The sequence below is a fragment of the Serratia sp. ASV30 genome (genome assembly GCF_016428815.1).
In the GTDB taxonomy this organism is placed as follows: Bacteria; Pseudomonadota; Gammaproteobacteria; order Enterobacterales; family Enterobacteriaceae; genus Chania; species Chania fonticola_C.
In genome coordinates, this window is sequence record NZ_JAELTL010000005.1 from 57,672 (window position 1) to 114,339 (window position 56,668).

The 56,668-nt window shown below is 54.4% G+C and carries 56 protein-coding genes and 1 riboswitch (2 of these 57 only partly in view); of the genes, 17 read left to right on the top strand and 39 right to left on the bottom strand.

Annotation, left to right across the window (positions count from 1 at the left end; all coding sequences use genetic code 11):
- Positions 1-743: the end of an EAL domain-containing protein gene (locus JHD74_RS03200; RefSeq protein ID WP_074028596.1), read on the top strand. 886 nt of this gene lie to the left of the window's left edge; the window shows 743 of its 1,629 coding nt (coding positions 887-1,629); its start codon lies beyond the left edge, outside the window; it ends in the stop codon at positions 741-743.
- Between the two features lie 189 nt (positions 744-932).
- Here the strand turns inward: JHD74_RS03200 and JHD74_RS03205 are convergent, their stop codons facing one another.
- Entirely contained in the window at positions 933-2,480 is a 1,548-nt protein-coding gene (locus tag JHD74_RS03205; protein ID WP_024531229.1) for a TerC family protein, read from the bottom strand.
- A gap of 587 nt (positions 2,481-3,067) precedes the next feature.
- On the opposite strand from JHD74_RS03205, the gene manX reads away from it, so the two are divergent.
- The 5 genes from manX (at position 3,068) to mntP (ending at position 7,242) form a co-directional block, all read left to right on the top strand.
- A complete protein-coding gene (manX, locus tag JHD74_RS03210) occupies positions 3,068-4,039 on the top strand; it encodes a PTS mannose transporter subunit IIAB (protein WP_199061674.1) in 972 nt (323 codons plus the stop codon).
- A gap of 55 nt (positions 4,040-4,094) precedes the next feature.
- Entirely contained in the window at positions 4,095-4,895 is an 801-nt protein-coding gene (locus tag JHD74_RS03215; protein WP_021181036.1) for a PTS mannose/fructose/sorbose transporter subunit IIC, read from the top strand.
- A gap of 15 nt (positions 4,896-4,910) precedes the next feature.
- Positions 4,911-5,753, top strand: a complete 843-nt coding sequence (locus JHD74_RS03220) for a PTS mannose transporter subunit IID (RefSeq protein ID WP_024531227.1) — start codon at positions 4,911-4,913, stop codon at positions 5,751-5,753.
- Between the two features lie 55 nt (positions 5,754-5,808).
- On the top strand, positions 5,809-6,267 hold the full coding sequence (locus tag JHD74_RS03225; RefSeq protein ID WP_199061676.1) for a DUF986 family protein: 459 nt from the start codon (positions 5,809-5,811) through the stop codon (positions 6,265-6,267).
- A gap of 217 nt (positions 6,268-6,484) precedes the next feature.
- A riboswitch (yybP-ykoY riboswitch) is annotated at positions 6,485-6,663 on the top strand.
- Positions 6,664-6,675: 12 nt separating this feature from the next.
- Positions 6,676-7,242 carry a manganese efflux pump MntP gene (gene mntP / locus JHD74_RS03230; RefSeq protein ID WP_024487163.1) on the top strand — a complete coding sequence of 189 codons (567 nt, stop codon included), beginning with the start codon at positions 6,676-6,678 and terminating at the stop codon, positions 7,240-7,242.
- A gap of 95 nt (positions 7,243-7,337) precedes the next feature.
- Here the strand turns inward: mntP and rlmA are convergent, their stop codons facing one another.
- The gene (gene rlmA / locus JHD74_RS03235) at positions 7,338-8,204 is read right to left on the bottom strand and encodes a 23S rRNA (guanine(745)-N(1))-methyltransferase (RefSeq protein ID WP_199061678.1); all 867 of its coding nucleotides are present in this window, start codon (positions 8,202-8,204) and stop codon (positions 7,338-7,340) included.
- Positions 8,205-8,349: 145 nt separating this feature from the next.
- Between rlmA and JHD74_RS03240 the strand changes: the two genes are divergently transcribed.
- Complete coding sequence (locus tag JHD74_RS03240; RefSeq protein ID WP_098930756.1) at positions 8,350-9,063, top strand: polyphenol oxidase family protein; 714 nt, start codon at positions 8,350-8,352, stop codon at positions 9,061-9,063.
- A gap of 65 nt (positions 9,064-9,128) precedes the next feature.
- Here the strand turns inward: JHD74_RS03240 and cspE are convergent, their stop codons facing one another.
- From cspE to JHD74_RS03255, 3 genes are all read right to left on the bottom strand, one after another.
- Entirely contained in the window at positions 9,129-9,338 is a 210-nt protein-coding gene (gene cspE / locus JHD74_RS03245) for a transcription antiterminator/RNA stability regulator CspE (RefSeq protein ID WP_002221949.1), read from the bottom strand.
- A gap of 41 nt (positions 9,339-9,379) precedes the next feature.
- Positions 9,380-9,496: a DUF2627 domain-containing protein gene (locus JHD74_RS03250; protein ID WP_002211058.1), complete on the bottom strand. Its 117-nt coding sequence runs from the start codon at positions 9,494-9,496 to the stop codon at positions 9,380-9,382.
- Positions 9,497-10,244: 748 nt separating this feature from the next.
- The gene (locus JHD74_RS03255; protein WP_161739112.1) at positions 10,245-11,243 is read right to left on the bottom strand and encodes an MBL fold metallo-hydrolase; all 999 of its coding nucleotides are present in this window, start codon (positions 11,241-11,243) and stop codon (positions 10,245-10,247) included.
- A 212-nt stretch (positions 11,244-11,455) separates the two neighbouring features.
- On the opposite strand from JHD74_RS03255, the gene JHD74_RS03260 reads away from it, so the two are divergent.
- Entirely contained in the window at positions 11,456-11,740 is a 285-nt protein-coding gene (locus JHD74_RS03260; protein ID WP_065684260.1) for a hypothetical protein, read from the top strand.
- A gap of 36 nt (positions 11,741-11,776) precedes the next feature.
- On the opposite strand, the gene JHD74_RS03265 is transcribed toward JHD74_RS03260, so the two are convergent.
- The 3 genes from JHD74_RS03265 to JHD74_RS03275 all read right to left on the bottom strand — a co-directional run bounded on the left by JHD74_RS03265 (position 11,777) and on the right by JHD74_RS03275 (position 13,939).
- Positions 11,777-13,147, bottom strand: a complete 1,371-nt coding sequence (locus tag JHD74_RS03265; RefSeq protein ID WP_024486480.1) for an amino acid permease — start codon at positions 13,145-13,147, stop codon at positions 11,777-11,779.
- Positions 13,148-13,309: 162 nt separating this feature from the next.
- Complete coding sequence (locus JHD74_RS03270) at positions 13,310-13,546, bottom strand: DUF4060 family protein (protein ID WP_024531219.1); 237 nt, start codon at positions 13,544-13,546, stop codon at positions 13,310-13,312.
- A 90-nt stretch (positions 13,547-13,636) separates the two neighbouring features.
- Positions 13,637-13,939 carry a phage protein NinX family protein gene (locus tag JHD74_RS03275; RefSeq protein WP_024531218.1) on the bottom strand — a complete coding sequence of 101 codons (303 nt, stop codon included), beginning with the start codon at positions 13,937-13,939 and terminating at the stop codon, positions 13,637-13,639.
- Between the two features lie 110 nt (positions 13,940-14,049).
- Here JHD74_RS03275 and fos point away from each other — a divergent pair, with 110 nt between their 5' ends.
- Positions 14,050-14,457 carry a fosfomycin resistance glutathione transferase gene (gene fos / locus JHD74_RS03280; protein ID WP_065684259.1) on the top strand — a complete coding sequence of 136 codons (408 nt, stop codon included), beginning with the start codon at positions 14,050-14,052 and terminating at the stop codon, positions 14,455-14,457.
- Positions 14,458-14,544: 87 nt separating this feature from the next.
- Here the strand turns inward: fos and JHD74_RS03285 are convergent, their stop codons facing one another.
- From JHD74_RS03285 to JHD74_RS03295, 3 genes are all read right to left on the bottom strand, one after another.
- Entirely contained in the window at positions 14,545-14,826 is a 282-nt protein-coding gene (locus JHD74_RS03285) for a YebO family protein (RefSeq protein ID WP_024531216.1), read from the bottom strand.
- A gap of 98 nt (positions 14,827-14,924) precedes the next feature.
- Positions 14,925-15,068 carry a PhoP/PhoQ regulator MgrB gene (locus JHD74_RS03290; RefSeq protein ID WP_037435707.1) on the bottom strand — a complete coding sequence of 48 codons (144 nt, stop codon included), beginning with the start codon at positions 15,066-15,068 and terminating at the stop codon, positions 14,925-14,927.
- A gap of 120 nt (positions 15,069-15,188) precedes the next feature.
- Positions 15,189-15,428, bottom strand: coding sequence for a DUF2766 family protein (locus JHD74_RS03295; protein WP_021181023.1), 240 nt, complete (start codon positions 15,426-15,428; stop codon positions 15,189-15,191).
- 169 nt (positions 15,429-15,597) lie between these two features.
- Here JHD74_RS03295 and JHD74_RS03300 point away from each other — a divergent pair, with 169 nt between their 5' ends.
- On the top strand, positions 15,598-15,810 hold the full coding sequence (locus JHD74_RS03300) for a YccJ family protein (protein ID WP_021181021.1): 213 nt from the start codon (positions 15,598-15,600) through the stop codon (positions 15,808-15,810).
- Positions 15,811-16,140: 330 nt separating this feature from the next.
- Here the strand turns inward: JHD74_RS03300 and cbpM are convergent, their stop codons facing one another.
- From cbpM to JHD74_RS03325, 5 genes are all read right to left on the bottom strand, one after another.
- The gene (gene cbpM / locus JHD74_RS03305) at positions 16,141-16,443 is read right to left on the bottom strand and encodes a chaperone modulator CbpM (protein ID WP_021181020.1); all 303 of its coding nucleotides are present in this window, start codon (positions 16,441-16,443) and stop codon (positions 16,141-16,143) included.
- Positions 16,443-17,363 (bottom strand): curved DNA-binding protein, encoded by a 921-nt coding sequence (cbpA, locus tag JHD74_RS03310; protein ID WP_021805649.1) that lies wholly within the window; start codon positions 17,361-17,363, stop codon positions 16,443-16,445. Before cbpA ends, cbpM begins: the two co-directional genes overlap by 1 nt.
- A 608-nt stretch (positions 17,364-17,971) precedes the next feature.
- Positions 17,972-18,778: a DmsC/YnfH family molybdoenzyme membrane anchor subunit gene (locus JHD74_RS03315; RefSeq protein ID WP_161738443.1), complete on the bottom strand. Its 807-nt coding sequence runs from the start codon at positions 18,776-18,778 to the stop codon at positions 17,972-17,974.
- A gap of 12 nt (positions 18,779-18,790) precedes the next feature.
- Positions 18,791-19,339 carry a 4Fe-4S dicluster domain-containing protein gene (locus JHD74_RS03320; RefSeq protein WP_024529732.1) on the bottom strand — a complete coding sequence of 183 codons (549 nt, stop codon included), beginning with the start codon at positions 19,337-19,339 and terminating at the stop codon, positions 18,791-18,793.
- 3 nt (positions 19,340-19,342) lie between these two features.
- Positions 19,343-21,676, bottom strand: a complete 2,334-nt coding sequence (locus tag JHD74_RS03325) for a molybdopterin-dependent oxidoreductase (RefSeq protein WP_199061680.1) — start codon at positions 21,674-21,676, stop codon at positions 19,343-19,345.
- Between the two features lie 217 nt (positions 21,677-21,893).
- Between JHD74_RS03325 and JHD74_RS03330 the strand changes: the two genes are divergently transcribed.
- Together JHD74_RS03330 and JHD74_RS03335 are read left to right on the top strand one after the other, a co-directional pair.
- Positions 21,894-22,586, top strand: a complete 693-nt coding sequence (locus JHD74_RS03330) for an IclR family transcriptional regulator (RefSeq protein WP_199061682.1) — start codon at positions 21,894-21,896, stop codon at positions 22,584-22,586.
- Between the two features lie 101 nt (positions 22,587-22,687).
- Complete coding sequence (locus JHD74_RS03335; RefSeq protein ID WP_024486415.1) at positions 22,688-23,074, top strand: helix-turn-helix domain-containing protein; 387 nt, start codon at positions 22,688-22,690, stop codon at positions 23,072-23,074.
- 698 nt (positions 23,075-23,772) lie between these two features.
- On the opposite strand, the gene JHD74_RS03340 is transcribed toward JHD74_RS03335, so the two are convergent.
- Together JHD74_RS03340 and lysM are read right to left on the bottom strand one after the other, a co-directional pair.
- Entirely contained in the window at positions 23,773-23,937 is a 165-nt protein-coding gene (locus JHD74_RS03340; protein WP_178380885.1) for a hypothetical protein, read from the bottom strand.
- Positions 23,938-24,427: 490 nt separating this feature from the next.
- Positions 24,428-24,868: a peptidoglycan-binding protein LysM gene (gene lysM / locus JHD74_RS03345; protein ID WP_024529735.1), complete on the bottom strand. Its 441-nt coding sequence runs from the start codon at positions 24,866-24,868 to the stop codon at positions 24,428-24,430.
- Between the two features lie 224 nt (positions 24,869-25,092).
- Between lysM and JHD74_RS03350 the strand changes: the two genes are divergently transcribed.
- Positions 25,093-25,284 (top strand): YebW family protein, encoded by a 192-nt coding sequence (locus JHD74_RS03350; protein ID WP_021181014.1) that lies wholly within the window; start codon positions 25,093-25,095, stop codon positions 25,282-25,284.
- Between the two features lie 85 nt (positions 25,285-25,369).
- Here JHD74_RS03350 and JHD74_RS03355 read toward each other — a convergent pair whose 3' ends face one another.
- From JHD74_RS03355 to JHD74_RS03380, 6 genes are all read right to left on the bottom strand, one after another.
- Positions 25,370-26,452, bottom strand: a complete 1,083-nt coding sequence (locus JHD74_RS03355; protein WP_024529736.1) for a porin — start codon at positions 26,450-26,452, stop codon at positions 25,370-25,372.
- Between the two features lie 579 nt (positions 26,453-27,031).
- Positions 27,032-28,015, bottom strand: coding sequence for a succinylglutamate desuccinylase (gene astE, locus JHD74_RS03360; protein WP_199061684.1), 984 nt, complete (start codon positions 28,013-28,015; stop codon positions 27,032-27,034).
- Positions 28,016-28,027: 12 nt separating this feature from the next.
- A complete protein-coding gene (gene astB, locus JHD74_RS03365) occupies positions 28,028-29,368 on the bottom strand; it encodes an N-succinylarginine dihydrolase (protein WP_065684253.1) in 1,341 nt (446 codons plus the stop codon).
- A 42-nt stretch (positions 29,369-29,410) separates the two neighbouring features.
- Positions 29,411-30,883 (bottom strand): succinylglutamate-semialdehyde dehydrogenase, encoded by a 1,473-nt coding sequence (astD, locus tag JHD74_RS03370; RefSeq protein WP_199061686.1) that lies wholly within the window; start codon positions 30,881-30,883, stop codon positions 29,411-29,413.
- Complete coding sequence (astA, locus tag JHD74_RS03375; protein WP_098931916.1) at positions 30,883-31,917, bottom strand: arginine N-succinyltransferase; 1,035 nt, start codon at positions 31,915-31,917, stop codon at positions 30,883-30,885. Before astA ends, astD begins: the two co-directional genes overlap by 1 nt.
- Positions 31,918-31,967: 50 nt before the next feature.
- Positions 31,968-33,182 (bottom strand): aspartate aminotransferase family protein, encoded by a 1,215-nt coding sequence (locus tag JHD74_RS03380; RefSeq protein ID WP_199061688.1) that lies wholly within the window; start codon positions 33,180-33,182, stop codon positions 31,968-31,970.
- A gap of 751 nt (positions 33,183-33,933) precedes the next feature.
- On the opposite strand from JHD74_RS03380, the gene JHD74_RS03385 reads away from it, so the two are divergent.
- Positions 33,934-34,908: an alpha/beta hydrolase gene (locus JHD74_RS03385; RefSeq protein WP_024529743.1), complete on the top strand. Its 975-nt coding sequence runs from the start codon at positions 33,934-33,936 to the stop codon at positions 34,906-34,908.
- Here the strand turns inward: JHD74_RS03385 and JHD74_RS03390 are convergent.
- On the bottom strand, positions 34,905-36,314 hold the full coding sequence (locus JHD74_RS03390; protein ID WP_024529744.1) for a PLP-dependent aminotransferase family protein: 1,410 nt from the start codon (positions 36,312-36,314) through the stop codon (positions 34,905-34,907). The two genes, JHD74_RS03385 and JHD74_RS03390, sit on opposite strands and share 4 nt — an antisense overlap.
- A gap of 141 nt (positions 36,315-36,455) precedes the next feature.
- Between JHD74_RS03390 and JHD74_RS03395 the strand changes: the two genes are divergently transcribed.
- The 3 genes from JHD74_RS03395 to JHD74_RS03405 are packed head-to-tail and all read left to right on the top strand — an operon-like array spanning position 36,456 to position 39,024.
- Positions 36,456-37,856 (top strand): cytochrome ubiquinol oxidase subunit I, encoded by a 1,401-nt coding sequence (locus JHD74_RS03395; RefSeq protein ID WP_059201082.1) that lies wholly within the window; start codon positions 36,456-36,458, stop codon positions 37,854-37,856.
- A 2-nt stretch (positions 37,857-37,858) separates the two neighbouring features.
- Positions 37,859-38,866, top strand: a complete 1,008-nt coding sequence (gene cydB / locus JHD74_RS03400; protein ID WP_199061689.1) for a cytochrome d ubiquinol oxidase subunit II — start codon at positions 37,859-37,861, stop codon at positions 38,864-38,866.
- Between the two features lie 14 nt (positions 38,867-38,880).
- Complete coding sequence (locus tag JHD74_RS03405) at positions 38,881-39,024, top strand: DUF2474 domain-containing protein (RefSeq protein WP_074028769.1); 144 nt, start codon at positions 38,881-38,883, stop codon at positions 39,022-39,024.
- 2 nt (positions 39,025-39,026) lie between these two features.
- Here the strand turns inward: JHD74_RS03405 and JHD74_RS03410 are convergent, their stop codons facing one another.
- The 14 genes from JHD74_RS03410 to JHD74_RS03475 form a co-directional block, all read right to left on the bottom strand.
- The gene (locus tag JHD74_RS03410; protein ID WP_024529747.1) at positions 39,027-40,115 is read right to left on the bottom strand and encodes an acyl-CoA desaturase; all 1,089 of its coding nucleotides are present in this window, start codon (positions 40,113-40,115) and stop codon (positions 39,027-39,029) included.
- Between the two features lie 2 nt (positions 40,116-40,117).
- Positions 40,118-41,212 (bottom strand): acyl-CoA desaturase, encoded by a 1,095-nt coding sequence (locus tag JHD74_RS03415; RefSeq protein WP_024529748.1) that lies wholly within the window; start codon positions 41,210-41,212, stop codon positions 40,118-40,120.
- A complete protein-coding gene (locus JHD74_RS03420) occupies positions 41,205-42,323 on the bottom strand; it encodes a sterol desaturase family protein (RefSeq protein ID WP_199061691.1) in 1,119 nt (372 codons plus the stop codon). Before JHD74_RS03420 ends, JHD74_RS03415 begins: the two co-directional genes overlap by 8 nt.
- A complete protein-coding gene (locus JHD74_RS03425) occupies positions 42,320-42,937 on the bottom strand; it encodes a phosphatase PAP2 family protein (protein WP_199061693.1) in 618 nt (205 codons plus the stop codon). Before JHD74_RS03425 ends, JHD74_RS03420 begins: the two co-directional genes overlap by 4 nt.
- The gene (locus JHD74_RS03430) at positions 42,934-44,220 is read right to left on the bottom strand and encodes a F390 synthetase-related protein (RefSeq protein WP_199061695.1); all 1,287 of its coding nucleotides are present in this window, start codon (positions 44,218-44,220) and stop codon (positions 42,934-42,936) included. The genes JHD74_RS03425 and JHD74_RS03430 overlap by 4 nt, the downstream gene beginning before the upstream one ends.
- Positions 44,217-45,023: an MBL fold metallo-hydrolase gene (locus tag JHD74_RS03435; RefSeq protein ID WP_074028566.1), complete on the bottom strand. Its 807-nt coding sequence runs from the start codon at positions 45,021-45,023 to the stop codon at positions 44,217-44,219. The genes JHD74_RS03430 and JHD74_RS03435 overlap by 4 nt, the downstream gene beginning before the upstream one ends.
- Positions 45,016-46,032 (bottom strand): NAD(P)-dependent oxidoreductase, encoded by a 1,017-nt coding sequence (locus JHD74_RS03440; protein ID WP_199061697.1) that lies wholly within the window; start codon positions 46,030-46,032, stop codon positions 45,016-45,018. The genes JHD74_RS03435 and JHD74_RS03440 overlap by 8 nt, the downstream gene beginning before the upstream one ends.
- Positions 46,029-47,036 (bottom strand): 3-oxoacyl-[acyl-carrier-protein] synthase III C-terminal domain-containing protein, encoded by a 1,008-nt coding sequence (locus tag JHD74_RS03445; RefSeq protein WP_024529754.1) that lies wholly within the window; start codon positions 47,034-47,036, stop codon positions 46,029-46,031. Before JHD74_RS03445 ends, JHD74_RS03440 begins: the two co-directional genes overlap by 4 nt.
- A 369-nt stretch (positions 47,037-47,405) precedes the next feature.
- Positions 47,406-48,083: a respiratory nitrate reductase subunit gamma gene (narI, locus tag JHD74_RS03450; protein WP_024485415.1), complete on the bottom strand. Its 678-nt coding sequence runs from the start codon at positions 48,081-48,083 to the stop codon at positions 47,406-47,408.
- A 2-nt stretch (positions 48,084-48,085) separates the two neighbouring features.
- Complete coding sequence (gene narJ, locus JHD74_RS03455) at positions 48,086-48,808, bottom strand: nitrate reductase molybdenum cofactor assembly chaperone (protein WP_199061699.1); 723 nt, start codon at positions 48,806-48,808, stop codon at positions 48,086-48,088.
- Complete coding sequence (gene narH, locus JHD74_RS03460) at positions 48,805-50,349, bottom strand: nitrate reductase subunit beta (protein ID WP_199061700.1); 1,545 nt, start codon at positions 50,347-50,349, stop codon at positions 48,805-48,807. Before narH ends, narJ begins: the two co-directional genes overlap by 4 nt.
- The gene (locus JHD74_RS03465) at positions 50,346-54,107 is read right to left on the bottom strand and encodes a nitrate reductase subunit alpha (protein WP_098930724.1); all 3,762 of its coding nucleotides are present in this window, start codon (positions 54,105-54,107) and stop codon (positions 50,346-50,348) included. Before JHD74_RS03465 ends, narH begins: the two co-directional genes overlap by 4 nt.
- A 396-nt stretch (positions 54,108-54,503) precedes the next feature.
- On the bottom strand, positions 54,504-55,250 hold the full coding sequence (locus JHD74_RS03470) for a winged helix-turn-helix domain-containing protein (protein ID WP_199061701.1): 747 nt from the start codon (positions 55,248-55,250) through the stop codon (positions 54,504-54,506).
- 539 nt (positions 55,251-55,789) lie between these two features.
- Positions 55,790-56,668, bottom strand: partial view of a NarK family nitrate/nitrite MFS transporter gene (locus JHD74_RS03475; RefSeq protein WP_024529759.1) — the 3' portion only. The gene runs 519 nt beyond the window's last position; only the last 879 of its 1,398 coding nucleotides appear in the window; the start codon falls outside the window, past its right edge; it ends in the stop codon at positions 55,790-55,792.

Below are 56,668 nucleotides of genomic sequence, written 5' to 3' on the forward strand. Positions count from 1 at the left end.
GCTGTGTCGGTGTTGAAACCTTGATGCGCTGGAAGAACAAGCGACAAGGCTGGATTTCGCCAGACGTGTTTATCCCGCTGGCCGAACAGCACGCCCTGATCATTCCCCTAACGCGTTATCTGATGACCACGGTGGTAGAAAACCTCAACCTGTTCCCTCCTCGCCCCTCTTTCTATATCAGCATCAACGTCGCAGCCGAGCATTTCAATACCGTCAGCATTATTGATGACATCCGCAGGATCTGGCTGCCCGCCCATCCGATGCCTTCATTGATGCTGGAGCTGACGGAGCGAACCGCCCTGTCGGAGATTCAGTATGAGCAGATTAAAACGCTCAAAGAAATGGGCATCATGCTGGCGATAGACGACTTTGGCACCGGCCACAGCTCGCTCAGTTACCTGAAAAAACTCAGCCCGGACGTGTTGAAGATCGATCGTGGCTTTACCGCCGCCATTGGCACCGACGCGGTCAATGCCACCGTGACCGACACCATCATTACGTTGGCACAGCGCCTGAAATTAAAACTGGTGGCCGAAGGGGTTGAGACTGAGGAACAGGCGGAGTATCTGCGCTCGCAGGGTGTAAATGCCTTACAGGGGTATTATTTTGCCAAGCCGATGCCGATCAACGTGTTTCCACTGTGGCTGCAACAGTATGAAACCCGCCAACGCGTGCTGCATCAACAGCCGAAAACAAAAAAAAACCGAGAGAATTGCTCTAATCACCGTACCCCCTCACCCTAACCCTCTCCCACAGGGAGAGGGAACGGATCGAGTTAGCCTGAAAGTACAGTATTCAGCATGAGCTTTGACTGACTCACTTTGGATGAAGGAATGGCCGAGGTTGCTGAGATTATCTCCTCTCTCCCAACAGAGCAGAGGCTGTCAGCACCCTCTCCCTGTGGGAGAGGGTTGAGGTGAGGGGCAGATCCGTTACTCGTCTTGCTCGTGCAGCGGTTTCACCTTGGTGATACTGACCAGCTCGATGCGATAATCCGAGATCTCAAGGATTTCAAAGCGCAGATCGTGAAGTTCGACTACGTCGCCTACCGTTGGCATCTGGCCCGAGTGAGAGAGCAGGAAGCCCGCCAGCGAGGCGTAATCCTCGGTGGGGCTAACCAGATGGTCACAGTCCAACGCCTGCTCCAACGAGTGGAGATCCGCCCCGCCTTTCACCAGCCAGCGGTCGCCATCCTCGATAATATCCGGCGTTTCATCTTCGTCCGGGAACTCACCGGCAATCGCTTCCAGCACGTCTAATGGCGTGACCAGCCCCTGCACCACGCCAAACTCATTGGTCACCATCACCAGACGGCCCTTGGCCCGGCGCAATACCGCCAGCAGCTTGATCACGTCCATGGTTTCCGGCACCACGATCGGTGGAGTACGCGCAGCAAACTCGGCGATATCCACGCCCTGATCCAACGCGACCAGCAGATCCTTGGCACGCACCACGCCGATAAACTCGTCCAACTCATAGCGGCAAACCGGGAACAGGCTATGCGGGGTATCCAGCAACTGTTCGCGCACCTCATCACGGGAACGTTCACAATCCACCCATGAAATCTCGGTGCGAGGCGTCATTACGCTGCGCAAGGTACGGGAAGCCAACGTCAGCACACCGCTGATCATGTAGCGTTCCTCCTGCGCAAAGGTTTCTTTCACCTTACGCAGGCTGTCTTCATCCACCTGCTGCTGGGTACGCTGTTGCCCCATCAGGCGCATAATCGCTTCAGCCGTGCGTTCGCGCATCGGGCGGCGAGATTCGTGCTTGATGAAGTTGCGCCGTGCAATCTGGTTAAACATCTCAATGAGGATCGAGAAGCCAATCGCCGCATACAGATAGCCTTTCGGTATGTGCACGCCAAAGCCTTCGGCAATCAGGCTCAGGCCGATCATCAGCAGGAAGCTCAAACAGAGCACCACGATGGTCGGATGAGCGTTCACGAAGTTGGTCAAAGGTTTCGAGGCCAGCAACATCACCGCCATCGCAATCACTACCGCTGCCATCATGACCGGCAGGTCGTTGACCATCCCCACAGCCGTGATCACCGCGTCGAGCGAGAACACCGCATCAAGGATGACAATCTGCACTACCACCGCCCAGAATTTGGCGTAGCCTCGGTTAGCACCTTCCTGATGGGTACTGCCCTCCAGCCGTTCATGCAACTCCATCGTGGCTTTGAACAACAGGAATACCCCACCAAACAGCAGGATCAGATCGCGGCCAGAGAAAGCAAATTCCCCCACGCTGAACAGCGGTTTGGTCAGCGTCACCATCCATGAAATCACCGACAGCAACCCAAGACGCATCACCAAGGCTAATGAAAGACCGATAATGCGAGCTTTATCACGCTGCTTGGGCGGTAGTTTGTCGGCCAGAATGGCGATGAATACCAGGTTGTCGATACCCAGCACGATTTCCAAGACCACCAGGGTCAATAACCCGGCCCAAATCGAGGGGTCCATTAATATTTCCATATCAGACTCCAGAAGAAAGACAGGTTGGCAGAGCGGCGCTCAGACGTAGGGAGGCAAACGCAGACGTGGCGTTGGCGATGACAGAGAGAAAACAGGATGACACTAACAGGAAGCAGCCATAAGGCCGAGCGAACGTTGTTGCGCCAACAGGTGGCGGATGAAACCTTGTAAAACAGTAACTTCGGTGACAGTCCATAGGGAGGGCTGAGGCCCTTCACTCCTTGGTTATGAAAGAAGAATGCACTCTAACAGGAAATTTTTCGCCAGAAAAGTGGCTTTGTTCAGTTTACGTCTCATTTTGTAACAGCTTTGCTGTTTAATTCCGCAAACTAACCATTCAGCTTAATCGATCCACTAATAGCAGAGCAATGTCACAAAATTTATTTTTTCACGCACTAAAATAAATGGCGTTAACGGGAATTAACGGCCACAGGTTTTTGAAACTGCGTGATAAATGTTAAGTGTGAGTTTCTTTTTTTTCTACCATAATGTATTTGCACCAACGTATCTGAACCGCGGAAGTGACTGCCAGGATGGTGATGAGTCAAGACACGATCCGTGCCTTAAGTTCAACGAGGAGGTAGCGAGTGGCAATAGCTATTATCATCGGCACACACGGGACTGCAGCGGAACAACTGCTGAAAACAGCAGAAATGCTATTGGGTGAGCAAGCCAACGTCGCCTACATAGATTTCGTTCCCGGTGAAAATGCTGAAACGTTAATTGAGAAATATAATGGGGAAATCAGTGAGCTCGATACCAGCGATGGCGTCCTGTTTCTGGTTGATACCTGGGGCGGCAGCCCGTTTAACGCGGCCAGCCGCATCGCAGTAGACAAACCACACTATGAGGTTATCACCGGGGTTAACATTCCCATGCTGGTGGAAACATTCATGGCCCGTGATGACAACCCGAGCTTTGACGAACTGGTCGCGCTGGCGTTGGAAACCGGCCGTGAAGGCGTGAAAGCGCTGAAGAAACCGGTGGAAGAGAGTGTTAAGCCCGTCGCGCCACAAAGTGCCCCTGCCGCAAAAGCCGCTGCGCCCCAAGCGCCTCTCGGCCCCAATGACCATATGAAAATCTGCCTGGCGCGTATCGACGATCGATTGATCCACGGCCAGGTTGCTACCCGCTGGACCAAAGAGACCAACGTCAGCCGCATCATCGTAGTCAGCGATGAAGTGGCCGCCGACCACGTCCGTAAAACCTTGCTGACTCAGGTTGCTCCTCCAGGCGTTACCGCTCACGTTGTTGACGTGGCGAAGGCGATCCGCGTCTGGAACAACCCGAAATATGCGGGTGAGCGCGTGATGCTGCTGTTCACCAACCCAACCGACGTTTGGCGTCTGGTTGAGGAAGGGGTGAATATCACATCGGTGAATATCGGTGGTATGGCGTTCCGCCAGGGTAAAACTCAGGTGAATAACGCAGTGTCCGTCGATGAGAAAGACATCGAGGCGTTTAAGAAGTTAAACGAACGCGGGATTGAACTTGAAGTCCGTAAGGTCTCTTCCGACAGTCAGCTAAAAATGATGGACCTGATTAACAAACTCAATTAACGGCAACGTCGTTAATTTTTTACTCAGAGCTGTTTGGTCATATAGGAGAAGTGCAATGGAGATCACCACTCTTCAGATTGTACTGATATTTATCGTTGCCTGTATCGCCGGGATGGGTTCCGTCCTGGATGAGTTTCAATTCCACCGCCCGTTAGTGGCCTGTACGCTGATTGGCTTCGTTCTCGGTGACATCAAAACCGGTATCATCATCGGCGGTACGCTGGAGATGATCGCACTGGGTTGGATGAACATCGGGGCTGCGGTTGCACCCGATGCGGCGTTAGCGTCGATTATTTCCACCATTCTGGTTATCGCCGGTGGACAAAACATCGGTGCCGGTATTGCCCTGGCGATCCCACTGGCAGCAGCAGGCCAGGTACTGACCATTATCGTGCGTACCATCACCGTGGCCTTCCAGCATGCGGCGGACAAAGCGGCAGAACGGGGTAACCTGAACGGCATTACCGTGATCCACATCGCGGCCCTGTTGGTACAGGCAATGCGTGTCGCTATTCCTGCGGTGATCGTTGCGGTCTCTGTCGGCACAGCGGGCGTCCACGCCCTGCTTAACTCGATTCCGGAAGTGGTCACAGGCGGTCTGAACATCGCCGGTGGCATGATCGTGGTGGTCGGTTACGCGATGGTCATCAACATGATGCGTGCCGGTTATCTGATGCCATTCTTCTACCTGGGCTTTGTTACCGCAGCCTTCACCAACTTTAACCTGGTCGCACTCGGTGTGATCGGCGTGGTGATGGCGGTGCTCTACATCCAGCTCAGCCCTAAATACAACAAGTCTCAGGTGGTTCAGGCCAACCCTGCCGGTGCCAACGACCTCGATAACGAATTGGACTAGGAATAGGTGAAAGAAATGGTTGATACAACGACTCAAAAGAAACTGACACCTGCCGATATTCGAGGCGTATTCGTACGCTCAAACCTGTTCCAGGGTTCATGGAACTTCGAACGTATGCAGGCGCTAGGTTTTTGCTTCTCCATGGTGCCGGTGATCCGTCGCCTGTACCCGGACAACAACGACGAACGCAAGCAGGCAATCAAACGCCATCTTGAGTTCTTCAATACGCAACCGTTCGTCGCAGCGCCAATCCTTGGCGTTACCATGGCGATGGAAGAACAGCGTGCCAACGGCGCACCGATCGACGATGCGGCCATCAACGGCATCAAAGTAGGTCTGATGGGGCCACTGGCCGGCGTAGGTGACCCGATATTCTGGGGTACCGTTCGCCCGGTATTTGCCGCATTGGGTGCGGGTATTGCCATGAGTGGCAGCCTGCTCGGCCCACTATTGTTCTTCGTGATGTTTAACCTGGTGCGCCTGTTGGTTCGTTACTACGGTGTCGCCTACGGCTATCGCAAAGGGGTCGATATCGTTAGCGATATGGGCGGTGGTTTCCTGCAAAAACTGACGGAAGGGGCGTCCATCCTCGGCCTGTTTGTCATGGGGGCCCTGGTTAACAAGTGGACGCACGTCAATATCCCGCTGGTGGTGTCAAAAATTACCGACCAGACCGGGCAAACCCACGTGACCACGGTACAAACCATCCTCGACCAGCTGATGCCTGGCTTGGTACCGCTGCTACTGACCTTCGGTTGTATGTGGCTGCTGCGCAGGAAGGTCAACGCGCTGTGGATCATCATCGGCTTCTTCGCCATCGGTATCTTCGGTTATTGGATTGGTCTGTTAGGTCTGTAATAGCAATTGATAGCCGGGGGGCAACCCCCGGTTTTTTTATTTATGGAGTGGTGAGATGTCGCTGACCGATGGCGTAATACTGATTTTTATTCTGCTGATGCTGGCGTATGCGCTGTATGACGAGTTCGGCATGAACCTGCTGAAAGGCAAAACGCTGTTAAAGGTGCAGCTCAAGCGGGGTAACCGTCTGGACTGCCTGATTTTCGTCGGTCTGATCGCTATTCTGATCTATCGCAACCTGGTCGAACAGGGAGCGCCGATAACCACCTACCTGCTAATTTCCCTGGCCTTGATTGCGATATATATATCCTATATCCGCTGGCCCAAGATGTTGTTTAAAACCACGGGCTTCTTCTATGCAAATGCGTTTATTGACTATCGACGCATCAAATCCATGAATTTATCCGAAGACGGCATTCTGGTTATCGACTTAGAACAGCGCCGGTTATTAATCCGGGTTACACACCTGGATGACCTGGAGAAAATTTACCATTTTTTCCTTGAAAATAAATGAGTTAAACAACCCCACCCCATCCTGATTAATTAACAGTGCTTTTTTCGGGTAATTAATCAGCATGGCTGGTGTTTTTTCTGCTTATTATTTCCACACCATTGATGCAACTATCACCATTATTACTCTCAACAAACCCGTGAATGAAAATAATTCTCAATTTCACCCAGTGCCCCGGTGAAATTAAACGTTGTCCGCAGCAAAAATATTATGGTATGGTTGCGCCGTCATTGGGGAGTAGCCGGTTTCTGGGGAGTCATAACCAGAAACGCCCGTATCAACATACTCGTTTCGTCAGCGAAACGTGGTGCGGGCAGCCAGGTAGGTTGGCGAGACCATAGGCACGTAACTCCGTCGTATGGTTGGGGGTGGGTTACGTGTATATGGAGCCACCCGGCCGAGACTATTTCAATGAACCTTTCCGCAACTCTTATCCTGGCTTTTGGCATGTCTATGGACGCGTTTGCCGCGTCGATCGGCAAAGGTGCCACTCTGCATCAACCGCGTTTTCGCGAAGCTATCCGTACCGGTCTGATCTTTGGCATCATTGAAGCCATTACCCCGCTGATCGGCTGGGGCATCGGTCTGTTTGCCAGCCAATACATCATGGAATGGGACCACTGGGTGGCCTTTAGCCTGCTGTTTATCCTTGGCGCGCGCATGATCGTTGAAGGGGTGAAAAACAAGCCGGAAGAAGAGAAAGTCAATCGTCATGGCTTCTGGGTGCTGGTTGCTACGGCCATTGCCACCAGTCTGGATGCGATGGCAATCGGCGTAGGTCTGGCATTCCTGCAGGTTAATATCCTGCATACCGCGATGGCGATAGGTATGGCAACCATGATCATGGCTACGCTGGGGATGATGGTTGGCCGGTTTATCGGCCCGCTGCTGGGCAAGCGCGCAGAAATTCTTGGCGGCGTGGTGCTGATCGGAATTGGCTTTAATATCCTGCTGGAGCACTTGGGCTACCTGGCTTAATCTCTGGCGACGAAGCATACTCCCTCACCCTCTCCCCAAGGAGAGGGAACCGATTGACACCACATCATCAGTTGCAAATCAGCGTCCGTAACTGACTACAGCTCCGTACCAACTCCCTCGCCCTGTGGGAGAGGGGTGGAGTGAGGGGCGACTCGGCGGTATAAGCGGATAGCGAAATCCGTCTCACAGGCAAAGGTCGCCATGTCGAGCAAACCTTGCTGCACCTCCGGCGAAGCGCGCCAGGCAAACGGCGTCATCTGCAACAGATTGGCAGCCTGGTCACCCGGCAGCGCCATCGGATAAGCCAATGACTCGGCCAAATCACAGCTGAAGCCCTCAAGCTGCTCATCATGCTCCGCATGCAATTGAACCTCCTGATAAACCTGCTGTTTTAGCTGATAAAGGTGACGCGGCCCCGGTGACACCGTCACAACCACCCCACCCGGCTTGACTACTCGCGCCAATTCCTCGGCTTTACAGGGTGCATAGATACGTAACACAGCATCGAGCGACGCGTCGGCAAACGGTAGACGGTGGCTGGAAGCCACGCAGAAAGAGACCGTCGGGTAGCGTTTGGCTGCCGAGCGAATCGCCACCTTGGCGACATCCAGGCCATACACCGCTACGGTCCGCTCCTGAGACAAGCGTGCAGCCACGGCGGCCGTGTAATAGCCTTCACCACAGCCAATATCCAGCAGTGCCTGTGGTTCAATAGGCAAGGTGCTGGCTAACAGCTCGGCCACTCGCTGTTGCAACGGCTGGTAGTAGCCGCCGTCAAGAAATGTGCGGCGGGCCTGCATCATCTCGGCACTGTCACCCGGCTGTTTAGAACGCTTGTGTTGCACCGGCATTAAGTTGACGTACCCTTCTTTGGCACGGTCGAATTGATGGTTATTTTCGCAACGCCACTGTTGGTTTGCGAAATCAAGCGGTTGGAAGCACAGGGGGCACTGATAAGACATGGATGAGATCCCAGAGAGAGATGGCGCGGGTAGTCTAAAGAAGGCTGGTGTACGATGCAAGGCGGATGCCCATCTGCCACTAGCCAAGTAATCCAAAAGCTGGCTACACTGGATATCTCCTCTCAGCCACAGGCAAAGACGTTCTATGACCGACTATTCCCCGCTGCTCAGCGGCGTTCCTGGCATCGCTCATGGCTTTGGCAATAAAGGTGCCCTTCTGCCAACGCCGTTACAGCCCTTTCGCAATACGCTGCCTGAGAAAAAACAGGTACACGGTATTCGCATAGTCGATATCCATCAGGCAGGCCAGCAATGCGGTGAAGCCGATGGCTTCTTTACCCGTGAGCCAGGGATCCTGATCAGCGTATTAACCGCAGACTGCCTGCCGGTCATTTTCAGCCGTAAAGACGGTAGCGCCATTGCTGCGGTACATGCGGGCTGGCGCGGCCTGCTGGATGGCATTTTAGAGCAGATGGCCAAACGCATCGGCCAGGATGACGATACCGCCAACTGGGTGGCCTCCATCGGCCCCGCTGCGGGCGCTTGCTGCTATCAGGTTAATCAGGAACTGGTCGAACAGTTTCGGCAGGCACTGCCCTTGCCAGCAGAGCTGATCAGCCCGACCCACCGCCATCTGGATCTGGCCGCCATCGCCGTAAACAAGCTCAAAGCCTTGGGGTTCGCCGCGGTCGATCACGCAGGCTCTTGCACCATCTGCACGCTCAACAGCGACCCACGGCAGCCCCAGCGCTTTAAATACACCAGCTATCGTCGCAACAGCCATCGCCGCGCACTAGATCCCAGCCATCCGGGGATTAAAGGCCGTAATCAGTATTCCGGCATCATCATTACCGGGTGACATTCACCGATGCCAGAAACGAAAAAACCCGCACTAAGGCGGGTTTTTTGTTCAGCTGACGCTGATTAGATTGCAGTAACGTTTACTGCAGATGGGCCTTTCTGGCCATCTTGGATTTCGAACTCAACGTTCTGGCCTTCAGCCAGGGTTTTGAAGCCGTTACCCTGGATTGCAGAGAAGTGTACGAACACGTCTTTGCTGCCGTCAGCCGGGGTGATGAAACCGAAACCTTTAGACTCGTTGAACCACTTAACTTGACCTTTGATCTTTGCCATCTTGAGTATTTCCTTTGGATTGTTTAAACCGCCCGTAGGCGTTACATAGACAAACTAGAGTCGTTACTGCTTGAGGCACTAAGATAAGGATCGGCAGAGAAGCGGTATTCAACGCTAACGTCTTTACTCAGAACTTCTTTACTGAAAATGCCACACATATACAGAACTGTACCTCGTTTTACCCAAGTGCGTTATCACATACTCTGGAATCGATGGCAAGCCATTTTTAATCACTCATGGACGTGTCGCACATATTTGAAACGGTCAGCCGCAAGAATAGCTTAAATAGGGCAAAAGAGGTTGAAGCCTTGGCTATTTTCTGCTTTGTAAAGAAGCCGCGCTGTACTCCGCGTGGCGCCTCAGTTTTAACAATTCTTTCAACTCGGCAGCGAGCGGTTTTCACCACATATAAGCCGCAGACAGGCCAAAGAACGTAAAAAAATTTGAATCTTTATGGAATTTTATATGCAACTATTGAATATCGATGACCGGGGGCCAAACGGCCTACTGATCCGACCTTTGGGTAGCAAAGCCTGTCATAGCAGGACAGTTATGCTTTGGCCCGCCACAACAGAGTCGTGCACTCGGGCCAAAACGCTCACGCAGACCAGTGCATAATCATGCAGCGAGCCAAATTTTGCACCAAGAATGTGCAAGTGGACGAAATAGCCCCCCCGCCCTACAAGTTTATATCCGTAGCTAAGTTAGTAAGGATAAAAACAAATAATAAAAATACCACCTACCCACTCAGCGGCTATTTCCGCCGAAGATTAACAAAATCGCCAAGGCTTTTTATTCGCTAATCTTGGCGTAGCTGTTTTATCCATTACCCGCCGCAAACCCCGCGAAGCCGCACCACGCACAGCGCCACCCGATGCGGGGTGCGCCGCAACCCCATGATACTCATTAGGAGTTAGGGCTAACCTCCAGATGTTCACCAATCTTCAGCGGATAAAAACTGTGCTGCTCAACCCCGGCCTCGCGTAGTGCCAGGCTGAGTTGTTCAGGCGGTTCATCCAACGACTCATCGGCCAATTCAAACACGCCCCAATGGATAGGGATCACTCTGGGTTCGTTCAATTGCTGATACAGCCTCACCGACTGCTGCGGGTCCATATGCTGCTCTTGCATGAACCATCTTGGGGCGTAAGCACCAATGGGCAGCGCCGCGATATCGAACGGCCCAAGGCGGGTACCGATATCGACCAACCGCTCGCTGTAACCGCTGTCACCAGAGAAATAAAAACGCAGCGCCGGGTGATGGATCACCCAGCCACACCATAGAGAACGGTTGCGATCCCACGGTGTACGCATGCTCCAGTGGCGTGCTGGCGTGGCGTAGACCGTCATTTCGTCCAGCGTCAGGCTCTCCCACCAATCCAGTTCGACCACCCGTTTGGCCGGGTAATGGCTGAACCAGCGTTTGAGGCCCAACGGTACAACAAAGGTGGCATTGCGAAAGCGTTTGGTCAGTTCCCTGATGGTTTGGCGATCCAGATGGTCGTAGTGATTATGAGAAATCAGCACCACATCTACCGCGGGCAACTGCTTTACCGTTAGCGGAGGTGGTGTCTTGCGTTGCGGGCCGTAGAAGCTCACAGGTGATGCCCTTGGCGACAGAACCGGATCGATAAGCACATGGCGGCCCCCCAGGCGCAACAGCAGAGAAGCATGGCCCAACCACCATACGCGGTCCTGATCGCCGCTCAGATCGGCGGCTTGCCACCAGTTGGAGATGAACTGTTCGTAGCCTGCTTGAGGAGGTTTGGGCAGGCCGAGCTTCTTGCGTTCATCTTGCCAGCGCTTCAGATCCCCGGCCTGGTGTAGCGACGGCTCCGGGTTGCAGAATCCCTGTGGCGTATGATGCGCTTTGCTGGCGTCGTAATATTTGTTGGTTATTTTCAACCCATTCTCTCCCTGTAGTACCATAGTGGTTCCGCAACCGTTACAAGGTTGCCTACCCAATAGCTTATAGTATCGCAATGACAAACAACTGACCTTTTTGTGGATATTGTTGTCATAGCCAGGGTAAGAAGGCCAAGGTCGCCAAGAACCTGTTAAGCCTTTCTTAAGAACCTTGTGATTTACTTACTAGGACATTCTGAAAAGGAGGAGTTATGAGCCGGACTGCATCAGGCAAGTCACGCGTTCGTATGGGCCGCTATCGCCGAGCGCTGACTACGCAAGGGCAATACTGGAAAATGTATCTGGCAATGAAGCTGCGCCGGCTACGCGTACCGTCACCGCTGCTGTTACTGGCAAGCACCCTGGCAGGCTTTTTTATGCTGGGCCTGCTGATGCTTAGCGTGGTGGTGATTGATGTTATCAGCACCCTGTTCCTGCTGTGCAGAAAGCTGCTGCGGCTGGGGCGCCACCATCAGGGCAATGCCGTCGCCCGTTAACCGTTTGGAGGCGCTGCGGCGCCTCCTACGTGAAAACTACCTCTTGTTACCACCCGCCTTTTTACGCCGGGTCAGCAAAAATCCAACCCACAACAACAGTACCCAAACCGGCATCAACAGTACGGAGATGCGGATCCCTGGGCTGAAGTACATGATCACCAGGATCAACGACAGGAACACCAGACACAGATAGTTGCCAAACGGATACCATAGCGACCTAAAGCTGGTGATCACCCCTTGGCGATCCTTGGCCGCGCGGAATTTCAGGTGCGCCAGGCAAATCATCACCCAGTTAATCACCAACGTTGAGACCACCAGCGCCATCAGCAAGCCAAACGCCTCGCCGGGCATGACGTAGTTAATCAATACGCCTACCGAGGTGGCCAGCGCCGATAACGCGATAGACAGCACCGGTACGCCACGTTTGTTGACCTTGGTCAGCGCCTTTGGCGCATTGCCTTGTGTCGCCAGGCCAAACAGCATCCGGCTATTGCAATACACGCCGCTGTTGTAGACCGACAGCGCCGCCGTCAGTACCACCACGTTGAGCATGGTCGCCACCAGGTTGCTGTTGAGCGCATGGAAGATCATCACAAACGGACTGCCCCCTTCCACAACCTTGCCCCACGGGTAAAGTGACAGCAACACCGTCAACGAGCCGATATAGAAGATCAGGATGCGATACACCACCTGATTGGTGGCTTTAGGAATGCTACGGCGCGGATCGGCAGCTTCTGCTGCGGTGATACCCACCATTTCCAGCCCACCGAACGAGAACATGATTACCGCCATCGCCATCACCAGGCCGCTGATGCCGTGTGGCATAAAGCCGCCCTGATCCCACAAGTTGCTAATGCTGGCTTCCGGGCCACCGTTGCCGCTGGCCAACAGATAGGCACCAAATACGATCATCCCCAGGATCGCCGCCACCTTGATGATGGCAAACCAGAACTCGGTTTCCCCATACAGGCGTACGTTCACCAGATTGACCAGGTTAATCACGACGAAGAAAACTGCCGCCGATGCCCAGGTTGGGATTTCCGGCCACCAGTATTGAATATAAATCCCTACGGCGGTCAGTTCCGCCATACCGACCAGGATAAACATCGCCCAGTAGTTCCAACCGGATAAGAAACCGGCAAAGTCTCCCCAATATTTATAGGCAAAATGGCTAAAGGAACCGGCCACCGGCTCTTCCACCACCATCTCCCCCAGTTGGCGCATGATCAAAAAGGCAATAAAACCGCCAATGGCATAGCCCAGCAGCACGGAAGGCCCGGCCATCTGAATGGTTTGTGCAATACCCAGGAATAGGCCGGTACCGATGGCACCTCCCAAGGCAATAAGTTGTATATGTCTATTTTTTAAACCGCGTTTTAGCGGGGTATCCTGAAGCTGACCGCCCATCTTATCCTCGTCCGGCTGAGTATCCAGGCAGCATTGCGCAAGATATCGCCAACCAATAAATAAACCTGCGGGCGTTTTAACACTTAACCTTTCAGGCATCAAGGATTAGCGCCCGGTAATCATTCACCGGGCCAGGAGGTTACAAGAGGTTTGCTATGCCAGCTAGCTTGGCATACCGCACAGTTTGCTGAGGTTACGTGCGCCGATCATCAGCGTCGCCACATAGGATTGACGGCGGGTGATGACCTCCACCGCCACGCGATCGTTTTGATACTTTATCAGGTAGGTTGAGGGCCAGCCTTGTCGGTGCAGCCCATAGCTTTTGGCATGACAATCGATCGCCGCATGGGCAATCACTAAATGTGAGAGATTGGTATCACCTTTGATAATGCGCTTCATAAAACAGTCTCCGTCAGCGACAGGTCCATTGTCAGAATAAGGCGGTGTCTCATCATTACGGGTCATCTACATTATCGACTAACATTTGATTTATTGCGCTTGCTGACTCAATAAAAAACAGATCATTGCGGCCCGCAACGGGCTATGACTACCGGCTTGCCACTCCCCTTGCTGGGTGATAATACTGGCTTGCCACTGTGGCTGGTCACTTTGTTCGGGAGCATTAAGGCTTATTTTGTTGGCGCAGATAATCGGCCAGGCATCGGAGGGGTTCTTGCAGTAGTCTTTCCCTTTCACGCCGCCGTAAGGGTACCATTTGTCAGGGTTTTCCCCGGTGATTAACGCAATGCTGCGGTTTACTTCGGCGTCGCTTTCTTCGTACCATCTAATCATTGCTGATATCCATCTTTCGTAGAGTTGGCGCTACATTACGATGCCAATACGACAGATTTATGACAGCTCGCGCGTCGTTAACATTATTTTTACTTACGGATGAATTGATTATGTTGCTGGGTCTTAACCACCTGACGCTCGCGGTAAGTGAGGTTGAGCGCAGTTTTCGCTTTTATGTGGATGTGCTGGGGTTTACCCCCAAAGCCCGCTGGCATCAAGGTGCCTATCTTGCATTGGGTGAACTGTGGCTATGCCTGTCACTGGATGATGCCCGAAAAAATGAGATGTTGAGCGACTATACGCATTACGCGTTTAGTGTGGCACCCGAGAACTTTGCCGTCATTGTGGAGCGTTTGCGCAAAGTTGGCGTACAGGAGTGGAAGAGCAATCACAGTGAGGGCGAATCTTGCTATTTTCTCGATCCCGATCGGCACGCGCTGGAAATCCACTGTGGCGATCTGGCAAGCCGGTTGGCAGCCTGCCGGGAGAAACCCTATCAGGGGATGGTGTTTTACTGAAACGGAATGGTGAGAAGGCGATCCGGTTAAAACTGAAACTGAGATAACCGACGTGTCCTTAACCTTCTCACCAAATGAGGTGCGCGATTAACGCTCTGGGATGAACCCTTTATAACTCAGTGCCGGGCTAAGGTCATCATCATAATCGTCAACCGATGCCTTGTCCCCTCGGGCGGTTTGCACCAACGTTTTTAACAGTGCCGTTTGCTGGCGCTGCTGCTCGGCGATTTCCTGCAACAGCTGGATCTGTTCGTTGGCACGTACGCTGGCGCGATTCACTATGAACCAGACCCACAGGCCAAGCAATACAGCCAACACCACAACGGCGATGGAAATCAGGCCGGACGGGCCAGAAGCTAAATCAAACATGGACAACCCTATCTACTCTACTGCCTCAACCAAGCCGATATAGTAACATTCCCACCAAGGCCAGGGGCAAGTTTGCGAAAAATTGTTATTTCGCCATGTTACCAGGGAACGATACGCGTGATAGAGCAAATGCCCAGTGCAAACTTCCCACCTTGATCGCAATAGCTATCCAGAGCCAGCAGATAGAAAAGCAAGCAGGCAAACAGCGTTGCCGCTATCACCAGCAGTTTTTTACGCCCCAAACCTTAGCAGCCTTATGATTATGTTGTTAACCTAATCATCAATGCTAGCATAGGCAACTTAAACGAAGTTTAACCGGCCGTTTAGATCTCCCTGCCCATCTTGAACAAAAGATAACCCGGTTACTCGCGGTTAAACTTCATCTCAATCAGCGCAATCGCTTTTTCAATCGCCCGCTTGGTGATCGGGTCGGCCCCGGCCGGGTGGCTGCTAAAATCGATACTCTTGAGCTGGCTGGCCATCTTGTCCCGTACTTCGGTCGGTGCGATCACGTCGATCACATCCAGGATCTGCTTGATAACCAGTTGGCAGGCAACCAGATCGGAAACCAGTTCTTGATCGTTGCTCAGTGCGCTAGACATAATTTTTCCTCTGTTGATGTAAACGCGGCAAAGAATACCACGCCGTTTTACATTTTGCCGTAGACGTTCCGCCCTGAATTTTCGGCAATAATACGCATGCCTTGCAAAAACCAGCAGCAGAATTGTGGCCTATACTAGGCTGTGCCTCACACTCAACAGGAGAGCAGTCATGGCAAATCATAATGTGAAATCTTGGGCGACAGTGCGTGAAACCTCGGTAGAAATTGCCGAAGCGATCTTTGAGTTGGCCGGTAACGACGAGGTTTTGGCGCAAAAAATTTGGGAAGAAGGCAGCGATGAAGTGCTGCCGCTGGCGTTCAGTAAAACCGAAGCCGACCAACTGTACTGGGGCGAAGAAACCATCGAGCGTAAAAACGTCTGACGCCCCTCACCCCAACCCTCTCCCACAGGGAGAGGGAGCTGTTTGCCCCTGCCCATTTGGCACTAAAGAGGTCATATCAGCAAACTCGATCACCCCTTAGTCCAAGGTGAGTCAGCCGATGCTCAACTTTCACCCAACTCGACCGGTCCCTCTCCCACAGGGAGAGGGCGCTGTTTGCCCCTGCCCATTTGGAACTAAAGAGGTCATATTAGCAAACTCGATCACCCTTTAGTCTAAGGTGAGTCAGCCGATGCTCATGATGAATCACTACACTTTCACCCGACTCGATCGGTCCCCTCTCCCTGTGGGAGAGGGCTAGGGTGAGGGGCATCACTCTGCGATAAAGCGCTCAAGACGATGGCGTAGCTGAGCGTTCTCCCTGCGCAGCTGTTCAATCTCATCGAGCAACGTCAGCGCTACCGCAATGCCGGGCCAATCCAGAGCCAGTTCACGTTGCAGACGCTGGGCGCGATTAAACGCCGCCACCGCCCCATCATCAAACAGCCAATCATCCACCGTCAGATCGCGGGGCTGGATCACTCCCAACCCCACCACCTCGGCCAGTTCACTTTCCGTTACGCCGGTATGCAGGCAAAACTCGGTAATGGTGAGGGTTATCTGTAGCTTGGCCATTATGCTTTACTCCATTGCGTACGAGGATCGAAGGCCTGATTCGCCTCGGCCAGTCGTTGCCAGAGTGCGGCGCTGTCTGCATCAGGTTTGGCAGGCATGACAATCTTGATCACCGCATACAAATTACCGGTCTCTTTCTTACTGACCAGCCCTTTCCCTTTGACGCGAAGACGCTGCCCGGTCTGGCTCCCCGCAGGGATGGTCAACAGGATATTGTCCGCCAGCGTGGGGACAGAAACCTTGGTGCCTAACGCCGCCTCCCAAGGTGCCAAGGGCAGAACGATTTCCAGATCGTGCCCGATCACCTCAAACAACGGATGCGGTGCCAACTGAATAATCAGGTACAAATCGCCATTGGCTCCGCCAGCCATACCCGGCACACCTTGGCCTTTCACGCGGATACGCTCCCCGTCTGCCACGCCCGCCGGGATTTTCACGTTCAGCGTTTTAGCGATCTCTTTCTCTGTCTGACCAAAGGCGTTGTACACCGGCACCTTATAGCTCAGGGTGCGAGTTTGCTCAGTGAGGGTTTCCTCCAGGAACAGCGCCACGCCGATCTCAACATCCTGCCCACGGGCCGCACGCGGTTGGCCCTGCTGGCGGCCACGCGCACGCTGGCCAAACATCGAGGAGAAGATGTCGGAGAAATCCTCGGCACCACCATACTCTTCACGCCGGGTCTGGCGGCCAAAGTTAGGCTCGTTACGATGCAGCCGCATTTGGTCATATTCCGCGCGGCGTTCGCTGTCTTTCAGCACTTCATAGGCTTCTGCGACTTCTTTGAAGCGCGTTTCGGCATCGGGCTCGGTACTGACATCGGGGTGATATTTGCGTGCCAGGCGGCGGTAGGCAGTTTTGATAGCCTTGATATCATCTGAGGGTTTAACCTCTAGAATGGCGTAGTAATCCTTGATTTCCATAATGCTATGGTCTCTTTACTGTGGCCGGAAAGGTGGATAGCGCGTTGATACGTGAGCAAGTTGAGGAGATAAGACTCATTGTAGCGCCATCAAGCAGTTAGTGCAGTATGCGCATCACTTCACGCGGTGATTTAGCGTTTCGGGCTGATTTGTTGCGGAACGTGCGGGAATTACCGTGCTGACAAAGTGTTGATGACTCGGCCCATATCTGAGCCGGTCAACAGGTTGCGAGTGAATTTCGAGTTAACATTGCAGGTTCCGGTTGCTAGCCAGTTTCACGGTTCTTCACCTCCCACGCCTTGTGTGTTATTGACCATCATCACTGGCATTGCCAGAAAAGCGGCGACGCCCACGATCACAAAAAGAGTAATAATCACTGTCATTAACATGCGATCACCCCATCAACGTAGCGTTGTTACGGCTGACTCTCTGTTTTGGTTAATTACATTGCTGGCCTGGACTACTTGGCATTTGCGGTAGCGGGCAAGTTCAGATTAGCTGGTTTTTCCGAATGCTGGCAAGCCCTGTATTGAAGCTTTTTTCTGCTGGATGTTGGGTCGGCCCGCCGTTCAGCGGTGGCACGGCTGGACCGACCTCAGTTTATTGCATCAGAACCAGGGGAATTGGCCCATGACGTTATGATAAAACAGCATACGCCCGACAATTTCCCCCGACACCATTGCCGCCCCGGCTATCACGGCCATCGATGGGGTCAAACGCGGGCGCAGGCTCAGCACCGCGAACAGCACACCACCCACCAACATGCTGCCAACCAGTTGCCACCAAAGCATGATCCCTTGAGCGCTGGCCCCGGCAATCTGGTAACGCCCCATCAACGTCGCCAGCAGCAACAGACAACCAGCCAGCAGGCCATAGCGAACCGTTCGCGTAACGGGCAAACCGCAGCAACTCAAATAGATCCCCAAGGTGGCGAATCCCAATAGTAACGCGGTACTCAGAAACGCCAATTGGGTCAGTGGCGTATGCCACAGCGGATGGCTGGCCATTTGGTAGTAGATTTGCGCCGAGACCAGAATGGCGGCAATCCCCACGACCGATGTGACGAGCCCTAATGCGGTGATCCAAGCCGACTTCTGCGGCCGCAGCCAGCAAGTTGCCAATAGCAGGAACAGGCTGATATTCACCAGGATAAAGGCGATCACCTCTCGGCTTAACCAAGAGTGCGGCAGGCCCAGCACCGCGCGATAGGCCCCAAACGGGCTCCCTAGGTGCAGCAGTGATAAACTGGAGCCAACTACCTCCACCAGCCACAATCCCAGGACCAGATATTTCAGTTGCTTAACGGACATCTGGGATGTTGGTCGCAACCGATAGAGCGTCAAGGCGATAACACCGCCAATGCCCCATTGGCAAAGCACGGTAAAAAACACCAACGGCAGTTCATATTCGTTCATGGCAGCACCTTTTTATTTGTCCGCTGGAATAATGACCACGTTCGGGCCGCTGATGCGATGGTCAGGCAAATGATATCTAGCCTCCAGTACCGCCCAATCCGTTGAGTGGATCTTCCTTAACTCCTCGATATCACCAAACTTCAATACGCCCGCCGGGCAAGACGCTACGCAACGCGGCGGTAATCCTTCATCCAAACGCTCGGCACACATATTGCACTTGCTGGTTTTACCTTCTTGCGGATCGAAGACCGGGGCGTTGTACGGACAAGCCATAATGCACATGCGGCAGCCGATGCATTTCTCATGATCCTGCACCACAATGCCGTCCGGGCGCTTATGGTAAGTATCCGCCGGGCAAACCTTCATGCATTGCGGATCGTCACAATGGTTGCAGGACATCGAAATAAACCCTTCCGAGTTCGGGCCATCGGTTTCATACTCCCGCACACGCCGCCAAAGCACGCCGGGTGGCGTCTGATTCTCTGACTTACAGGCCATGGAACAGGTTTTACAGCCGTAACAACGCTTAATATCAATCAGAAAGCCATATTGTTTGGTCATGAGTTATCCCTCCGCCCGTACATCAACCAGTGTACTGTTACAGCAATGCCCGGTACCCAACGCCTCTACGGCGTCATTGGTGACGTGGCTGCTGCTGCCTCCCTGCTGTTCCCACCAGCCGTTATCCAGAGAAACCACGCCTCGTTTGATATGCGTCGTCACTACGGCAATCGCACGATGCTCTCCCCGCTGGTTAAATACGGTGGCCCAGTCGCCGTGTTTGATCCGGCGCTGTTGCGCATCCTGCGGATGGATCATCACGTTAGGCTTATTGCGCTGCACCTCAAGGATCCATTCGTTCATGCCGTGGCTTGAGTGAATGCTGCGGGCCAGCTTGCGTTGTACCGCCATCAGCGGGTACTTGGCGGCCAATTCCGGCGAACCTTGCGGCGATTCATTCACTCGCAGGTAAGTGACGACCGGCGAGAACGCCTTCTTCTGCCACTCTTCAATAAAGAAGTGGGCTTTACGGGTCGGTGTGCGGAACACCCCATTTTCAAATGGGATCCAGTCGCCGCTCACCGGTAGCAGCGGCCCTTTTTTCAGCTGTTCCAGGGTGATACCGGAACCTTGCAGGCACGCATTGATGTAATGCTCAATTGGCTGATTAAACACGTCGCCAAAGCCAAAGCGTTCCGCCAGACGCGCAAAGATCCAATAATCCGGCTTGGCTTCACCCGGTGGCTCGACCGCTTGCTCCATCAATTGCACATAGTGGCTACGCACACCCGCCATCAGACTGACATCTTCAAAAATGGTCGTCACCGGCAGCACCAGGTCGGCATACAGCGCGGTAGAGCTCATCAGGTTATCGGCCACCACCACGAAGGGGACCTTCTCCAACGCCTTTCTGACCATATTTGTGTTAGGCAACTGGGTCATGACCCCCATGGTCATAATCCACCAGAATTTGATCGGGTAAGGCTGGTCATTGGCCACCCACTCGCCTACCTTGGAAACCGGTATCGGTGTGATTTTCTTCACCGCAGGCGCTGGTGGAATGATCGGGCTGAACTTCGCCATTTGGCGTGCTCCGCCCGCGTCACAGATCCCCGCTCCCCGCTTGCCGATATTACCGGTGAGCAAGGCCAGGTAGAATTGGCTGGCGGCCACGTAGGTACCAAATTCGGTGCGCTGAGCGCCCGACATATTTTGCACAATCATCGCCGGAGCGGTGGTGGCGTAGTCGCGGGCCAAACGCAAAATAGTGTGGGCGGGAATGTCGGTTTCAGCCGCAACCCGATCGAGGGTCCATGGCGCAGCCTGCTGGTACACGGTTTCGAATACGGTGCGGTAGCCGCTGTCGGTTGGCAGTTGATGCTGGAACAGCGCCGGGGTGATACCCGCCTGATCATGCCGTACCAGGCTTTGGCTGGTGCAGTCATAAACCAGATAGCTTTCACTGTCGGTGGCATCGGCCCGCACCAATTGATCTTTGGCATCCACCAGATACACCGCACCGGTATGCTGGCGCAGGAAATCCGCGTCAATATGCTGCTCTTCGATAATGATTTTCATCATCCCGAGCGCCAACGCCGTATCGGTGCCCGGCACAATCGGGATCCATTCGTCCGCTTTGGCGGCCGTTTCGTTGAAACGTGGGTCGATAACCACGATGCGTGCGCCCTGCTCTTGCGCACGCAGATAATTTTTAAAATAGGCCTGCATGGTTACCGCTGGGTTGTTACCCCAGCAGATGATCAAACGGCTGTCGGCAATGGTGTCACGGGTATCGGCATAGCGTAGCCCCACCATTGGCATCATCGCCGCCGTCACAGCCGAGCAGCAGAGCGATCCGGCCTGTTTCACAGAACCGCCCAGATAGTCGAAGAACGCCTTGCCCATATCGTTCTTTATCGAGTCCATGTTGCCAGCATGGGTGGACAGCAGCAGCCCTTCGTTGCCCTGTTCCTTGATGGTGGTACGGATGTTCTTTTCGATTAAATCCAGTGCCTGTTGCCAGGTAATAGGCTCGAATTTGCCCTCACCTTTCTTGCCTACCCGCAGCAGAGGCGTCGTGACGCGTTGCTGGTGATAAACCCATTTGGTACGGCTGATGCCCCGCAGGCAACACTTCACATTAAAGCCTTCCGTCGCTTCAATCTTCATCAGCTTTTTCTGATAGACGTAAGCGGTCAGGTTACAGTGCAGGCACTCCATCGCACAGGTTGAGCGAAAGGTTTGATAATCCGTCAGTTTTAGATGGATACGGCGTAAGGGTTCTTGTTGTTCGGATGTTAAGGAGAAAGCGCAAGGGGATATTGACGCCAGACCAATAACGCCCAGCCCTTTTAGCAAAGTACGCCGTTTGAGTCGGAGTGAAGAAAGTTCATTCATAGTTTTTATCTCGGTAATTACACGCCCTGGTGTTCACTATAAATAAACCGAGTTAACCAATGGTATATTGAAGCAGATCAATCCACCTCAAAATAGTTAGTCCTTGCGCGCTGAAAACTCTCCTGCTGTGGATGCCAGGCTCTGGTTAACGGGGGCATTCACCGCCTTAAACTGGTAAAGTGATCGGATCGAGGTAATAGCAAGTAAGGTAAGCAGAATGTCGGAAGTTCAAGGCGTAAATTCGGTCGATATTGCCGTGTCGGTATTAGAGAGTGTCACCGCATTGGGGGGAAACGCCCGCGCTTCGGATATCGCCAAACACAGTGGGCTTTCGAAAAGCCGGCTGCATAAATATCTGGTTTCGCTGTGCCGTAGCCAGATGCTGTATCAGGAGCAGGAAACCAGCCGCTACTCGCTTGGCAGCAAGCTGTTGGCGCTGGCCGCGGCGGCAGGCAAACAGCAGACGCTGGCGACAATCATCAATAATGCGCTATGTGAGCTGCGCGATGAGTTGAACTACTCCACCGGCTGGGCGGTGCGCCAAGGGGGTAACATCTTGCTGACGCGCTACAATCGCAGCCATAAAAATATTGATATCGATTACCTTGAAAACACCCTCATCCCCATGAATGCCAGTGCGGCAGGCTATGCCTATCAGGCGTTTGATGGCTCCATTACGCCACTGCTCGAGGCTAAAGAGCTCGAAAAGATCCGTCAGCAGGGCTATGCGGTACGTTACAATGTTACCGAAGGCATCCCTGGGGCACGAGCGATAGCCTGCCCGATTTTCAGCCAGGATAACGTTCTGTTGGGGATGGCGATCACCATGGGGTTTATTCCAGACGATCCGGCAGAGATTGTCCGTCTGGCAGACCGCCTGATGGCGAAGGTCAAAACGATCCCGCTTTAACCGGCACGAAGGTGACAACCCGGGGCCTGTAAGGTACGCTAAGTGAGCCTGCCGTAAGCTCTGCGCTGCGGTTAAACGACAAAATCAATTGGGTAAAGTTATTGATACAAGAACATCACCTCGCACTAGTCTGCGCACTCAGTAAATGGGTCGAAACCCACTTGGGACGAGTGATCCACCTTGAAGAGCTGGCCGAGTATTCCGGCTATTCACTGTGGCATATGCAGAAGCTGTTCAAAGAAGCGACGGGGATCTCGCTGGGCAAGTACATTCGCGAGCGCCGCCTTGCCGGAGCGGTGTACCAGTTGCGTAGCAGCGAGGCCTCCATTTTCGATATCGCCCTGGATTTTGGTTTCGGCTCCCAATCACACTTCACCTACATGTTCAGAAAGCGTTTCAACATTACGCCCTATGACTTCCGCCAGGATCTAAGTGTCGATCTGCATATAGAGCCTCCGCTACATATTATTCACCAGAAGATGGCGTGAGCAGCAGCGGGCTGTTTAAATGACGACAAAAGAAACGGCCCCAGAAAGGAGCCGTTGGCTGAGTGTGCTAGCTATGTCAGGGCTGTTGATTAGTCATCCAGCGTTACTTTAGTGCTACCGCCACGAGTACAGCAATGCAAACCCAAAACACCGCCGTGGCGATCACAACATGGGATAATCTTGCATGGGAGAGTAATTGACTCATAAACACCTCGCTTACATCGGCAATAGGACTGGCAGAATTTCCGTACAGATTAATCTTAGCTTAGCAGGGCTACGCTATTTACGACAGCGTGCTAATTCAGGGTAAATAACAATATTTGATTAACATCACAAACACATTTAAGAAATACATTCACTTTAACTATTGATTTCAACTTAAATATAATTAAAGTGAATTTATTTAGGCAAGTTAACCAACCAAGTCCGCAGGCCATGCCCTCTATTCATCATAAACAAAGACTGTCAAAAAACGCGATGCCCCTTGCTACGCTAGGGCTGTAGCGGCTTTGCCGTGGCGGGAAAAACGCTATCTAACGATCGTTGCCAATTTAGCGACACGCTGCCAACGAATAATTCGCCACAACCTTTATTAGTGGTTAAATCGCAGCTAGTGCGTTAAATCCCAAATAAACCAAGGCATATGGCAAAAATTTTTCATCGCCGAATCAAGAATTGCGATAGACGCAGCTCTGGCCTCAGCCCCCTTTGATGTAACAGCTTTTGGCATCGACCTCTTTATCGATATGCCGCAGATCGGATAAATACGTGATGCCAAACAGGATCGACACGACAAGCAACACTGAGACCAATAAGGCAATGACCGCAATAAGCTTGGTTTCATCATGCGGATTGTGTTCCATTTTATCTCCTAAAAACAGTAAGTTAATCCCACCCACTGTGTGATCGTCAACGTAAAAATGATCAATATGCAGCAACCACCGTCAACGTTGTGATGACGCGTTACGCATTGTCCATGGTTTTCCTGATGTTTGTTGTCTAATGGGGTGTTCACACCCTCTACTCTCTTATCGCCAGCCATAACACCTTGATGCTAAAAAGGGGTGACTCCAGGCTCAAGCAACAGCCAAATTTATGCTGGTGACAACTAAGATTTTTCTTGCATGCAGACGCTACCAATTTTCTGCAACAGGGTCAAGATTCTCAGGGGTAGTCACCCACGTGCGGACTGGAAACATTCGCTGGATTTATCGAACTGCGGTTGGGAAACGTATAGGGGTGAACATCTGTATGAACGTACGCATTGGTTGAGGAATTTCAGCACGGCGCCCCAGATGGGGCGCCGGATCACGCAGCTCTATGTTCGAGCTTCGATTACCTAGGCCTTCGGCATCATTGTGGGATGCGCAATACCTGGCCTGGGTAGATTTTATCTGGATGGCTTAGCATCGGTTTGTTGGCTTCAAAGATCTTGTTGTACAGGTTGGCGTTGCCGTACATCTCTTTGGCAACGGCGCTCAGGGTATCGCCCTTCTTGACGGTGTAAAAGCGGCTTTCCGCTTCTGGTTGTGCTACTGCAACATTATCTTCAACGCCGCTGATACCTGCCACGTTACCTACAGCAACCAGAATTTTTTCTTTCAGTTCCTGGCTGATACCGTTCCCGGTGACCACAGCCTTACCATCAACGACCTGAACATCCACCTTATCCGTATCTGGCAGGCCACTGTTATCAAGGTGTGCCTTCAGCTTGGCGCTTTGATCCTCAGCATTACCACTCACCGTATCCCACAGTTTTGCGCCTGCTTCTTTGACGAAGTTAAACAATCCCATATTCGCTCCCGTTAATGATTGGATAGTTAAGAAATTTTAAAACTCATTAAGCTTAGCAGTACAGAGCGGAACTTCAATCCTCTTAAGGATGATTAAACGCTGCCATAATTCTGAAAATGCCGTTTTTGTCTGGTTAATTATTATTTTTTTGTATTAATTAGCTAAATTCAGCCAAATTTTACCTACAATGGGGGTTGGAGCCTTAATGGGGGACGCGATAGGTTATGTACGCATTGGTGATGTTCGTTTGCTATCTGGATGGCGGCTGTGCCGACATCGTCGTCGACGTGCTGCGTGATGAGCATCAATGCCTGGTAGCAATGAAAGAACAACGGTTACGCCATGCTGGCTGTTTTCCGATCGAGGACTTTATCGACGGCTTCTGGCTACCTGCCAGCGAGTACGCTCCTTTCTGATCCCTCAAGCCAAACCGAAAAAGGCAGAGCTTGCGCTCTGCCTTTTGGACCACGTTCCGACACAGGAATGAGGTTTGAATACGACTTAGAAACGGTAGGTCAAGCTGGCTGCCACGATGTTGTCAGTGTTCAGTTTCAGCTTGTTATCGTCATTCAGCTGGTTGATTTTATAATCAACGTAGGTGTACATGTTTTTGTTGAAGTAGTAAGTCGCACCGATATCGATATATTTCACCAGATCGACATCACCGATGGTTTCAATATCTTTACCCTTGGACTGCAGGTAAGCCAGTGATGGGCGCAGGCCATTTTCGAACTGGTATTGCGCGACCACTTCAAAGTTTTGCGTCTTGTTGGCAAAACCAGCAGTTTTGTTGACAGTGATCGGGGTCATGTTACGGGTTTCAGCGTACATAGCCGCCAGATATACCTGGTTGGCGTCATACTTCAGTGCCGTAGTCCAGGCCGTAGCGCTGTCACCTTTACCATACAAGCCGTCTTTTTGAGCCTGCGTACGGTTAGAATCAGAGAAGGCTACCGCAGCACCAATGCCGCTACCGCCGATGTCCTGATAATCCACAGACATACCATAGCCGTCACCGTTCTGCTTATGGATGTTACTGCGGTCATTCTCGTTCTTACCCTGATACTGCAAGGCGACATTCAGGCCATCAACCAGACCGAAGAAGCTGCGGTTACGGTAGGTAGCCAGGCCAGTAGAACGGCCAGTCATGAAGTTATCGGTGACAGTATAGGTGTCGCCGCCAAACTCAGGCAGCATATCGGTATACGACTCTACATCGTAAACCACACCGTAGTTACGGCCATAGTCAAAGGAACCGTAGTTGGCGAATTTCAGGCCGGCGAAGCCCAGACGAGTTTTGGTGCCTTCGGTACCCGCTGACTCAGCGTGGTTAGCCTGGACGTTGTATTCCCATTGGCCGTAACCCGTCAAATCGCTGTTAATCTGCGTTTCGCCTTTAAAACCAAAACGCACATAGGTCGCATCGCCATCGGCAGATTTGTTATCACTGAACAAGTGCTTGGCGTTAACACGGCCGTACAGGTCGAGTTTATTGCCATCTTTGTTGTAGATTTCGGCCGCATTGGCCATCGAGGCGGCGGTGGCAAGAACAACCGCCAGGGCTACTACACTGCGTTTCATCATTTATTTTCCTAGATTTTATTAAAAGCTGCCCGTCACGCCCAATTTATGCTTTGGGCTGTGATTTTTATCATTTTGTTTTTTATCTACGCCCCTTAATAAAGCGCCATGTGACATTAGCATCATGAATAAAAACTTAAAATAAAAAAGTTCATGAAATAGCGCACATAAAGCATGTTTATTTGTAACTAAATGTTTCACTAGAATACTAATATAATATAATGATTTAAAAAGATATTTAATGCATAAGCCATAACGCCTACGCTATTAAGCACCAAAATGGTGCAAACACGTTTCATTTTGTGTGATTTACCTACGATTTTGGAATAACCACAAAATTAGCATGCTAAGCAATAACGTTACTTATTTCACACTTTTAACTTATACCAATCTGATTAGTAGAAATGGCGCGAGTAATTCTATCTTTAATCTGTTTTTTACTCATTGGGGTCAATCATAGTGAGTAATGGCACGTAACAGGCAAAATACCCTATCAACTGATTAAATAAATTACGCTATTAAAGTGTGAAAGGAAAAACGGCGCCACAGGTCACTTACCTGTGGCGTAATGAACGGGTGAGATTAAAACAGGGTACTACGCGGGACTTCGGTCAACATCATGCCTGCACGCAACCCCAATGCCACCTTGGGGTTGGGAAACAACACCCACTCCTTTTCATGCTGCACCCGATAGCTTTCCCCCGGCTGCTCATACAATAAAGTTCCCTGCGGCAGAGCGGTAAAATTGGCAGTATCATCGCTTAAATAGAGTTTGAACGATTCACTGCGTTTAATCAGCGACCGCTCGACGCGGAACACCCGAATCGGAGCCTCCCCCCGCAAAGGAAGAGATTGCCCGCAGACCAGCGCCTGCAGCGCTTTATTGATAGCGGAAAACTGCTGCAGGTCGTTACTGCCAAAGGGACGCGCCTTGCCCAATTCGAGGGTACAGCTGGCCGCCTGCGCATGCTCGCTGGAAAAGTGGCTGAACGTGCCGCCGGGCGCTTGATGTATCACTAATGCATCCAACTCGGCGGCGTCTAGTAACGCCAACATCTCGGGGCTGTAACTCTGCGGTTGATAGGGCAGGATACCAAAGCGTGGCAACAGCGATCCGCGGATCGCCGTGTGTAAATCGTAATGAAAGCGGGTAGCCTGCTCCCCGGCAAAGAAACTGCTGACCGCTTGTTCTAACTGCTGCGCCCGCGCCGTTTCACCAGAGGGCTCAAACTGCTGATGGCGGCCACCAAACATGCGATTCATATCGCTTGCCAGATAACGTTGATTGGTTCGCATCGCAGGTGGATTGCCCAACACCACCAGCAAGCGCACCGTCAATGGCCGCACGCCTGCGAAGATCTCGTTCACTAGCCGATCAAGCAGTTCGATTGGCGCCGTTTCATTGCCGTGAATACCGGCAGAAAGCACCACGGCTTGCCGATAGTCTTGCAGCGGAATGAGCTCCAATAGCCCTTCCCCCAGCCACTTCCAGCGCAGTGCAGCATTTTCACCCTGGGAGGTCGCGGGTGGAGTTCCAGCCAACGTTAGGGCCAATAAATTGCTCACTATTGCCTCCGGTTACTGTTGGAACGGGTAAACATTACCCAGCCCAAGGATAGAAGTCAGGGCATCCAGCGCCGCACGCCCTTCATGCAGCAGTTGCGGGTCTGCCAGATCCTCCTGTACCAGACGATCGCGGTAATAGCGGTCTACCCAGTCGTTCAGGGTGGCAAACAGCGTATCGTTCATCATCACCCGTGGGTTCACCGCCCTCAACTCGGCACCGTTCAGCGCCACGCGTAAACGCAGGCAAGCCGGGCCACCGCCGTTGCGCATACTTTCGCGCAGGTCGAACACCTTGATCTCGTCGATTGGCCCACCGCTGGCCACCATCTCCGACAGATAATGCCAAACGCCAGGATGCTGGCGGGACTCTTCCGGCACCACGATCATCATCTTGCCATCGGCTTTGGTCAGGATCTGGCTGTTAAACAGGTAGGTCGCCACCGCATCCCCTACGCTGACACGGGAGGTTGGCACTTCTATCGCCACCAGTTCCGTCTCCAGCGAGGCCATCTTGCGGCGGATTTGATCCAGCCCCTGCTGCTGGTGCAGGAACGCCTGCTGATGATGGAACAGCACCTGCTGATTGCTGACGGCGATCACGTCGTTATGAAAAACGCCCTGGTCGATCACCGCCGGATTTTGTTGCAGAAATACCGTGTGTTGCTCGTGCAACTGATGCAGGCGGGCGATCGCCTCACTGGCCTCGCGCGTCTGGCGAGCCGGGTAACGCGTGGGAGCACTTTCCCCGCCAAACTCCTGCTTTCCATACACAAAAACCTGCACCCCGCGTTTGGCATAGTCGCCCCCAAGGCGGTTATGGTTGGCGGCGCCCTCATCCCCAAAGAGTGCCACCTGCGGTAAGGCATCATGGTGAGCAAAGTATTGCTCATCTTTAAAGATGGCACGCAGCACGCTGGAGGTGGTTTCGGCCTCAATCGCGCGATGGAATTTGTTATTCAGGTTGGCGGCGGTGAAATGCACTTTACCATCCTGACTGTCTGGCGAAGGTGAAACCGTCGCGGCATTGGCCGTCCACATGGATGAAGCCGAACTAAGCGCCGAGAGCAGGCGCGGTGAGGTGCGCATCGCCTGGGCCAGTACGCTTTCGTCGCTGCCGCTGAAGCCCAATTTACGTAGCGTAGGGAGATGAGGCCGTTCCTGCGGTGGCAACACGCCCTGCTGGAAGCCCATATCTGCCAGCGCTTTCATTTTCAGCAGCCCCTGCTTTGCCGCCAGCTTGGGGTTCGACACGCTGTTACGGTGCTGCGTCGAAGCCTCGTTGCCAAACGACAGCCCGGCATAGTGGTGCGTCAAGCCAACCAACCCATCAAAATTGACTTCATATCCGGACATTTTGCTCTCCTGTAGACTGCGAACGGTAATGCCTGGGGCAGATCAGTTAAATATCAGGCCCGGTGACAGGCTGGTTGGCAGCGTCAGACTGGCACTTTCCAGCGAAGCCATCGGCCAAGCGCAGTAATCTGCCGCATAGAACGCACTTGGACGATGGTTGCCGGAAGCTCCTACACCACCGAAAGGTGCCGCACTAGAAGCCCCGGTCAGCGGCTTGTTCCAGTTGACAATACCGGCTCGCGCCTCCAGCAACAGCCGTTCGAACTGCTCCCGCTGCGGGGACACCAGACCAACGGACAGGCCATAGCGCGTGTTATTAGCCATGCGCAGCGCCTGGTCGAAATGGTCGTAACGAATGATCGTGGTCAGCGGGCCAAAATATTCTTCGTCTGGCACGTCCGCCACGCCGGTCACATCGATAATGCCAGGGCTTAATAACGCGCTGCCGCTTTCCAGCGATTTCATGGTCAACAAAGCTTTGCCGCCCAATGCCAACAGATGGTGCTGAGCTGCCAGCATGTTCTCTGCCGCAGCGGAGGAAATCACCCCGCCCATAAACGGCTGAGGTTCAGCATCCCAACGGCCGATGCGCAGCGTAGATGCCACCTGAACCAGGCGTGTAATAAAGGCATCGCCCTGCGGCCCGCTTTTCACCAAAATACGACGAGCACAGGTACAGCGCTGTCCGGCAGAAATAAACGCCGATTGAATGGCCAGATTCACCGCCGCGTCACAATCTTCTACCTGTTCGACGATCAGCGCGTTGTTGCCACCCATCTCCAACGCCAGGATCTTTTCTGGCTGACCGGCCAATTGGCGATGCAGGTGATAGCCGGTGCCAGCACTGCCGGTAAACAGCAGCCCATCAATATCGGCACAGCTTGCCAAGGCCTCACCGGTTTCACGTCCACCTTGCACCAGATTGATCACCCCATTCGGCAAACCCGCCTGCAGCCACAGCTGTAACGTCACCTCCGCCGTCAACGGCGTCAATTCGCTGGGTTTGAACACCACGCAGTTGCCCGCCAGCAGCGCCGGAACGATATGCCCATTCGGTAAGTGACCAGGGAAGTTATACGGGCCAAACACCGCCAGCACGCCATGCGGCCGATGGCGTAACACCGAGGCTCCGTCGGCCATCGCCGTTTCCGTCACCCCAGTACGCGCCTGATAGGCCTGTAATGAAATGTCCACCTTGCCAATCATCGCCTGGACTTCGGTCAAGGTTTCCCAGCGAGGTTTAATGGTTTCACGGCTGATGGTCTCGGCCAGATGTTGTTTATGCTCTTCCAGCAACGCCGCGAAGCGTTTTACCAACTGTTCGCGCTGTGCAAACGGCGTGCGCGCCCAAGCAGGAAAAGCCTCGCGTGCAGCTGTGCAGGCCGCAGTCACGTCGTCAATATTAGCCGAATTGGCTTGCCACAGCGGCAGGTTATCCAACGGATCGGTTTTGCTGAATTCAGCGCCCCGGCCAGCCAGCCAGACGCCATTAATTAACAATGCAGGATGCGACATTACACTTTCTCCTGAGCGATAAGCTTGATGACCCGTACCGGGCTCCCCTGTTCGACGCCCAGCGCCGCAGCCGTCTCGGCGTTGATACGCAGGCGATCATCATGCAGTTGGGCATGTACCAACAGGGCGCGATAATTCTGATAGTTGTCGTTGGCCACCAGGTAGGCCGGAGCCTCGCTGAATACCTGTGCATCATCCAGCACCACCTTCACCAGTTTGCTGCGCTTGACCGCGCGGATCTCGTCGATCTCGGCTTCCAGCGTCGGGCCTCCGTCAAAGATATCGACGTAGCCCTGGTAGCGCAGCCCTTCGGCTTCCAGCAGCTTGCGCGCTGGTGCGGTTTGCGGGTGAACTTCGCCGATCACCTTCTGCGCATCTTCGGCCAGAAAGTCGACGTACAGCGGGTGTTTCGGCATCAGTTCGGCGATAAACGCCTTTTGCCCGGTGCCGCTGAGATAGTCCGCCTTGGCGAACTCGATAGAAAAGAAGTGGCGGCCAACGCTTTCCCAGAAGGGGGAACGGCCATTCTCATCGGAATAACCTCGCATTTCCGCGATCACTTTGCGGGAGAATTGATTACGAAATGCGGCCATAAACAGGAAGCGGACCTTTGACAGCAGTTTGCCATTCTCGCCATGGCGGTAGTCCGGATCGAGGAACAGCGTACAGAGCTCCGAATGGCCGGTATGATCGTTGCTTAAAAACAGCGTTGGCACCGATTTATAGACATTAAGCTGCTTTGAGGCATGCACCTGGGTACCCACGCGGAAGCTATACCAGGGTTCGGTCAACCCAACCGCGACTTCGATCGCACTGACGCCTACGACCTGTTGCCGTTCAGTATCCTCCATCACAAACAGATAGCAGCGATCGCTTTGGGGAAGTTCGCCTTGCCAGGTTTTTAACGCCCGCTCAATACGTGCCGACAGCGTCTCTTCATTCTGCGGCAAAGAGGTGAGGCCAATACCGGATTTACCGGCGAGCGTCAGCAGGTCAGCCAGGTCACGACGCTCTATGGGGCGGATAATCATCATAATGCGAACCTCGGAAGTCATCGGCTGCGCACCGGGCGCAGCCGCCTTGATTAGCTGCAAATCCGCGCCACAGCACGCGCGAATCGCGCCAGCCCCTCTTTCACATCCTGTTCAGGGATGATCAGCGAAGGCGTAAAGCGCACCACGTCCGGGCCTGCGATCAGGGCTATCACCCCCTCCTCGTTAGCCAGTTGGGTGATCTGCTTGGCTCTACCGGCATATTCCGGGTTCAGAGCGCAACCAATTAACAGCCCCGCCCCGCGGATTTCGCTAAAGATCGGATACTGTAGGTTGATTTCCGTGAGCCCGGCGATAAACCACTCGAGACGCTGCTTCACCCCATCAAGTACTTCCGGAGTGTTAATCAGCGAGAACACCACCCCAGCTACCGCCGCCGCCAGCGGGTTACCGCCGTAGGTGGTGCCGTGAGTGCCAACGCCCAGGGTTTTCGCCAGTTTGTCGGTAGTGATCATCGCGCCGATTGGGAAACCGCCGCCCAAAGCCTTGGCGGTGGTCAACACGTCCGGCACTATCCCGTAATTCATGTAGGCATACAGCGAACCTGTTCGGCCCACGCCGGTTTGCACCTCATCAAAGATCAGCAGTGCGCCGTGGCGATCGCAAAGTTCACGCAACCCTTGCAGGAATTGCGCTTGTGCCGGTACCACACCGCCCTCACCCTGAATCGGCTCAACGATCACCGCGCAGGTACGGTCATTAATCACTTGCGCAGCCGCCGCCAGATCGTTAAACGGCGTGTGGGTAATACCGCCAGGCAGTGGCGCAAAATCCTGTGAATATTTTGGTTGGCCCCCGGCAGACACGGTAAACAGGGTGCGGCCATGAAACGCGTTATTGAACGCGACGATCTGATTCTTTTCTCTGTTGCCACTATCCAGGGCATATTTGCGCGCCAGCTTCAGCGCGGCTTCGTTAGCTTCTGCGCCGGAGTTGCAGAAAAATACTTTGTCGGCAAAGGTGGCATCAATCAGCTGTTTGGCCAGGCGCAACACCGGCTCGTTGGTATAACCGTTGCCCAGATGCCAAAGCTTGCCTGCCTGTTCGACCAGCGCCGCTAACACCTGCGGATGGGCGTGGCCCAGAGCATTGACGGCAATGCCTCCGGCGAAATCAATATAGGATTTCCCCTGCTGATCCCAAACCTGTGAGCCTTCTCCCCGCACCAAAATAAAATCCGCAGGGGCATAAACCGGGATCATCCAGTCGTCGAAAGACTGGCGGGTAACTGCGATTGGCTGTTCCATAATGACCTCATAACGTCAGCAAAGGCTGAATTTTGGCGGTAAGGACCGCTCTGGCGGCGCAAGACCGGCGAAAAAGCAAATTAACCCTATTATTCGGTGTCTTTTCCGGCCGACGATAATGCTGCTCACCGCCGCCTATTCAGATACAAACCTGTTACATAAAATCGGTTATTCACTATTAATGCCGCATTTAGCACCCCGGAGCGGGGAATAAATGTTAATAAGTAGTTAAAATACAGCCCATTTGATAAATAGTGTAGAGCAGCTATCGTGCCAGAACGGGATTTTTGACGGATTTACTAATTTTTTTCGTTAAAACAAGGAGTTATATTGCATAAATATTCAATAATTATGCATTTGTAATGATTAAAGGCAAAAATAGGGCCTAAAATCATCAGCACCGGAGAAATCCTATTCAATCGCAAAATTCTTCCACTTTTCTGATCCTGCTCGCAAAAATAATTACGCCAGATGGCGGGATCGCCGCCCTTTTGCACCGCAATCGTGCAATGCGCCCTCATTTAGCGCAGCAACGCGCCCCCTCACCCTAATCCTCTCCCACAGGGAGGGAGAGAGACAGTCCGTGCCACGGTTTATCTGGGTATTCGTCCTTGGGGAGGGGACCGTTCGAGTGGATCTGAAACTTGTTATGGTCTAATGATCGGTCTCCCTACGGGTTAACCCCCAGTCTTTGACTACACTGTTAAGCTATCCCCTACTCAATGTTCCTCCTCAACCTTAGGATCCCAACATGAGCAAAAAAACCTTTGATGCCACCCAGCCCGCAGCGGTTAAAGACGTAGCCGCCTTTCTGGCGCAGTTAAATGCCAGCGGCGGCAAACCGATGGAACAGATGAAGCCGAAAGAGGCACGTAAGGTGTTGGAAGGCGCACAACGCAGCGTGGAGGTGGTACAGCGTGAGGTCGAAATTGAAGAAAAAACCATTCACGTGGCCGGTCAGGACATCCTGCTGCACATCGTGCGCCCGCCACGAGTGAAAGGTAAATTGCCGGTATTTATGTTTTTCCACGGCGGAGGTTGGGTATTGGGCGACTTCCCGACCCACGAACGATTGGTGCGCGATCTGGTTTACAGCTCAGGAGCGGTAGCGGTATTTGTCAATTACACACCGTCACCAGAAGCCCACTATCCCACCGCCATCGAGCAAGCCTACGCGGCCACGGAATGGGTGGCGGAATACGGAGAGAAAATCAACGTCGATGGCAGCCGACTGGCGGTAGTGGGCAATAGCGTTGGCGGTAACATGGCGACGGTGGTGAGCCTGATGGCTAAAGCGCGAGGCACACCGGCACTGCGCTGCCAAATCCTGCTGTGGCCGGTCACCCACGCCAGTTTTGATCGCGATTCCTATCATCAGTTTGCCGAAGGCCATTTCCTGACGCGCAATATGATGAAGTGGTTTTGGGACAACTACACCACCGACAAGGCCCAGCGTAAGGAGATCTACGCCTCACCGCTCAATGCGAGCCTGGAACAGCTGCAAGGGCTGCCACCTGCGCTGATCCAAACCGCCGAACTGGACGTACTGCGGGATGAGGGGGAAGCCTACGCCCGCCTGCTGAACGCGGCTGGCGTCGAGGTGACCGCCACCCGCTACAATGGGCTGATCCACGATTACGGCCTGTTAAACCCGCTCGCCCAGGTTCCGGCGGTCCATTCGGCTATTCATCAGGCCGGACGCGCATTGAAGCATTATCTGGCCTAGCCCAGGTTACGGATCAGCCTGGCCAAGGTCTTGATGGCGGTTTCAAGCCTGTCGCTCCACTCGAAAGAGGCGTTCAGGCGAAAACAGTGGTTGAAACGATCGCCGGTAGTGAACATTCGCCCCGGCGCAATACTGATGCCCTCTGCCAGCGCACGCTGGTAAAGCTCCATGGAAGACTGTGTCGCCTCCAGCTCCAGCCACAGGAAATAGCCTCCGTCCGGCTGGCTGACCTTCACCGTTGGCGGGAAGTGATGGGCGATCGCCTGATGCATGGCGCTTTGGCGCTGGGCCAATAAACGCCGCAGGCGACGCAGATGGGTATCATAGCCGCCATGCAGCAGATAATCGGCGATCGCCATCTGGGTCGGCACGCTGGTTGAAACAGTGCTCATAAGTTGCAAGCGCTGGATCTGCGGCGCATATCGCCCTGCCGCCACCCAGCCCACACGGAACCCCGGAGCCAGACATTTTGAGAACGACGAACAGTGCAAAATCTGTCCGCCCTGATCCAACGCCTTGGCAGGCAAGGGCCGCTCGGCGCTGAAATAAAGCTCGCCGTACACATCATCTTCCAGCAACGAGATCTGATGCTCACGCAGCATCGTCACCAGCCGTTTTTTATTCTCGTCCGACATGCTCGACCCTTGCGGGTTCTGGAAATGGGTCATCAACCAGCAGGCCTTGATCGGATACTGCTCAATCGCCTGCTGTAACGAATCCAGATCGATCCCGTGCTGCGGGTGGGTAGCGATCGCCACCGCTTTCAGCTTCAGGCGTTCCAGCGCCTGCAACGCGCCGTAAAATGCCGGGGATTCAATCGCCACCGTGTCCCCCGGCTGCGTCACCGCTTGCAGGCTGAGGCTTAACGACTCCATCGCCCCGGCGGTGATCACAATCTCATCTGGGGAGACCTGCATCCCATTCAGCGCATAGCGTTGGGCAATATGGCGACGCAATGCCTCGTTGCCGGGTGGCAAATTAGCAAGCGAACTGTGAGGCGTGAATTTCCGGGCGACGCTGCTCAGCGCCCTGGCCAACTTGGGTTGCATAAACAGGGTGGCATCCGGGAAAGCCGAGCCGAAGGGCACAATTTCTGGATCCTTACAGGCTTGCAGCACGTCAAAGATAAAGGCGTTGATATCCACCTGTTCGCTCACCAGCAGTTTTTCACCCCGGATGGGCTGCGGTAACGCCTGTGAACGGGCCGCCACATAGTAACCAGACTGAGGCCGCGCTACGATCCAGCCCTGGCTTTCCAGTAGCTGGTATGACTGCACCACCGTCATCAGGCTCAGCCCGGCACGTTTACCACTTTCCCGCAGCGAGGGCAGTTTGTCCCCGGCACGCCATACCCGGTTCTGGATCTGTTCGCGGATCTGCTGGGCAAGCTGTTCATATCTGGTCATACAATTCCAACTGTTATAGGAAAAAGTAAAATAACTGTCACTGTTATCGTTACTCTACTCCATGCTCTACTTAGCGCAAGTTTTAATAAGCAAGCTTTCGCTTTCCTAAGAGGCCGATTATGAACAAATCAAGGAGGCTCCATGTTCGGACTTGATGCATTGGAGCTGGCACGGATCCAGTTCGCCTTCACCGTTTCCTTCCATATTATCTTCCCGGCGATCACCATCGGTATGGCCAGCTATCTGGCGGTGCTCGAAGGCCTATGGCTGAAAACCGGCAATCAGGCTTACCGAGACCTGTACCACTTCTGGTCCAAAATCTTCGCCGTCAACTTTGGCATGGGCGTGGTTTCCGGCCTGGTGATGGCCTATCAGTTCGGCACCAACTGGAGCTTTTTCTCCGAATTTGCCGGCAGTATCACCGGCCCATTGCTGACTTATGAAGTACTGACCGCCTTCTTCCTCGAAGCCGGATTCCTGGGCGTGATGCTGTTTGGCTGGAATCGTGTTGGCCCCGGCCTGCACTTCTTCGCTACCTGTATGGTAGCACTCGGCACGCTGATCTCTACCTTCTGGATCCTGGCTTCCAACAGCTGGATGCAGACCCCGCAGGGGCACGAGATCATCAATGGAGTCGTCGTACCGGTTGACTGGTTCAAAGTGATCTTCAACCCGTCCTTCCCTTACCGCCTGCTGCATATGACCACTGCGGCATTCCTGTCGTCGGCCTTCTTTATCGGTGCCTCAGCGGCCTGGCACCTGCTGCGTGGCCGTGATACGCCAGCCATGCGCAAGATGCTGTCGATGGCCATGTGGATGGCACTGATCGTCGCCCCTATTCAGGCGGTGATCGGCGACGCACACGGTCTCAATACGCTGAAATATCAACCGGCCAAAATCGCCGCCATCGAAGGCCACTGGGAGAACCCGCCAGGAGAGGCCACGCCGTTGATCCTGTTCGGATGGCCGGATATGGAGCGTGAAGAAACCCGTTTCAAGGTGGAAATTCCTTATCTAGGCAGCCTGATCCTTACCCACAGCCTCACCGAGCAGGTTCCGGCGTTGAAATCCTTCGCACCGGAAGATCGCCCGAATTCCACCGTGGTGTTCTGGTCGTTCCGCATCATGGTGGCGCTGGGCATGCTGATGATCCTGGCTGGCGTGTGGAGCCTGTGGCTACGCTGGCGCGGCGGACTCTATCAGTCCAAACCCTTCCTGTACTTCATTCTGTGGATGGGGCCTTCAGGGCTGATTGCCTTGCTGGCGGGGTGGTTCACCACCGAGATTGGCCGCCAGCCGTGGGTCGTCTACGGGCTGCAACGCACCGCCGATGCCGTCTCTGCCCATGGCGACATCCATATGAGTGTGAGCCTGCTGGCCTTTATCGCCGTCTACTGCTCAGTGTTTGGCGTCGGTTATTCCTACATGATGCGCCTGATCCGCAAAGGCCCGCAGGCCCATGAAGGTGACGAGCCAAGCGGCCACGGCACACCGGCACGCCCGCTCTCAGCGGTACACGAAACTTTGGACGACAGGAGCTGAACATGGGTATCGATCTTCCGCTGATTTGGTTTGTGATCATCGTGTTCAGCACCATGATGTACGTGGTCATGGACGGCTTTGATCTGGGCATCGGCATTCTGTTCCCGTGGGTGAAAGACAGCCACGATCGCGACGTAATGATGAATACCGTGGCACCGGTATGGGACGGCAACGAAACCTGGCTGGTGCTTGGCGGGGCCGCCCTGTTTGGGGCTTTCCCACTGGCGTATGCGGTGATCCTGGATGCGTTGGCCATTCCCCTCACACTAATGCTGTTTGGCCTGATCTTCCGCGGCGTGGCCTTTGAGTTCCGCTTCAAGGCCAAACCGGAGAAACGCCATATTTGGGACAAGGCGTTTATCGGCGGCTCAATCCTGGCCACCTTCTGCCAGGGCGTGGTCGTCGGGGCGATTATCGACGGCTTCCCGGTGGAAGGCCGCGCCTATGTTGGCGGCCCCTTCGACTGGTTCACTCCGTTCGCCCTGTTCTGCGGTTTGGGCCTGGTAGTGACCTATGCGTTACTCGGCTGCACCTGGTTGGTCATGAAAACAGCGGGAAACCTGCAGGCCCGGATGCATCGTCTGACCACACCGCTGTTGGTTAGCCTGCTGCTAATCCTGCTGGCCGTCAGCGTCTGGACGCCAATCGCTCACCCTGAAATTGCGACCCGCTGGTTCAGCCTGCCGAACCTGTTCTGGCTGCTGCCGGTGCCGCTGCTGGTGTTGCTCAGCGCCTGGGGGATCTGGCACGGCGTACGCCACGATGCCCACTACTCGCCGTTCCTGCTGACGCTGTTGCTAGTGTTTCTGGGGCTAAGCGGCCTGGGTATCAGCATCTGGCCGCTGCTGATCCCGCCGACTATCACCCTGTGGCAAGCCGCTGCACCGCTACAAAGCCTGGGCTTCATGCTGGTGGGCGCACTGTTTATTATTCCGATTATTTTGGTTTACACCTTCTGGAGCTACTACGTGTTCCGCGGCAAGGTGAGCCATGAGGATGGGTATCATTGATGATGAATAAGACGATGAATGAGAACACCGCCACTATTCCCTGGTGGAAACGCGTCGGCTGGTTGGTGATTATCTGGAGTGCCAGCGTTCTGGGGCTATTTTTGGTCGCTTCGCTATTCCGCCTGCTGATGACCGCCGCCGGGATGAAGCCGGAATAACTTTACGGTTTCCCCATCATCCCCAAAAAACGCTGTTGCATCTGCAACAGCGTTTTCAGATCCAGGCACTGATAATCCAGCCCATGCTGAGCAGCGACTTCGGCAATAATCTTCGCCAGAGCCGGGTAATGCCGATGGCTCCAATGCGGGAACAGATGGTGGGTCAGGTGCAGGTTGGCACCGCCCAGCCAGTAGCCAACCCAGCGTGGCGTGGCCTGCCAGTCGAAGGTGGTGGAAAACAGATGTTGATACCAGCCATGCACCATCTTGCCCTGCTCGGGAACCTGATAAAAATTGGCTTTGGCCCAATGGGTACCGACAATCAACATCACAAACACCAACGACGACAGCATCTGGCTCAGCAGGTAAGTCAACCAGATCGCCATGGCGCTAACCTCAGGCGGCATCAGCCATAGCGGGATTGCCAACGCCAACGTGAAGTGCGCCAGCTTGCTCAGCAAGAAAACACTCCAGCCTTTGCTCCCCTGCAACATCATCTTGGGCGTCATGCGCGTTTTGCCAGCCCGATCCAACCAGTCAAACAGCCAGATGTAATACGGGAAAGTCAGTGCCGCCACTATCGGCCAGTAGTATTGCTGCAAACGCATAAAGGTTTTGCGCTGCTGGAACGGCGTTTGCCGCAGCACGCCATTCGGCTCGATATCCGGATCGTAACCTTCAATGTTGTTGTAGGCATGGTGGAAAATGACGTGGCGCACCCGCCAACAGTCCGCATCCAGCCCCAACGGGATGCTCACAATAAAGTTAAGCCAGTGGTTCAGCCGTGCCTGTTTGAAAAAGGCATTGTGTGAGGCGTCGTGCACCACGTTCACCGTCAACATCATGGCAGAGAAAATAAAGCCGACGTAGCAACCGAAATAGGCCCAGGCATTTTGCTGTTGCAAACTGAGTGCATAAAAGCCCGCGCACACCAGGATCAGCAGCAACACTTTGGCGAACATCCCGCGGTCGGCAAAGCGGTGGTCGCCCCGCTCCGCCAGATAAGCCTGGCTGCCACGCATCAGCGCCAGATGAATGTCGCGGTTCTCCCGTTGGAACGCCAAGGGCCGCAACGGCGTGGTGTCTGGCATTTTCATCGTGGCTGTTGCCCCATCGTACGTAGGAAGCGTTGCTGCTGTTGCAACAGTTCGCGATAGCCGATGCAGCGATAATCCATGGCATAGCGTGGCGCGAGTTCAGCCAGGATGGCGGCCAGCGCGGGATAATGGCGGTGATTCCAGCCGGGGAACAGATGATGGGTGAGATGATAATTCAGCCCACCTGTCAGATGGTGCAACCACTTTGGCGAGGTTTCCCAGTCGCAGGCGGTGGCAAAGTTATGCCGATACCAGCCCTGCGGCATTTGCCCCCCCTCTGGCACCGCGTAAAACTCGGCCTGCGCCCAGTGGGTACCCAACAGTAAGAACACCACCAGCAGCGAGGCCAGCATCTGGCTCAACAGATAAGCGATCAGCACCGTTTGCCAGCCGATACCGTGTTGCTGGCAAACCACCAACGGGATCACCAGCACCACCACTATGTGGCACAGTTTGCTGGCAATAAACACCGCCCAGCCCTTGCGCCCGGCCAGTACACCCTCGGTGGCCAGCGGGGTTTTGCCCAACCGGTCTGACCAATCAAACACCAGCGCAATATAGGGCAGCGACAAGGCAGCAATCAGCGGCCAGTAAAGGTGCTGATAGCGCATGTGCGCCCGCCATTGCTGGAACGGCGTCTGGCGGAAAAAGCCGTTCTCTTCGGTGTCCAGATCGTAATGTTCGACGTTGGCATACACATGGTGATAGCTGACGTGCCGTGTCCGCCAATAGTCCGGATCGACCCCCAGCGGGATCGTCACCAGACGCCCCGCCAGGCGATTCACCCAAGGAGTGCGGGCGAACGCGTTATGCGAAGCGTCATGATTGACGTTAACGTTCAGCAACATGCCCATCATGACAAAGGCAAAGTAACACAGCATAAACGCCAGCCCCTGCTGTTGCATCAGGCTGAGCAGGTAGAAACCCACGCACAACAACAGCAGGACGATAGCCTTGATCCAACGGGCCACATCGGCAAAGCGGTGATCGTCACGGCCGCTCAGATAAGCATGGGCCCGACGTTTCAGTTCACGATGAAACGCCTGTTCCCCATCCGCAGGGAAAGAGAGTGGCGGCAGAGAGTCAGCCATGGACCGCTTCCTTCTGGCGTCCCCAGCCAGCGGCGACGGCGCAGCCATGCACCGCAATGCCGCAAGTCATCAGCCACCAGTAAGGTTGGTGCCACCCCAGCGCCAACAGCAACAACAGTGGAGCGGCCAACGCCACCAGTAACCAGGTCTTTACGCCCCAGCTACGGCCTTCGGCAATCCCCCCCAACGCTACCGCGCCTACCGCCAACAGCATAAACAGTGCCGCCTGCTCGCCGGTCAGGCCGTTGTAGCCATATCCAAAGCGATACACATAGCCCAGCACCAGGGCGAACAGCAGCAACGCACCACTCACCATACACCACGCGGAGCTGCGGAAACGGGCGCTATTGGCCGAAGGTTTGTAAGGCAGCTTGAAGTAGCGCAAAAACGGCTGATTGCTGGCCCAGAACGGATTAACCGAAGATTTCTCCCCGCGTACGCCATAGGCGAAAGGCTCGGTTGGCAGCGACGGGCCAAAGGTGCCAAACAGCTTGTCCCAGAAGATAAAGCTACCGCCAAAATTACGGTTGGAATAGGCCAGATCGTTGACGTGATGCACCCGATGGTGCGCCGGGGTAACAAAGATTTTTTCCAGCCAGCCCAGTTTTGGGGTCAGCGCGTTATGGTTAAACAGCTGAATGCCGTAGTGCAGGATCGAAACGGTGATAAACACCGAAAGCGGCACACCGGCCAACGCCAGCAGCATAAAGAACGGGATCGACGTTAATGACGAATACCACGAGTTACGCACGCCCAACGAAAGGTTGAAATGCTCGCCCTGGTGATGCACCACATGCACCGCCCACAACAGGCGGAAACGGTGATGCAGGCGGTGTAACCAGTAAAAACCAAAGTCCCACGCCAGCAGGGCAAACAGCCACACCAGCGCAATCGGCCAGCTATCGACCAGGCCCAGGCTGTAATGGGTCGCCACTAAGCCATAGCAGAAGATCTCCAGCCCCCGGAACAGCCACAGCATGATATGCCCGGAGTTGAGGTTGAAGATCACATCGTGCCAATCAACGCTGCCCCGGTTGCGCTTTTGCAGCCACAGGGCTTCGCCCAGCACCACGCACAGCATAAAGACTATCGGTATTACCAGATCGGTCATGGTCGTTCTCCCTGACGAAAATCACTGACAATCCATCGAACATGTTGGCAGGCATAGCCGACGGCCATGGCCAACACCGCTCCACTGAGCAAATCCACCAGCAGGTGTCGGCGCAGTTGCAGGATAGAGAAGGCAATCGCCAATCCCCAAAGCGACAACAGCACGCTGCGCCATTTTTTCCGACTGTCCGCCACGGCCCACACGGCCAGGGCCGTCAAGGCTATATGCAACGAGGGTAAACAGTTTTGTTTTGAATCAATCCCGATCAATGCCGCCAGCATGGTGGAGCTGAGTGAACCACCCTGATCGACCGGGTAGTCCAGCGTCGTCGGCCACAGCAGATAGATGGCCCCCGCAACAATAGCGGCAAGCTGCATCGAGCTTCTAAGCCATTTGATCCGGCTCAGCGGGCACAGCAGATAGCACAGCGGAACGATCAGGAAAAAAGACAGGTATAGCCAGATAGCATGCGGGCTAAAGGGAATTGCGCGATCCAGCCAACTCGGCGTCAGCTGATAACCCGCTCCTTGCCATCGGTCAGTGCTGTTATAAATCAGGCCAACAAAGCCCCAGCCCAGCAGCATTTGCCATAGGCGATAGATCACCTCTTTCATGATGCCTCCGGCAAACGCACGATGCGACGGCGTTTGGCATCGAACTGCGGCATGATGCTCTGTGCGGTCAGTTGCCACTCCAGTTGCTGCACCGCGATACCTTGCTGGGTAAACAGCACCATCAGGTGCTGCTGACAATGTTCCAGCTCGGCAGGGCTACAGTCGGCCATCAGATGCAGCCGCTGGCTAGACAACTGGGTTAGGCGATAATCGGCCACGGCGGGTAACGCGTTGGCAATCACACGGCGGCATAGATCGGCAAAGACTCGCTGCGCTGTGCCCTGCGATCCTGGCAGCAAGAGTTGATCGTCACAGCGCCCTTCAATCCGATCCAACGCCATGCTGGCCTGGCCGCATGGGCAAGGCTCCGCACGCCGCACCAGAATATCATCCAGCCGATAACGCACGATCGGCTGCGTACGGCGCGTAAAATCGGTGATCAGCGGGGTAAAGCGCTGCTCATCGATCCACTGTGGCTCCACGTGAATAAACTCTTCGTTCAGATGCAAGGTGCCGTGGCTACAGGTAGCGGCCAGAAAACCTTCGGTGGCCTGATAGACTTCGCCTACGTCGGCAAATACCCGCTTTAGCAATTGGCGATCCTGCGGCTCCAGCACCTCAGCCACTGAGATCACTTTCTTCACTCGCAATTGCAGTTCACCCCGCTCGACCGCGTTAGCCAACGCGCACAATACCTGCGCAGGTGCGACCACGATGGTGGGTTGCTCCCGCTCAATCTGCGGTAAGTGCTCGGCAAAGGGAGCAAACAGATCGTAAAACGTCAGGCTCAACCAGCGGTTGTTGACGCTGTGATACAGATTGTTATCCGCACGTAGAAACAGCGCGACCCGCTCACCGGCAAACACCCCTTGCGGCAACATTTTGGCCAGCATGCCGCCAGCCCAGATCTGCTGTTCCTGCGGGCTGACCACAAACACGCCGCGTCGCCCGGAGGTGCCGGTCGATAAACCTACGCTGTATTTGCCCACTTTTGGGGTGAAGTCGCGATCGGTTTCGCTGCGCCGGGCACAGGCCAACAGCGCCTCCAGTTGCAGCCCAGCGGTATTCATCCGATCAAAATGCGTCATCATGATCGCTTTGTCCATTTCTGGCCATTCGCTCACGGGTAACAGACAGTATGGCCGGAAATAGGGGCTATGCGCCAATACCCGGCGGGCAAAGCGTTTTAACTGACGCGCCTGGTAAGCCTCCAGTTCTGCCCGTTCGGTGAAATGCAATTTGCGCGCTCGCAGGTAGTGCCACAGCGTCATCAGCGGGATCATAAATCCCCCTCATGGCACAACAGGATCTCTGCCGCGCCGCCGTGATGCAGTTGGTTGAGCGCTTCAAGGGTTTGGTAGTAGCTACGCGGATTATCCATGATCAGGTTCGCCAGCCGTGAAGGACCACGCAGTTGCTGGTAGTTCAGCGGCGACCAGGCGGCATCGCTTGCCAGCAGCGTCCAGCCCGCATCGGTTTGGACAAAGGCTCCAAGATGGCCCGCAGCATGGCCCGGCAGAGGCACAATGAGGATTTGCCCTTCGCTGCCTGGTAGTGCATACCCCTGCTGGAACGGTGCCAGTTCGGCTGGCAGACTCTGTAGCGGGAATGACTCCACAAACTGCAATGCGGATTCAAACTCCTCGGGGATCAACCCCGGTATAAACGCCCGCTTCAGGGCGGCAAAGCCGCGCAGCTCACGAGTTTGCTGCCAGCCCTCACCAGAACAAATCATGTTGAGACGGCTGAAATCACGCAGGCCAGCGATATGGTCAGCATGAAAATGGGAAATAATTACCGCCTCAATATCACCCACGCCTACCCCCCGGCTACGCAACTGCTCAAGCAGCGCCTGCTGTGGGCTGAAATAAACCGGGGTAATCTGGCTATACAACCGGAAAATACCGCTGGCGGTGTACTGTTGGAAATAGCTGGCATAACCGGTATCCCATAGCCAGCGACGCTCGCCCACCTCCAGCAGGTAGGCACGAGAAGGGAATTTGCAGCTACGCATCGGCGAGCCACGCAGTGCCATGCAGCCAAGGTGGGTGCAATAACCGATTTCAAAGGTGGTGATATTAGCCATGCGCCGCCATCCCCTGCTGTTTCATCCATTGCCCGGTCAGCTCTATCCCCTGCTCCAGGCTATAACGAGGCCGGTAGCCCAGTTCTTCAATCGCGCGGCTGTTATCCAGCGTCATATCAAAATAGGCGGCCGCCGCGCTGTAGCGCGTCAGCATCGGCTCTTTGCCGGTGAAATGGGCTATCAATTCCATCCCCCCTGCCACCGCCCACAACAGCCGGTAAGGCAATGCCTGCACCCTATATTGCCAGCCTAGCTGTTGGGCCAGCAGTTGGTGCAGCATATCCTCCAGCCGCTGCGGCTGTTGGTTGGTGATGTTATAAATGCCGCCGGAAGGCAAGTTCGCCCGGTTGCTGGCCAGATCCATCGCATGCACTACGTTGAGCACAAAGGTCAGATCCAGATAGGCTTTACCGCCGCCGGGCAGACGCAGAGCACCTTTATCACGCTGCATCTGGGCCAGGATCCTGGGTACGATCACTCGGTCATGCGGGCCAAACAGGCCACGCGGACGCAGGATCAGATAGGTGGTTTGCGGATAGCGATGCAGCAGCGCGTTAATGCTCTGTTCGGCAGCATACTTGCTGGCAGCATAATGATTGGCAAACCGCCGGGCCGGTTCACCTTCGGTAATGTTGTGATGATGCCTGAAATCAAAATAGATCGCCGGCGTCGAGATATGGATAAAGCGTTTCACCCCGCAGCGCCCGGCGGCTTTGGCGAGCTTTTCCGTGACGTAGGTGTTGGCCTGGAAAAACGCCTTGCGATCGCCCCATGGGGAAGATTTAGCGGCACAATGCCAGACGATGTCATACCCCCTCATCAGCTGTTCGCACTGTTCCATCCCGGCGCGGGTCAGATCCAACGGAGTAAACTTTGCCCCCAGTACCACCAACTCACGGCCAACGGCCTCATCACGCCCGGTAGCATGCACCTGATGCCCGGCAGCCAACAACCACTCGGCCGCATTGCGCCCTAACCCACTGGTCGCCCCGGTTATCAAGACTTTCATGGCAGCAGAACCATGCCGCCCAGGGTCAGCCCGGCAGCGGTACCGATCAACATTACCGGCTGATTGGCCTTCAGCCTGTCGGTGATCGCCGCCTCGTGCAGCGCGGAAGGAATTGACGCCGCCACCTGGTTGCCCCGGTAACGATAGATATCCACCAACGCCTCTGGCGCTACATGCAGCCTTTTACGCATATGCTCCAGCGAGAGATGGCTGGCCTGGTGCGGGACCACGGTGGCAATTTGTGGCAAGGTGAGCCCTGCGGCGCTCAGCAAGCGCTCAAGGTAGCCTTCTATCAGCGCAGAAGCCTGGCGGAACAGCTGCTTGCCCTTCATATGGAACAGAAAATCGCTGTCGTTCATCCCGGCGCGCGGGTTACGGCGTGTGCCACCGGCGCGGATTTCACACAGATCGCTGCCTTCCGGATAGGTTTCCATCAGGTAGGACAAAATTCCGCTGCGCCCATCGCCGCGTTCCACAATGGCACAGGCGGCACCATCGCCAAAAATCAGTGAGGACTCTTCATCTTCCCAGTCGATACCGCGCGAGGCGATATCGGCGGAGACAATGGCAATTCGCCGGTAAACGCCTGTGTTGAGAAGCCCAGCCGCCACCTGCAATGCGCTAATAAAGCTGACGCAGCTGGTATTGATATCAAAACCTGCGGTACCTGAGGGTAAGCCAGCGATTTTAAGAATATGCGCGGCACTAAAGGGTAATGCCTGTACGGAAATAGCCGAGGCCGAGATCAACAGATCGATGGAGTCACGCGGGATAGCATGGCGAGCCAGCGCATCATCCAATGCGGCGACGGCCAGTTCGGCCTGGCTGGCCTGATTGCTGGCATGAAAGCGATGAATAATCCCCGAGCGTTTTTCTACATAGCCGACGGGTTTGTTCAATTGCCGATCCAACGCCGAAGATTCGATGCAGCCGGGAGGCAACGCCGCACCGGTCGCGATGATTTTCAGCGGCAGGACGGGGTGGGACAGGTTATCAATGGTCATAGGTGTTCAGTCTGCTTATCCCTAACTCGTTTGGCTTAGCATCCAGCGTAATTAATCAAACCATTTACGCTCTTTTGATCTAGCCCTTATTTAACATCAGCATAATGAAAATCCTAACAGGAAATTTTACTGATTGATTCCGTTCGCTTAACTAACCTGGTAAACCATGCCGTTAACCTAATGGCACAGCCTAGATCAACGCCGAAAAGAGATCTATAAGAATAAGCTGTTTGACCTGGTTCGGGGAGGCTAAGGCAGGCCAGAATCAAAGACTGAGTCAACGATAAAAGGGTGTTGGTTAAGCAGCAATACGAGGGAAATAGAACAGCGGCAACGTCCAAAGACCTTGCCGCTGGATAACGTGGGGAATTAACGGCGGTTACGTACCAACTGGTAGCGGCGAGTCAGATATTCCACCGGCACGCTCCAGATATGCACCAGGCGGCAGAACGGGAATATCAGGAACAGGGTCATGCCGAGCACGATATGGATCTTGAATATCAGTGCAACCCCTTCCAAATGTTGAGCTGCACCGCCATGGAAGGTCACCACCGCTTGCGCCCAGGCGACCAACTTCAGCATCTCGCTACCGTCCATGTGTTGAGCAGAGAACGGAATGGTCAACAGCCCCAGGCACACCTGAACGACCAGCAACGTCAGGATCAGGATATCCCCCACGCTACTGGTGGCGCGGATACGTGGGTTGGTCAAACGGCGCTTTAATAACAGCACACCGCCCACCAACATCATCACGCCACAGGCCCCACCGGCAAACATCGCCATTTTCTGTTTCACGGCGATCGGCAGGAAAGATTCATACATCCAGTGCGGCGTCAGCATACCGAGGAAGTGCCCGGCAAAAATGCCCAGAATGCCGATATGGAACAGGTTAGAGGCCAGCCGCATGCCCTTTTTATCCAGCATCTGGCTGGAGCCAGCACGCCAGGTGTATTGCCCGTAGTCGTAACGCAGCCAACTACCGATCAGGAAGATCGCTCCGGCGATATACGGATAGATATCGAAGAAGAAAAGCGTCAGAAAGTGCATGATTAGCGTCCTTTGGTTGCTGTGGTCATCGAGCCCACATCCAGATACTGTGGTGCTACCGCCCCAGCAAACCGCCGCTGGTGAGTAGCTTGCTGCGCCGAAGCACAGCCTTGCTCACCCAAAAACTTGATCTGTTCTTCTTCCCAGACGGCATCCAGTGCCTGTGGCGTGTCGTCACGTGTTTCACCGGCAACTTGTGGCTGCAAACTTTTGGCTGCAACGCCACTAGCAGACAACACCAGCAGCAGATCGAACAGTACCGCATACGGGCTTTGACGCTGTTGCAAGCGAGCCCCCAGCAGGGCCAGGATGGGGGCGATATCCTGCAATCCGCCCTGAGCTTCCTCTTTGTTGCGGTTAGCCAGATACTCCAGATACAGCGGCAGGAAGTCCGGCAGTTCGCGGCTGTCGATCTCCAGCCCGGCTTCGCGGTATTGCGCCATCAGATCGACCATAGCCTGGCCGCGATCGCGGGATTCACCGTGAACATGCTCAAACAACAACAGTGAAGTCGCACGGCCGCGATCGAACAGCTCGCAATACTCCGCCTGCACATCCAGCAACGGACGGGCACAGAAGCGGCGGATAAACAGAATCAACTGGGCGCTGTGATGCAAGTCCAGTTCACAGGCCGGTTCCAGGGCTTCCACCAGCTCTTGCTGATGGTCAAACAATTCCTGCTCAGGATAATCCAGCAGGCGGGCAATAATTCGCAGAGCGATCATGAGGCATCCTCCTTGCGCGGGGTTTTCTGCGTCACGTCGATGGCATCGATGCGGCGGCTGTTAAACAGGTTGAATTTGCTGTCGCTGCCGTGGCAACCGTCGCCAAAGCTGAAGCCACAGCCTTTGCTTTCCGGGAAGGCTTCGCGCGCCAGTTCACGGTGGCTGGAAGGCACGACGAAACGGTCTTCGTAGTTAGCGATCGCCAGATAGCGATACATCTCTTGCGCCTGCGCTTCTGTCAGCCCCACCTGCTCAAGCGCACTGGTGTCCACCACGCCGTCCACGGTTTCTGCCCGCTTGTAGTGGCGCATCGCCAACATCCGTTTTAGCGCCAACAGCACCGGAGCGGTATCCCCGGCGGTCAACAGATTCGCCAGATATTGCACCGGGATGCGCAGGCTTTCGACATCAGGCAGTATGCCGTTGTGGGCCAACTCACCGGCATCCGCAGCCGACTGGATCGGAGACAACGGCGGTACATACCACACCATCGGCAAAGTGCGATATTCCGGGTGCAGCGGCAGCGCCAGCTTCCAGTCCATCGCCATCTTGTAAACCGGCGACTGCTGTGCAGCCTCAATCACCCCTTGCGGGATACCGTCTTTCAACGCTTGCTCAATCACCGCCGGATCGTGCGGATCGAGGAAGATATCCATTTGGCTCTGATACAGAGCTTTATCGTTCTCTGTCGCGGCCGCTTGTTCAATGCGGTCGGCATCGTACAGCAGCACGCCGAGATAGCGGATACGCCCCACGCAGGTTTCCGAACAAACGGTCGGCTGGCCAGCCTCAATCCTTGGGTAGCAGAAGATGCACTTCTCGGATTTGCCGCTCTTCCAGTTGAAGTAGATTTTCTTGTACGGGCAGCCGGTCAGGCACATCCGCCAGCCACGGCATTTATCCTGATCGATCAGCACAATGCCGTCTTCGCCGCGTTTATAGATCGCACCGCTCGGACAAGTCGCCACACAGGCCGGGTTCAGGCAGTGCTCGCACAGGCGTGGCAGATACATCATGAAGGTGTTTTCGAACTGGCCGTACATCGCCTTCTGCATGTTATCGAAGTTTTTGTCTTTGGCACGTTTGTCGAACTCACCGCCGAGGATCTCTTCCCAGTTTGGGCCGCTTTCGATCTTGTTCATCCGCTGGCCGGTGATCAGCGAGCGCGGACGGGCGATCGGCTGATGCTTGCCCTGCGGGGCGGTATGCAGGTTCTGGTAGTCGTAATCGAACGGCTCGTAATAATCGTCCAGCGCGGGAACATCCGGGTTGGCAAAGATCTTCGACAGCAGGCCAATGCGGTTACCCATGCGCGGCTCCAGCTTGCCGTTGATTTTGCGTATCCAGCCGCCCTTCCATTTGTCCTGATCCTCCCAGGCGTTGGGATAGCCGATGCCCGGCTTGCTTTCCACGTTGTTGAACCAGGCATATTCCATGCCTTCGCGGCTGGTCCAGACGTTCTTACAGGTCACCGAACAGGTATGGCAACCGATGCACTTGTCCAGGTTGAGTACCATGCCAACTTGCGAACGAATTTTCATTTGGCTTTCTCCTGCTGGCTGCCCTGCGCGTAGTCGTTACCTTCGCCGTCTAACCAGTCGATATGGTCCATTTTGCGCACCACCACAAACTCATCGCGATTCGAGCCGACGGTGCCGTAGTAGTTAAAACCGTAGGCCAGCTGCGCATAGCCGCCGATCATATGGGTCGGTTTAGGACACACGCGGGTCACCGAGTTGTGGATCCCGCCGCGCTGGCTGGTGATTTCCGAGCCTGGAATGTTCACGATACGTTCCTGCGCGTGATACATCATGGTCATCCCCGAAGGAATACGCTGGCTGACCACCGCACGGGCGGTGAGCGCTCCGTTGGCGTTGAAGGCCTCGATCCAGTCGTTATCTTCAATGCCCAGATCTTTGGCATCGTCCTCACTCAGCCAGACGATTGGCCCGCCGCGTGACAGGGTCAGCATCAGCAGGTTGTCGCTGTAGGTGGAGTGGATGCCCCACTTCTGGTGCGGCGTCAGGAAGTTCAGTGCCTTCTCTTTGTTACCGTTTGGCTTTTTATTCAGCAACGGCTGCGCGGCACGGGTGTCGATCGGCGGGCGATAGACCAGCAGGCTTTCCCCGAACGCACGCATCCACTCGTGATCCTGATAAAGCTGCTGGCGGCCACTCAGGGTGCGCCATGGGATCAGCTCATGCACGTTGGTGTAGCAGGCGTTGTAAGAGACGTGTTCATCCTCCAGACCAGACCAGGTCGGGCTGGAGATGATCTTGCGCGGCTGGGCCTGAATATCGCGGAAACGGATCTTTTCGTCTTCCTTGTTCAGCGCCAGATGGGTGTGATCGCGCCCGGTGATGTTGCTCAGTGCCTGCCAGGCTTTCACCGCCACCTGCCCATTGGTTTCCGGTGCCAGCGAGAGGATCACTTCCGCCGCATCGATAGCACTTTCGATCTTAGGCCGCCCAACTGCCGGGCCTTCGGTCTTCACGTAGTTGAGCTTTTTCAGGAAGTCGACTTCGGTCTGGGTGTTCCAACTGATGCCCTTCCCCCCGTTGCCAAGCTTGTCCAGCAGCGGACCGAGCGAGGTAAAGCGCTCGTAGGTCGCGGGATAATCGCGTTCGACCACCATGATGTGTGGCGCGGTTTTACCCGGGATCAGCTCGCACTCGCCTTTCTTCCAGTCTTTCACGCCGTAGGGCTGCGCCAGTTCGGCGGCGGAGTCATGCTGGATCGGCAGCGTAACAATGTCGGTTTCCTGACCCAGATGGCCAACGCACACCTCGGAGAACGCTTTGGCGATCCCCTTGTAGATCTCCCAGTCGCTCTTGGAATCCCAGGCAGGATCGACAGCCGCAGACAACGGATGAATAAACGGATGCATGTCCGAGGTATTCATATCGTCTTTCTCGTACCAGGTGGCGGTAGGCAGCACGATGTCGGAATACAGGCAGGTGCTGGACATGCGGAAATCAAGCGTCACGACCAGATCCAACTTGCCTTCGCCGCCGTTATCCAACCACTCGACTTCCTGTGGTTTTACGCCGCCCTGCTGGCCCAAATCCTGGCCCTGGATGCCATTCTCGGTCCCCAGCAGGTATTTGAGCATGTATTCATGCCCCTTGCCGGAGGAGCCCAGCAGGTTGGAGCGCCAGACGAACAGGTTACGCGGGAAGTTCTGCGGGTTATCCGGCTGTTCGGCAGCAAAGCGAACGCTGCCCTGTTTCAGGCTCTCCACGGTGAAATCCAGCGGCGTCTGACCGGCCGCTTTGGCCTGAGCGGCCAGATGCAGCGGGTTAGTGTCCAGTTGCGGTGCCGATGGCAGCCACCCCATGCGCTCGGCACGCACGTTTAAATCGATCAGGCTGCCAGCAAACTGACTCTTGTCCGCCATCGGTGACAACAGCTCTTCGGTGCCGACCGTTTCGTAACGCCATTGGCTGGAGTGGTTGTAGAAGAACGAGGTGCTGTTCATATGGCGAGCCGGCCGTTGCCAATCCAGGCCAAAGGCCAGTGGCATCCAACCGGTTTGTGGGCGCAGCTTTTCCTGACCGACATAGTGTGCCCAGCCGCCGCCGCTTTGGCCAACGCAACCGCAGAAGATCAACATGTTGATCAGCCCGCGATAGGTCATGTCCATGTGATACCAGTGGTTGACACCGGCACCAACGATAATCATCGAGCGGCCGTGGGTTTTCTCGGCGTTTTCGGCAAACTCCCGCGCAATGCGGATGATGTTATGGCGTGAGACGCCGGTGATCTGTTCTGCCCAGGCTGGTGTATAGGCTTTGACTTCATCATAACCGTTGGCGCAGTTGGCATCATTCAGGCCACGATCCAGGCCGTAGTTAGCCAGCGTCAGATCGTAGACGCTGGTCACCAATGCCTGGCTGCCGTCCGCCAGTTGCAGGCGTTTTACCGGCAGTTTGTGCAGCAGGATGTCGTCCAACGCCACGCTGTTGAAATGCTCACTCTCGGCACCGCCAAAGTATGGGAAGCCAACGTCAACCACCTCATCATGGCTGCCTAGCAGGCTGAGTTGCAGCTCCACATCCTGCTGGGCTTTACCTTCACGCTGTTCCAGGTTCCATTTGCCCTTCTCACCCCAACGGAAACCGATAGAGCCCTGCGGCGCTACCAGTTCACCGCTGGTCTGATCCAGCGCGACGGTTTTCCACTCGGGGTTGTTTTCCTGGCCAAGGCCATCCACCAGGTCGGCGGCGCGCAGCAGGCGGCCAGCGGCGTAATAACCTTCGGTACGCGGCTCCAGCAACACCAGCATCGGCATATCGGTGTAGCGGCGTACATAGTCGCGGAAATAACCAACTTCACGATCCAGATGGAACTCTTTGAGCATCACGTGGCCCATCGCCAGCGCCATGGCGCTATCGGTACCCTGTTTCGGGTTAAGCCACTGGTCGCATAGCTTGGCCACTTCCGCGTAATCTGGCGTCACTGCGACGGTTTTGGTGCCCTTGTAGCGAACCTCGGTGAAGAAGTGGGCATCCGGAGTGCGCGTTTGCGGCACGTTGGAGCCCCAGGCAATGATATACGAGGAGTTGTACCAGTCGGCGGATTCCGGCACGTCGGTCTGCTCGCCCCAGGTCATCGGCGAGGCCGGTGGCAAATCGCAGTACCAGTCGTAGAAGCTCAAGCAGGTGCCACCAATCAGCGATAGGTAACGAGCCCCCGCCGCGTAAGACACCATCGACATCGCCGGGATCGGCGAGAAGCCGATAATACGATCCGGGCCAAAGGTCTTGGCGGTATAGACGTTGGAGGCAGCGATCAGTTCATTGACTTCCTGCCAGCTGGAGCGGACAAATCCACCGCGGCCACGAGCCACTTTGTAGCTTTTGGCTTTTTCCGGGTCGGAAACGATCGAACCCCAGGCATCAACCGGATCGCTATGCAAGGCTTTAGCCTCGCGCCATAGCTTGATGAGGCGTTTGCGCATCAGCGGATATTTCAGGCGGTTGGCGCTGTAGAGATACCAGGAATAGCTGGCACCGCGTGGGCAGCCACGGGGCTCATGGTTGGGCAAATCTGGACGGGTACGTGGATAATCAGTCTGCTGGGTTTCCCAGGTGACCAGGCCGTTTTTCACATAAATTTTCCAGCTACAGGAGCCGGTGCAGTTAACACCATGGGTGGAGCGCACCACTTTGTCGTGCTGCCAGCGGCTGCGGTAACCGTCTTCCCAATCGCGGTTGGTGTTTAGCGTTTGGCCATGGCCGCCAGAGAAAGGTTCGGCCAACTGCTTGAAGTAGCGGAACCGATCTAGAAATTTGCTCATCCGGAGTTCTCCTGAAGGCTCGTTACACTCGAATTTCAAGCCGCAGCTTGAAAGACGACGGGTATGTTGTTGTAAGAAGTTGCCAAGTGACATTGCTCAATCTGCGGCCAAGGCTACTGATGCTCTGCCGGGCGTAACTTGATTGCGATCAAGGGAATCAGTGAGGGAAAACGTGGGGAAAGGTGGAAATACCACTAAAGGATGATCGTTAAAAATAACGCTATCTAACTGTAATAAAACAAGAATAATAGATTTACAGGGATAAGCGCCTGGCGAACCTCCTGAAACGGAAATTTGGGGGTAGTGGCAGTAAAACGGATGTGTGAGCGAGCTTAATCGGGATAATCTTGCGCAGTTTAATACTTCTATCTTAAACAGCTTGGAGGGGGCTCCCTGCTATCGAGTGCGGCATTCAACCCGCATTTCATTTTCATTTCCCGCCAGATATACGCAGTTCAGCGCCTGGGGATTAACACCAGGGGAAGTGTCTAATGAAAAAGAAAGGACCATACGAGGGCTGTTGGGCTGCTCATACTGTATTGCAGGCCTGGTTCGGCTGCCCAATGCATAGGATAAAAGTGAAACCGTCAACAGTGCAATAAACGCCGCCAGATACTTCAATATTCTTCCCCACGGCGTTAGCGTGTTTCGCCTGGAATCAGCCAAAGCCGTTTCGCTTAATATCGGACTCATGAGGGAATAACCTTCCGACACCGTTGCATTTTCAATAATTTCATCGGCCATATGATTTAATTTACCCTCAGATAGATCACTATTGAAAGTTTCAGCATCATCATTCCCAGGAATAATCTCCGTAGCGACGGCAGATTCCCCTGTCGATATAAAGTTAAAAATCGTTTTATCTTCCACCTTATAACCAAGACGAGGAATGGTCCTGATGAGAGCATGTTCCGTGTCGCCAATTTTCTGGCGAATGGACTTAATCGTCTGATTTATTGTCGAGTCTGAGCAATAGGTGCCTTTCCAGATAGTCTCAATGATTTCTGAACGGCTCACCAACTCAGGCGACCGGTTAACCAGCAGGGAAAGGATCTGAAGCTCTTTCCAACGCAGGCGTGAACGCTGCCTGGAGGGGAGCAAAACATCAAAATTTATGATTTTTATTTCCTTTTCAGCGTCCACTTTTCATTTCCCTTATGAGTCCATAGCGTTCTCATTTGTATAGAAATATGAAAAAATGTTCAAGAATTTAAATATAAACTCAGTGAAATAGACTTAATTTATATTTCACCTATTTTTCATAACTTAGTGAAATCATGCAACCCATTGAGAAAAACCCATCCATCTCCTAGACAATGGATAATTCAGACATAAACACCCGCACCAAGGATTAGGGGTTTTCTTTTCTGATGACACAGTGGACATTAAGATTTCACAATAGATAAAAATGGAATCATCTTATCATTACTCAACAAAATAAAGGCTATATTAATATATACCCAAGAAATGCCAATTGTCGGTAATATTGCACAGTCTGGTTCTGGCAAGATAGCGATGAATTCACCGATTGGCTATCAGTGAAACAACCTGTAGGAATTGAGAAGCAAAACACTCCCCGGCAAGCGGGGAGTGTCAGATTACTGACAGGTAATGTTGCTGAATGGGTAAGCGTCGCACATGTTCGACCGAAGGGGTGCGCAGCCCGCCTCCGCTTAACCAAACTAGCGTGAAACCTTTTTACGGCCGTAAACGCCCCAGGTCACCACGACACACAGAATATAAAACACCAGGAAGATCTTCATCGCCCCAGCCGGTGAGCCAGTCAACGCCAGCGAAGTACCAAACGCCTTGGGAATAAAGAACCCCCCTGCCGCACCAATCGCCGAGATAAAGCCCAAAGCCGCAGCCGAATCGGTTACTGCCTCGCGCTGTGCCAACTCATCGCTTCCTCCTTCGGCTTTCACTCTGTCCACGGTGATTTTACGGAATATCACGGCGATCATCTGGAAGGTCGAGCCGCTGCCCAACCCGGCGGTGAGGAACAGCACCATAAACACGCCATAGAAGGCCATAAATGAACCCTGATGATCGCTACCCGGCAAGGTCATGAACAGCAAGGCAGCGAAAATAGCCATGACGATAAAGTTCAGCAGCGTCACACGAATACCGCCAAAGCGATCGGAAAGCGCCCCACCCACGGGACGAGCCAGCGCCCCAAGGAACGGCCCGAAGAAGGCATAATGCAGGATCACCACGTCCGGAAACTGGGTTTTCGCCAGCATGGCAAAACCGGCAGAGAAACCAATGAAGGAACCAAAAGTTGCCAGATACAGCAGGCTCAAAACCCACAGATGCCCCCGTTTGAGTACCGGCAACTGTTGGCGCAAAGAAGCCTTTGAGGCGGCCAAATCGTTCATACCGAACCAGGCTGCCAGCGTTGCCACCAGCAGGAAAGGCACCCAAATCCAGGCGGCGTTTTCCAACCACAACTGGCTGCCGTCTGGCTGTGTCTGCCCAGTGCCACCCAGGAAGCCAAACATGGCGAGCGAGATGGCTAACGGAGCCACCAGTTGCATCACGCTGACACCCAGATTTCCCAG

What these genes read in the sequence shown, in the direction of transcription:
- JHD74_RS03205 (WP_024531229.1), bottom strand. Translation starts at nt 2,480, where the DNA reads ATGGAAATATTAATGGACCCCTCGATTTGGGCCGGGTTATTGACCCTG.
- JHD74_RS03215 (WP_021181036.1), top strand. Translation starts at nt 4,095, where the DNA reads ATGGAGATCACCACTCTTCAGATTGTACTGATATTTATCGTTGCCTGT.
- JHD74_RS03220 (WP_024531227.1), top strand. Translation starts at nt 4,911, where the DNA reads ATGGTTGATACAACGACTCAAAAGAAACTGACACCTGCCGATATTCGA.
- JHD74_RS03225 (WP_199061676.1), top strand. Translation starts at nt 5,809, where the DNA reads ATGTCGCTGACCGATGGCGTAATACTGATTTTTATTCTGCTGATGCTG.
- mntP (WP_024487163.1), top strand. Translation starts at nt 6,676, where the DNA reads ATGAACCTTTCCGCAACTCTTATCCTGGCTTTTGGCATGTCTATGGAC.
- rlmA (WP_199061678.1), bottom strand. Translation starts at nt 8,204, where the DNA reads ATGTCTTATCAGTGCCCCCTGTGCTTCCAACCGCTTGATTTCGCAAAC.
- JHD74_RS03240 (WP_098930756.1), top strand. Translation starts at nt 8,350, where the DNA reads ATGACCGACTATTCCCCGCTGCTCAGCGGCGTTCCTGGCATCGCTCAT.
- cspE (WP_002221949.1), bottom strand. Translation starts at nt 9,338, where the DNA reads ATGGCAAAGATCAAAGGTCAAGTTAAGTGGTTCAACGAGTCTAAAGGT.
- JHD74_RS03250 (WP_002211058.1), bottom strand. Translation starts at nt 9,496, where the DNA reads ATGTGTGGCATTTTCAGTAAAGAAGTTCTGAGTAAAGACGTTAGCGTT.
- JHD74_RS03260 (WP_065684260.1), top strand. Translation starts at nt 11,456, where the DNA reads ATGAGCCGGACTGCATCAGGCAAGTCACGCGTTCGTATGGGCCGCTAT.
- JHD74_RS03265 (WP_024486480.1), bottom strand. Translation starts at nt 13,147, where the DNA reads ATGGGCGGTCAGCTTCAGGATACCCCGCTAAAACGCGGTTTAAAAAAT.
- JHD74_RS03270 (WP_024531219.1), bottom strand. Translation starts at nt 13,546, where the DNA reads ATGAAGCGCATTATCAAAGGTGATACCAATCTCTCACATTTAGTGATT.
- JHD74_RS03275 (WP_024531218.1), bottom strand. Translation starts at nt 13,939, where the DNA reads ATGATTAGATGGTACGAAGAAAGCGACGCCGAAGTAAACCGCAGCATT.
- fos (WP_065684259.1), top strand. Translation starts at nt 14,050, where the DNA reads ATGTTGCTGGGTCTTAACCACCTGACGCTCGCGGTAAGTGAGGTTGAG.
- JHD74_RS03285 (WP_024531216.1), bottom strand. Translation starts at nt 14,826, where the DNA reads ATGTTTGATTTAGCTTCTGGCCCGTCCGGCCTGATTTCCATCGCCGTT.
- JHD74_RS03295 (WP_021181023.1), bottom strand. Translation starts at nt 15,428, where the DNA reads ATGTCTAGCGCACTGAGCAACGATCAAGAACTGGTTTCCGATCTGGTT.
- JHD74_RS03300 (WP_021181021.1), top strand. Translation starts at nt 15,598, where the DNA reads ATGGCAAATCATAATGTGAAATCTTGGGCGACAGTGCGTGAAACCTCG.
- cbpM (WP_021181020.1), bottom strand. Translation starts at nt 16,443, where the DNA reads ATGGCCAAGCTACAGATAACCCTCACCATTACCGAGTTTTGCCTGCAT.
- cbpA (WP_021805649.1), bottom strand. Translation starts at nt 17,363, where the DNA reads ATGGAAATCAAGGATTACTACGCCATTCTAGAGGTTAAACCCTCAGAT.
- JHD74_RS03315 (WP_161738443.1), bottom strand. Translation starts at nt 18,778, where the DNA reads ATGAACGAATATGAACTGCCGTTGGTGTTTTTTACCGTGCTTTGCCAA.
- JHD74_RS03320 (WP_024529732.1), bottom strand. Translation starts at nt 19,339, where the DNA reads ATGACCAAACAATATGGCTTTCTGATTGATATTAAGCGTTGTTACGGC.
- JHD74_RS03325 (WP_199061680.1), bottom strand. Translation starts at nt 21,676, where the DNA reads ATGAATGAACTTTCTTCACTCCGACTCAAACGGCGTACTTTGCTAAAA.
- JHD74_RS03330 (WP_199061682.1), top strand. Translation starts at nt 21,894, where the DNA reads ATGTCGGAAGTTCAAGGCGTAAATTCGGTCGATATTGCCGTGTCGGTA.
- JHD74_RS03340 (WP_178380885.1), bottom strand. Translation starts at nt 23,937, where the DNA reads ATGGAACACAATCCGCATGATGAAACCAAGCTTATTGCGGTCATTGCC.
- lysM (WP_024529735.1), bottom strand. Translation starts at nt 24,868, where the DNA reads ATGGGATTGTTTAACTTCGTCAAAGAAGCAGGCGCAAAACTGTGGGAT.
- JHD74_RS03350 (WP_021181014.1), top strand. Translation starts at nt 25,093, where the DNA reads ATGTACGCATTGGTGATGTTCGTTTGCTATCTGGATGGCGGCTGTGCC.
- JHD74_RS03355 (WP_024529736.1), bottom strand. Translation starts at nt 26,452, where the DNA reads ATGATGAAACGCAGTGTAGTAGCCCTGGCGGTTGTTCTTGCCACCGCC.
- astB (WP_065684253.1), bottom strand. Translation starts at nt 29,368, where the DNA reads ATGTCCGGATATGAAGTCAATTTTGATGGGTTGGTTGGCTTGACGCAC.
- astD (WP_199061686.1), bottom strand. Translation starts at nt 30,883, where the DNA reads ATGTCGCATCCTGCATTGTTAATTAATGGCGTCTGGCTGGCTGGCCGG.
- astA (WP_098931916.1), bottom strand. Translation starts at nt 31,917, where the DNA reads ATGATGATTATCCGCCCCATAGAGCGTCGTGACCTGGCTGACCTGCTG.
- JHD74_RS03380 (WP_199061688.1), bottom strand. Translation starts at nt 33,182, where the DNA reads ATGGAACAGCCAATCGCAGTTACCCGCCAGTCTTTCGACGACTGGATG.
- JHD74_RS03385 (WP_024529743.1), top strand. Translation starts at nt 33,934, where the DNA reads ATGAGCAAAAAAACCTTTGATGCCACCCAGCCCGCAGCGGTTAAAGAC.
- JHD74_RS03390 (WP_024529744.1), bottom strand. Translation starts at nt 36,314, where the DNA reads ATGACCAGATATGAACAGCTTGCCCAGCAGATCCGCGAACAGATCCAG.
- JHD74_RS03395 (WP_059201082.1), top strand. Translation starts at nt 36,456, where the DNA reads ATGTTCGGACTTGATGCATTGGAGCTGGCACGGATCCAGTTCGCCTTC.
- cydB (WP_199061689.1), top strand. Translation starts at nt 37,859, where the DNA reads ATGGGTATCGATCTTCCGCTGATTTGGTTTGTGATCATCGTGTTCAGC.
- JHD74_RS03405 (WP_074028769.1), top strand. Translation starts at nt 38,881, where the DNA reads ATGAATGAGAACACCGCCACTATTCCCTGGTGGAAACGCGTCGGCTGG.
- JHD74_RS03410 (WP_024529747.1), bottom strand. Translation starts at nt 40,115, where the DNA reads ATGCCAGACACCACGCCGTTGCGGCCCTTGGCGTTCCAACGGGAGAAC.
- JHD74_RS03415 (WP_024529748.1), bottom strand. Translation starts at nt 41,212, where the DNA reads ATGGCTGACTCTCTGCCGCCACTCTCTTTCCCTGCGGATGGGGAACAG.
- JHD74_RS03420 (WP_199061691.1), bottom strand. Translation starts at nt 42,323, where the DNA reads ATGACCGATCTGGTAATACCGATAGTCTTTATGCTGTGCGTGGTGCTG.
- JHD74_RS03425 (WP_199061693.1), bottom strand. Translation starts at nt 42,937, where the DNA reads ATGAAAGAGGTGATCTATCGCCTATGGCAAATGCTGCTGGGCTGGGGC.
- JHD74_RS03430 (WP_199061695.1), bottom strand. Translation starts at nt 44,220, where the DNA reads ATGATCCCGCTGATGACGCTGTGGCACTACCTGCGAGCGCGCAAATTG.
- JHD74_RS03435 (WP_074028566.1), bottom strand. Translation starts at nt 45,023, where the DNA reads ATGGCTAATATCACCACCTTTGAAATCGGTTATTGCACCCACCTTGGC.
- JHD74_RS03440 (WP_199061697.1), bottom strand. Translation starts at nt 46,032, where the DNA reads ATGAAAGTCTTGATAACCGGGGCGACCAGTGGGTTAGGGCGCAATGCG.
- JHD74_RS03445 (WP_024529754.1), bottom strand. Translation starts at nt 47,036, where the DNA reads ATGACCATTGATAACCTGTCCCACCCCGTCCTGCCGCTGAAAATCATC.
- narI (WP_024485415.1), bottom strand. Translation starts at nt 48,083, where the DNA reads ATGCACTTTCTGACGCTTTTCTTCTTCGATATCTATCCGTATATCGCC.
- narJ (WP_199061699.1), bottom strand. Translation starts at nt 48,808, where the DNA reads ATGATCGCTCTGCGAATTATTGCCCGCCTGCTGGATTATCCTGAGCAG.
- narH (WP_199061700.1), bottom strand. Translation starts at nt 50,349, where the DNA reads ATGAAAATTCGTTCGCAAGTTGGCATGGTACTCAACCTGGACAAGTGC.
- JHD74_RS03465 (WP_098930724.1), bottom strand. Translation starts at nt 54,107, where the DNA reads ATGAGCAAATTTCTAGATCGGTTCCGCTACTTCAAGCAGTTGGCCGAA.